This window comes from Propionicimonas sp., assembly GCF_034927565.1.
Taxonomy (GTDB): Bacteria; Actinomycetota; Actinomycetes; order Propionibacteriales; family Propionibacteriaceae; genus Propionicimonas.
Genome location: NZ_JAYFPT010000052.1, coordinates 1 through 57671 on the forward strand (window position 1 = coordinate 1; position 57671 = coordinate 57671).

Annotated in this window: 49 protein-coding genes (1 of these 49 running past the window's edge); 19 read left to right on the plus strand and 30 right to left on the minus strand. The window is 69.2% G+C overall.

The window, feature by feature from the left end:
- A partial coding sequence (locus VB080_RS10380) for a substrate-binding domain-containing protein (protein ID WP_323418370.1) occupies positions 1-1086 on the plus strand: 1086 nt, incomplete at its 5' end.
- On the plus strand, positions 1083-1826 hold the full coding sequence (locus VB080_RS10385; RefSeq protein ID WP_323418371.1) for a hypothetical protein: 744 nt from the start codon (positions 1083-1085) through the stop codon (positions 1824-1826). The genes VB080_RS10380 and VB080_RS10385, both read left to right, overlap by 4 nt.
- Positions 1827-1854: 28 nt before the next feature.
- Here VB080_RS10385 and VB080_RS10390 read toward each other — a convergent pair whose 3' ends face one another.
- Genes VB080_RS10390 through VB080_RS10415 form a run of 6 tightly spaced genes read right to left on the minus strand, consistent with a single transcriptional unit; the run spans position 1855 to position 9060 of the window.
- A complete protein-coding gene (locus tag VB080_RS10390) occupies positions 1855-3552 on the minus strand; it encodes a sugar phosphorylase (protein WP_323418372.1) in 1698 nt (565 codons plus the stop codon).
- A complete protein-coding gene (ggh, locus tag VB080_RS10395; protein WP_323418373.1) occupies positions 3549-4892 on the minus strand; it encodes a glucosylglycerate hydrolase in 1344 nt (447 codons plus the stop codon). The genes VB080_RS10390 and ggh overlap by 4 nt, the downstream gene beginning before the upstream one ends.
- Complete coding sequence (locus tag VB080_RS10400; RefSeq protein ID WP_323418374.1) at positions 4877-5947, minus strand: ABC transporter ATP-binding protein; 1071 nt, start codon at positions 5945-5947, stop codon at positions 4877-4879. The genes ggh and VB080_RS10400 overlap by 16 nt, the downstream gene beginning before the upstream one ends.
- Before the next feature lie 24 nt (positions 5948-5971).
- A complete protein-coding gene (locus VB080_RS10405) occupies positions 5972-6823 on the minus strand; it encodes a carbohydrate ABC transporter permease (RefSeq protein WP_323418375.1) in 852 nt (283 codons plus the stop codon).
- Entirely contained in the window at positions 6820-7710 is an 891-nt protein-coding gene (locus tag VB080_RS10410) for a sugar ABC transporter permease (RefSeq protein ID WP_323418376.1), read from the minus strand. The genes VB080_RS10405 and VB080_RS10410 overlap by 4 nt, the downstream gene beginning before the upstream one ends.
- A 9-nt stretch (positions 7711-7719) precedes the next feature.
- Positions 7720-9060, minus strand: a complete 1341-nt coding sequence (locus tag VB080_RS10415; RefSeq protein ID WP_323418377.1) for an ABC transporter substrate-binding protein — start codon at positions 9058-9060, stop codon at positions 7720-7722.
- Positions 9061-9163: 103 nt separating this feature from the next.
- Between VB080_RS10415 and VB080_RS10420 the strand changes: the two genes are divergently transcribed.
- Together VB080_RS10420 and VB080_RS10425 are read left to right on the plus strand one after the other, a co-directional pair.
- Positions 9164-10312 carry an ROK family transcriptional regulator gene (locus VB080_RS10420; protein ID WP_323418378.1) on the plus strand — a complete coding sequence of 383 codons (1149 nt, stop codon included), beginning with the start codon at positions 9164-9166 and terminating at the stop codon, positions 10310-10312.
- A gap of 187 nt (positions 10313-10499) precedes the next feature.
- A complete protein-coding gene (locus tag VB080_RS10425; protein WP_323418379.1) occupies positions 10500-11465 on the plus strand; it encodes an FKBP-type peptidyl-prolyl cis-trans isomerase in 966 nt (321 codons plus the stop codon).
- A 59-nt stretch (positions 11466-11524) separates the two neighbouring features.
- Here VB080_RS10425 and VB080_RS10430 read toward each other — a convergent pair whose 3' ends face one another.
- Complete coding sequence (locus tag VB080_RS10430; protein WP_323418380.1) at positions 11525-12400, minus strand: DUF1684 domain-containing protein; 876 nt, start codon at positions 12398-12400, stop codon at positions 11525-11527.
- Between the two features lie 224 nt (positions 12401-12624).
- Here VB080_RS10430 and VB080_RS10435 point away from each other — a divergent pair, with 224 nt between their 5' ends.
- The 8 genes from VB080_RS10435 to VB080_RS10470 all read left to right on the plus strand — a co-directional run bounded on the left by VB080_RS10435 (position 12625) and on the right by VB080_RS10470 (position 19207).
- Complete coding sequence (locus VB080_RS10435) at positions 12625-13317, plus strand: GntR family transcriptional regulator (RefSeq protein ID WP_323418381.1); 693 nt, start codon at positions 12625-12627, stop codon at positions 13315-13317.
- Between the two features lie 319 nt (positions 13318-13636).
- Positions 13637-14524, plus strand: a complete 888-nt coding sequence (locus VB080_RS10440; protein ID WP_323418382.1) for a MetQ/NlpA family ABC transporter substrate-binding protein — start codon at positions 13637-13639, stop codon at positions 14522-14524.
- Positions 14525-14553: 29 nt separating this feature from the next.
- A complete protein-coding gene (locus VB080_RS10445; RefSeq protein ID WP_323418383.1) occupies positions 14554-15534 on the plus strand; it encodes a methionine ABC transporter ATP-binding protein in 981 nt (326 codons plus the stop codon).
- The gene (locus VB080_RS10450) at positions 15527-16219 is read left to right on the plus strand and encodes a methionine ABC transporter permease (protein WP_323418384.1); all 693 of its coding nucleotides are present in this window, start codon (positions 15527-15529) and stop codon (positions 16217-16219) included. The genes VB080_RS10445 and VB080_RS10450 overlap by 8 nt, the downstream gene beginning before the upstream one ends.
- Before the next feature lie 7 nt (positions 16220-16226).
- Positions 16227-17159, plus strand: coding sequence for an Ldh family oxidoreductase (locus VB080_RS10455; protein WP_323418385.1), 933 nt, complete (start codon positions 16227-16229; stop codon positions 17157-17159).
- A gap of 37 nt (positions 17160-17196) precedes the next feature.
- Entirely contained in the window at positions 17197-17799 is a 603-nt protein-coding gene (locus VB080_RS10460; RefSeq protein WP_323418386.1) for an antibiotic biosynthesis monooxygenase family protein, read from the plus strand.
- Positions 17800-17842: 43 nt separating this feature from the next.
- Complete coding sequence (gene dapB, locus VB080_RS10465) at positions 17843-18580, plus strand: 4-hydroxy-tetrahydrodipicolinate reductase (RefSeq protein WP_323418387.1); 738 nt, start codon at positions 17843-17845, stop codon at positions 18578-18580.
- 342 nt (positions 18581-18922) lie between these two features.
- The gene (locus VB080_RS10470; protein ID WP_323418427.1) at positions 18923-19207 is read left to right on the plus strand and encodes a DUF4342 domain-containing protein; all 285 of its coding nucleotides are present in this window, start codon (positions 18923-18925) and stop codon (positions 19205-19207) included.
- 141 nt (positions 19208-19348) lie between these two features.
- Here the strand turns inward: VB080_RS10470 and VB080_RS10475 are convergent, their stop codons facing one another.
- Positions 19349-20479, minus strand: coding sequence for a helix-turn-helix transcriptional regulator (locus VB080_RS10475; protein WP_323418388.1), 1131 nt, complete (start codon positions 20477-20479; stop codon positions 19349-19351).
- 157 nt (positions 20480-20636) lie between these two features.
- Between VB080_RS10475 and VB080_RS10480 the strand changes: the two genes are divergently transcribed.
- Complete coding sequence (locus tag VB080_RS10480; protein WP_323418389.1) at positions 20637-22013, plus strand: FAD-binding oxidoreductase; 1377 nt, start codon at positions 20637-20639, stop codon at positions 22011-22013.
- 142 nt (positions 22014-22155) lie between these two features.
- Here the strand turns inward: VB080_RS10480 and VB080_RS10485 are convergent, their stop codons facing one another.
- The 14 genes from VB080_RS10485 to VB080_RS10550 all read right to left on the minus strand — a co-directional run bounded on the left by VB080_RS10485 (position 22156) and on the right by VB080_RS10550 (position 39205).
- Positions 22156-23712 carry a hypothetical protein gene (locus VB080_RS10485; RefSeq protein WP_323418390.1) on the minus strand — a complete coding sequence of 519 codons (1557 nt, stop codon included), beginning with the start codon at positions 23710-23712 and terminating at the stop codon, positions 22156-22158.
- The gene (locus VB080_RS10490; RefSeq protein ID WP_323418391.1) at positions 23705-24241 is read right to left on the minus strand and encodes an RNA polymerase sigma factor; all 537 of its coding nucleotides are present in this window, start codon (positions 24239-24241) and stop codon (positions 23705-23707) included. The genes VB080_RS10485 and VB080_RS10490 overlap by 8 nt, the downstream gene beginning before the upstream one ends.
- Before the next feature lie 193 nt (positions 24242-24434).
- The gene (locus tag VB080_RS10495) at positions 24435-25394 is read right to left on the minus strand and encodes an aldose epimerase family protein (RefSeq protein WP_323418392.1); all 960 of its coding nucleotides are present in this window, start codon (positions 25392-25394) and stop codon (positions 24435-24437) included.
- On the minus strand, positions 25367-28756 hold the full coding sequence (locus tag VB080_RS10500; RefSeq protein ID WP_323418393.1) for a DUF5107 domain-containing protein: 3390 nt from the start codon (positions 28754-28756) through the stop codon (positions 25367-25369). Before VB080_RS10500 ends, VB080_RS10495 begins: the two co-directional genes overlap by 28 nt.
- 9 nt (positions 28757-28765) lie before the next feature.
- Positions 28766-29797, minus strand: a complete 1032-nt coding sequence (locus tag VB080_RS10505) for an ABC transporter permease (RefSeq protein WP_323418394.1) — start codon at positions 29795-29797, stop codon at positions 28766-28768.
- 3 nt (positions 29798-29800) lie between these two features.
- The gene (locus VB080_RS10510; RefSeq protein WP_323418395.1) at positions 29801-31327 is read right to left on the minus strand and encodes a sugar ABC transporter ATP-binding protein; all 1527 of its coding nucleotides are present in this window, start codon (positions 31325-31327) and stop codon (positions 29801-29803) included.
- 247 nt (positions 31328-31574) lie between these two features.
- Complete coding sequence (locus VB080_RS10515) at positions 31575-32627, minus strand: substrate-binding domain-containing protein (protein WP_323418396.1); 1053 nt, start codon at positions 32625-32627, stop codon at positions 31575-31577.
- Positions 32628-32935: 308 nt separating this feature from the next.
- Positions 32936-33688 carry a FadR/GntR family transcriptional regulator gene (locus VB080_RS10520; protein ID WP_323418397.1) on the minus strand — a complete coding sequence of 251 codons (753 nt, stop codon included), beginning with the start codon at positions 33686-33688 and terminating at the stop codon, positions 32936-32938.
- Between the two features lie 26 nt (positions 33689-33714).
- Positions 33715-34593, minus strand: coding sequence for an ROK family protein (locus VB080_RS10525; protein WP_323418398.1), 879 nt, complete (start codon positions 34591-34593; stop codon positions 33715-33717).
- Positions 34590-35702, minus strand: coding sequence for an L-tyrosine/L-tryptophan isonitrile synthase family protein (locus VB080_RS10530; protein ID WP_323418399.1), 1113 nt, complete (start codon positions 35700-35702; stop codon positions 34590-34592). The genes VB080_RS10525 and VB080_RS10530 overlap by 4 nt, the downstream gene beginning before the upstream one ends.
- Positions 35703-35731: 29 nt before the next feature.
- Positions 35732-36514, minus strand: a complete 783-nt coding sequence (locus VB080_RS10535; RefSeq protein ID WP_323418400.1) for an amino acid ABC transporter ATP-binding protein — start codon at positions 36512-36514, stop codon at positions 35732-35734.
- Positions 36514-37398, minus strand: coding sequence for an amino acid ABC transporter permease (locus VB080_RS10540; protein WP_323418401.1), 885 nt, complete (start codon positions 37396-37398; stop codon positions 36514-36516). The genes VB080_RS10535 and VB080_RS10540 overlap by 1 nt, the downstream gene beginning before the upstream one ends.
- A gap of 32 nt (positions 37399-37430) precedes the next feature.
- A complete protein-coding gene (locus VB080_RS10545; protein WP_323418402.1) occupies positions 37431-38399 on the minus strand; it encodes an ABC transporter substrate-binding protein in 969 nt (322 codons plus the stop codon).
- Between the two features lie 35 nt (positions 38400-38434).
- Entirely contained in the window at positions 38435-39205 is a 771-nt protein-coding gene (locus VB080_RS10550; RefSeq protein WP_323418403.1) for a 6-phosphogluconolactonase, read from the minus strand.
- A 174-nt stretch (positions 39206-39379) separates the two neighbouring features.
- Here VB080_RS10550 and VB080_RS10555 point away from each other — a divergent pair, with 174 nt between their 5' ends.
- Positions 39380-40144, plus strand: coding sequence for a class I SAM-dependent methyltransferase (locus VB080_RS10555; RefSeq protein WP_323418404.1), 765 nt, complete (start codon positions 39380-39382; stop codon positions 40142-40144).
- Positions 40145-40183: 39 nt separating this feature from the next.
- Here the strand turns inward: VB080_RS10555 and nhaA are convergent, their stop codons facing one another.
- The 3 genes from nhaA to VB080_RS10570 form a co-directional block, all read right to left on the minus strand.
- The gene (nhaA, locus tag VB080_RS10560) at positions 40184-41461 is read right to left on the minus strand and encodes a Na+/H+ antiporter NhaA (protein WP_323418405.1); all 1278 of its coding nucleotides are present in this window, start codon (positions 41459-41461) and stop codon (positions 40184-40186) included.
- 519 nt (positions 41462-41980) lie between these two features.
- Positions 41981-42253, minus strand: coding sequence for an SHOCT domain-containing protein (locus tag VB080_RS10565; RefSeq protein WP_323418406.1), 273 nt, complete (start codon positions 42251-42253; stop codon positions 41981-41983).
- Complete coding sequence (locus VB080_RS10570) at positions 42253-42693, minus strand: hypothetical protein (RefSeq protein WP_323418407.1); 441 nt, start codon at positions 42691-42693, stop codon at positions 42253-42255. Before VB080_RS10570 ends, VB080_RS10565 begins: the two co-directional genes overlap by 1 nt.
- 153 nt (positions 42694-42846) lie before the next feature.
- Between VB080_RS10570 and VB080_RS10575 the strand changes: the two genes are divergently transcribed.
- Both VB080_RS10575 and VB080_RS10580 read left to right on the plus strand, forming a co-directional pair.
- Positions 42847-44334, plus strand: coding sequence for a leucyl aminopeptidase family protein (locus VB080_RS10575; RefSeq protein WP_323418408.1), 1488 nt, complete (start codon positions 42847-42849; stop codon positions 44332-44334).
- Positions 44335-44345: 11 nt separating this feature from the next.
- A complete protein-coding gene (locus tag VB080_RS10580; protein ID WP_323418409.1) occupies positions 44346-46013 on the plus strand; it encodes an AbgT family transporter in 1668 nt (555 codons plus the stop codon).
- A gap of 149 nt (positions 46014-46162) precedes the next feature.
- Here the strand turns inward: VB080_RS10580 and VB080_RS10585 are convergent, their stop codons facing one another.
- From VB080_RS10585 to VB080_RS10595, 3 genes are all read right to left on the minus strand, one after another.
- Complete coding sequence (locus VB080_RS10585) at positions 46163-48706, minus strand: hypothetical protein (RefSeq protein WP_323418410.1); 2544 nt, start codon at positions 48704-48706, stop codon at positions 46163-46165.
- Between the two features lie 63 nt (positions 48707-48769).
- On the minus strand, positions 48770-51445 hold the full coding sequence (locus VB080_RS10590; protein WP_323418411.1) for a LuxR C-terminal-related transcriptional regulator: 2676 nt from the start codon (positions 51443-51445) through the stop codon (positions 48770-48772).
- A 241-nt stretch (positions 51446-51686) separates the two neighbouring features.
- Entirely contained in the window at positions 51687-53249 is a 1563-nt protein-coding gene (locus VB080_RS10595; protein ID WP_323418412.1) for an SLC13 family permease, read from the minus strand.
- Positions 53250-53534: 285 nt separating this feature from the next.
- Here VB080_RS10595 and VB080_RS10600 point away from each other — a divergent pair, with 285 nt between their 5' ends.
- The gene (locus VB080_RS10600) at positions 53535-53711 is read left to right on the plus strand and encodes a hypothetical protein (RefSeq protein ID WP_323418413.1); all 177 of its coding nucleotides are present in this window, start codon (positions 53535-53537) and stop codon (positions 53709-53711) included.
- Entirely contained in the window at positions 53708-54178 is a 471-nt protein-coding gene (locus tag VB080_RS10605) for a hypothetical protein (protein WP_323418414.1), read from the plus strand. Before VB080_RS10600 ends, VB080_RS10605 begins: the two co-directional genes overlap by 4 nt.
- A 106-nt stretch (positions 54179-54284) precedes the next feature.
- Here the strand turns inward: VB080_RS10605 and VB080_RS10610 are convergent, their stop codons facing one another.
- Both VB080_RS10610 and VB080_RS10615 read right to left on the minus strand, forming a co-directional pair.
- Positions 54285-54491 carry a cold-shock protein gene (locus VB080_RS10610; RefSeq protein ID WP_323418415.1) on the minus strand — a complete coding sequence of 69 codons (207 nt, stop codon included), beginning with the start codon at positions 54489-54491 and terminating at the stop codon, positions 54285-54287.
- A gap of 306 nt (positions 54492-54797) precedes the next feature.
- Positions 54798-55625 (minus strand): Ku protein, encoded by an 828-nt coding sequence (locus VB080_RS10615; RefSeq protein WP_323418416.1) that lies wholly within the window; start codon positions 55623-55625, stop codon positions 54798-54800.
- Between the two features lie 152 nt (positions 55626-55777).
- Between VB080_RS10615 and VB080_RS10620 the strand changes: the two genes are divergently transcribed.
- Positions 55778-57671, plus strand: the 5' portion of a protein-coding gene (locus tag VB080_RS10620; protein ID WP_323418417.1) for an ATP-dependent DNA ligase. It continues 566 nt past the right edge of the window; only the first 1894 of its 2460 coding nucleotides appear in the window; its start codon is at positions 55778-55780; its stop codon lies beyond the right edge, outside the window.

Genomic DNA, 57671 nt, shown 5'->3' on the forward strand with positions numbered 1-57671 from the left:
CAGAGCAGGGTGCCCGCGGTCGACCGCGCGGTGACGATCCTCGACCAGGTCGCCCGGGACGGCCGTCCCCTGCAGCTGGCCGAACTCACCAGGCAGGTGGCTCTGCCCAAGTCGACCGTGTTCGCCGTCTGCCAAGCTCTGGTCGCCGAGCGCTTGCTCAGCCGGGGCGTGGACGGCAGCTACCGGCTCGGCCCTGCTGTCGCGGAGCTTGCCGCCGCGCGGCGCCAGCGTGGCACCGCCGTCCAGCACATCGGGATGAGCGTGCCGAACTCGACCAACCCCTTCTTCGACGCCGAACTCGCCGCCGCGCGGTCCGAGGCCCAGGTGGCAGGGGCGGCGTTCGACCAGCTCGCTGCCGACCAGGATGTCGCGCACCAGGCGCGGGACATCGTCCGGCTCACCGGCCTCGGGGTCGAACTGCTGGTCGTCGACCCGGTGGCCAGCGACGGGCTGGAGGAGGCGCTCGACCACGCCCGGGAACGGGGCGTCACCATCGTCTCGGTGAACGGCGCCACCGCGGGTGCCGACGCGACGGTGGTGACCGACAACGCCCAGGCCGGCGCCCTGGTCGCCCGTCATCTCGCCGCCCGCCTGGGCGGTCAGGGCCGGGTCGTGATCGTGGGCGGCGCGCCCGTCACCGCCATCACCGACCGCATCGAGGGGTTCCGTACCGCGCTCGCCGAGTCGCCGGGCGTGGACCTGGTCGGTATCGAGCCGGGCGACAACTCCCGGGCCGCCGGACGGGAGGCGGCGCGGCGATTCCTGGCGTCCACCCCGGACGTGGCCGGTGTGTTCGCGATCAACGACCTGACCGCGCTCGGCGTGATCGACATCGTTGGAACCACCTCCTCACCCCCGAAGGTGGTGTCGGTGGACGGGTCGGCGGCCGCGATCGCGGCGATCGCCAGCGGCGGTCCGCTGATCGCCACCGCCGCCCAGGAACCGGATCGGCTGGCCCGGATCGCCGTGCGCACCGGACTCAACCTGGCCAACGGGACGGCCCCGGCTGGCCGCACGCTCACCCTGCCCACCCGGTTGATCACCGCCGACGACCTGGCGTCCTACCAGCCGTGGGGGCTGGCATGACCGAGCCGACCCGCCGCCCCGCGGTGCCCGGGGTCGCCCGAGCAGCGGCGATTCTCCACGAGGTCGCCCGCACCGACGGCCAGACACTGAGTTCGATCGCTGGCAATGTCGGTCTGGCCAAGTCGACCACGTCCGACGTCACGGTAGCGCTGGCCGGACAGCTCCTGCTGACCCGGGACGGCGCCGGACGCTTCCATCTCGGCGCCCGGATCGACCAGTTCGCCGCCGGCTGGGTCGGCCAGACGTCGGCTCTGCGCCGCTTCCGGCGCGCCTGCGAACGCCATCCCGCGCTCGCCGGTCACACCGTTCTGCTGCTGGCGCCCAACGGGTCGGCGCTGCTCTGTGTCGATGTCAGGCTCGGCACCCGGCCGCTGCCGCAGACCCCGCGCCCAGGCATGCGTCTGAGCCTGACGGAGTCGGTGGAGGGCGCAGAGCTGCTGCGCTGCATGCCGGTCGGCGCCCTTCACGACCTGCTCGCCGACTCCCTGGCCCACGAAGGCCTCGACGACTCCTTCGTGGCGCTGGTCGAGCAGGCAGCCCTGACCTCACGCACCCCCGATCGGGTGATGATCGCCGACGGACTGGACGCGGTCGCGGCTGCGGGCGAACTCGTCGCCGGGGTCTGGGTGGTCGTCAGCGCACAGCTTCCGACGGCAACACCCGCCACCCAGGCGGAGGAGATCCGCGCCAGCCTCCGGGCACTGCTCACTGACCTCGCCGCCGGAGAGACGAGCAGGTGAACCGGCTGACGCCCGGCAGGCCACCGGGTCAACCCTTGAGCCAGACCACCTCATAGCCGTCGAGTTCCACAGCCCCGGCCACATCTCGTCCGGTCACCAGGTCAGTGCCGGGCCAGGGCAGGCGCAACGACTGCGGAGAATCGACGACGCTCTGCAGGCAGAGCACCCGTCCGGCCGGACCGGATCGCTCGATGGCGAAGATCCCGGCTCCCAGGTCGAGTACCCGTCCCGCGGCCGCCGGCGCGAACGCCGGTTCGTCCGCCCGGGCCCGCAACAACCGGCGCAGCCCGGTGACCACCTGGGCGCGGCGGCCTTGCGGATCGGCGAGTTCGGCCTCAAGCGTGGCCAGGTCGAACTTCTCGCGGTTGATGGAGCGGTTCTGACCGCTGGCAGCGGCCCCGTCCGGGTCCCCCCGGGAACCGAGCAGGCTGTGGACGTACAGCGCCGGCACCCCGGGCAGGGCCAGCATGACCGCGTGTGCGGCCAGGAAGCGGGCGACCACCAGCGACGTCGGCTCGCCGGAACCCGGGTCACTGAGTGCGTCGTAGTAGTTCGCGTTGAGCTCGTAGACCCGGTTGCTGCCGTCCGGACCGGTCATCTGGCCGACCAGACCGCCGTGCGCCTGCACCCGTGCCACCAGGGCGTCCACCTCGTCCGGGCGCAGGATGTCCTCAACGCCCCGCACCCCGATACCATCGTGCGAGGCCAGGAAGTTGAGGAAGGCGGTTCCTGTCCCCGGGAGTTCCAGACCTGCCGCCCAGCGCGACAGAGCCGTGGAATCACCGGTGCCGAAGGTGTGCAGTACCAGTGGCGGGAGCGCGAAGTTGTACACCAACTGCGCCTCGTCCTGGCCATCGCCGACATAGGAGATGTTCTCCGCGTGCGGCACGTTGGTCTCGGTGATGATCACCACCCAGGGCGCCACCAGGTCGAACAGGGTGCGCCAGAACTGGATCACCCGGTGGGTCTGCGGCAGATGGACCGACGGCGTCCCCGGCTGTTTCCACAGGTAGGTGACGGCGTCCAGTCGCAGGAAGCGGGCGCCGCGCAGTGCGTAGTCGAGCAGCACCTCCGACATCTCCAGCAGTACCTCGGGGTTGCCGTAGTCGAGGTCGATCTGGTCGCCGGAGAAGGTGGTCCAGACCTGGCGGCGGCCGTGAACGGTGTCGAATGCGGTCAGCAGCGGTGAGGTGCGCGGGCGGACCACCGTCGAGAGGTCGGCGGCGGGATCCGGGGTGAGGAAGTACCCGGAGTACGGCTGCTCGCCGGCGAGAAACCCCTGGAACCACCGGCTCCGGGACGAGACGTGGTTCACCACCGCGTCCAGCATCAGGTCGAAGCGTTCGCCCAGGCGGTCAATGTCGGCCCAGTCGCCCCAGTCCGGCCGGACCGTCCGGTAGTCGATGACGGAGAAGCCGTCGTCGGAACTGAAGGGAAAGAAGGGCAGCAGGTGGACCGCGCTGAAGTCTCCCCCGAACCGCTGCAGGAACCGGCCGAGGGTCGCCAGCGGAGGCTCGCCGGGGGTGGTCAGCTGGTCGCCGTAGCAGATCAGGACGGTGTCGGCGGCCGACAACTCGGTCAGGGGACGCGCCACCGCCGCCAGCGGCGGACGCCAGTTCTCCACCAGGGAGACGAAAGCCGGCAGAAGCTCGGCCCCACGGCCGGGATAGAGGAACTCCAGATGCTCGGCGAGCCTGGCCCGCAGGTCGGTCTCGGATGCGGTCACGGAACGGTCCAGCGGGGGTCGCAGAGCCAGTCGATCGCCGCCATCGCCGTCCAGGACTGCTGCGGCGAGCCGAGCGGTTCACCGGTCGCCGGCTGGTAGTACTCGGCGAAGTGGCCGTCCGCCGCCAATTGCTCCAGCCCGGGTCCGCGGAGCGCGTCGGCCAGCGTCCGGTCGCCCCGCAGCAGCGCGGCGTGCGCCAGCAGCCAGTTCATGATCGGCCAGACCGGCCCCCGCCAGTAGGTACGTGGACGGTAGTCGGGCGATTCCGGCGTCACGCTGGGCGGCAGCGGGAACCGGAGACTCCGGTGACCCATCCAGCGTTCACCCAGCAGCAGTCGCCGTTGCTGGGTGACCAGAGCGTCCGGGCCGCCGCAGATCAGCAGGGAGAACCCGGCGATGGTCTCGGAACGAATCCAGGCCTGCGCCCGTAGGTCGTAGTCGCGGCACAGGCCGGTGTCCGGATCGAGGCTCGCGGCCACCGCCGCCCGGCAGGTGTCTGCCCGGGCACGTTCGGCCTCCGCCCGCTCGCGGTCGCCGAGGTCGTCGGCGAGCACCGCCAGATCATCGGCAGCCAGGGCGAGGACGGCGGTCAGGAAGACATCCCCGCAGCGGAAGTCGACGGTGCGGGCGGCCAGTGCATCGTCAAAGTGGACGTCGGCCAACTGGTTCACCAGCCACAAGTAGCGCTGGTACTCGGTGTCGGTGGGGCGCTCGGACGCGTCCGCGTGCTGCAGATCGGTGCGCGGCAGGTCGTAGTGGACCCGCGGGTGGACCGCCGCATAGCAGGAGTCGAACCGGGGGGAGTTGTCCATGCCCGACTCCCAGCCGTGGTGGATCTCCACCAGGCCGTGCGGGTCGAGCACCCGGCTGCCGCTCAGCCAGTCGTGCCAGGACGCCAGTCGTCCGATGGACTCCCGGACGAACTCCTCGGCCTCGGCCTGCGCCGCTCCGCCGGCGCGCCGGGCGGTGTCCAGCAGACTGCGGACGGCGATCGCATGCACCGGGGGCTGGCAGATGCCCGAGGTCTGGATCCCGGCTGGCCGCGCCGGGGCGTCGGCCGTTCGCCAGGCCTCCGGGCCGGGGAAGTAGTCGGTCTGGTCGGAGAAGACGATGTGCGGCAGCATCCCGGTGGACCACTGCGCGGCCAGTACCGTCCGCAGTTCGGTGATCGCGCGGCTGACGTCGAGCTGGGCCAGCCCGATCGCGATGAACGCGGCGTCCCAGGACCACTGGTGCGGGTAGAGCGCGGGTCCGGCTTTCATCATGTGGCCCAGATCGTTGGCCCGCAGCACGGCGCCCGCAGCCTGCAGCAGACCGTCCTGGCTCAGGACAGCGTCCACGTCAGACCTGTTTCAGGGTCGAAGAGGCGCACCGCTCGCGGCGGTAGTTCCAGGTGGATGGCCTGTCCTGCGGTGACGGTGCTCTCCGCCGGCACCTGCACCTTCACCTGGCTCTGTCCGACCTGTGCGGTCAGCAGCGTCGCGGCACCCAGCGGCTCAACCACCAGCACCTCGGCGGGCACCCGTCCCGCAGCGGGGTCGGGGTGCACCACCAGGGACTCGGCACGGATGCCGATCCGCACCGCACCCTGGCCCGGTGCGCCCGGGGGCGCATCGACCAGGTGGCCGGCGATCGAGATCCCGCCGGGCGTCAGCGTGCCGTCCAGGAAGTTCATCGGCGGCGAGCCGATGAAGCCGCCCACGAAAGTGTCGGCCGGATGGTTGTAGATCTCGAGCGGACCACCGAGCTGGCTGATCTTCCCGGCACGCATCACCGCCACCGAGTCGCCCAGCGACAGCGCCTCGGACTGGTCGTGGGTGACGTAGACGGTGGTGGTACCCAGTTGCCCGACGATCCGCTTCAGTTCCGAGCGGAAGGACAGCCGCAGCAGGGCGTCCAGGTTCGACAGCGGCTCGTCCATCAGCAGCACGTCGGCGTCCACCACGATCGCGCGCGCCACCGCCACCCGTTGCCGCTGCCCGCCCGACAGCTGGGCGGGGAACCGGTCCAGGTAGGGGCCCAGCTGCAACAGGTCGGCAGCCCAGGCCACCTTCTGGTCGATCTCGGCCTGGGGAAGCTTGCGCATCTTCAGTCCGAAGGCGATGTTGTGCCGCACCCGGCGGTGCGGGAACACCGCGTAGGACTGGAAGACCATCGACAGGTTGCGCTGGTGGACCGGCAGGTAGGTGATGTCGCGCCCGCCCACGGCGATGCCACCTGAGGTCGGCAGTTCAAGCCCGGCAATCTGGCGCAGCAGGGTCGTCTTGCCGCAGCCGGACGGTCCGAGCAGCACCATGAACTCTCCGTCGGCGATGTGCATCGAGATGGAGTCGTTGGCCCGCTCGGTGCTCCCGGGATACACCTTCACGAGGTTGTCGATGACGATGTCAGCCATGGCGGGTCTCCGGTGAGGTGGTGGTCATCTGATGGTCGTCCCCCACATGTTCAGCAGGTACTTGCGCATCACGGCGATGAACAGCAGGGCCGGCAGGACGAGCACGAAGCCTCCGGCGAACCGGAAGGCCATCGGCGAGTCCGAGAGCGAGCTGAGGACGAGGGCGGGGATGGTCCGCTGGGTGAAAGTCAGGATCGTGGCGCCCAGCACCTCGTTCCAGCTGGTGACGAAGGTGAAGATGGACGCGGCTGCGATCCCGGGCAGTGCCAGCGGCAGCACGACCCGGACGAAGGCCCCGACCGGGCTGCAGCCGAAGATCCGGGCAGCCTCCTCGGCGTCCACCGGTACTGACACGAACACGCTGGCGGTGATCAGGATGGTGGTCGGCAAGGCCAGCGCGGTGTGCAGCAGGATCACCGCCAGCGGGGTGTCGAAGATGCCGGCGGTGAGGAACACCGAGGCCAGCGGCACCGAGAGCACGACGATCGGCAGCGCCCGGGTGAACAGCAGGAACAGCTGGTAGGGGTCCTTGCCGCGGAAGGCGAACCTCGCCAGGGCGTAGCCGGCCGGGGCACCCACCAGGGTGGAGACCAGCAGGGTGCCGATGCCGACGTACAGGGAGTTGATGAAACCGGCCAGGACACCGGTCGAGGCCAGGAAGGTCGCCATGGTCTCGGTGTCGAAGTACTGCGGCCACAGCGGCTGCGGGAAGACGTTGAGCCCGGCGCGGGAACTGAACGCCGCGACCGCGATGAGGTAGATCGGAATCGCCATGAACAGGCTGATCGCGACGCAGAGCACCTGCAGCCCTGCCCGCCGCCGTTTGTGGGCGCGCAGCGGAGCGTAGTCGATCGGGACGGGAGTGGGCTGGCTCATCGCGCCTCCGCTGTCGTCTGGTCGCGCAGCAGCCGCAGGTAGATCACCGCGGTGAGCATCGAAACACCAAGGATCACCAAGGCGTAGACCGCTGCCACGTGCGGGTTGTGCAGCACCGAATACCACCGGTAGGTCTCCCCCACCAGCAGCGGGAAGGCCTCGCCGGTCAGCGCCTGGGCGACCGCAAAGGTCTGGAAGGCCAGGATCGTCCGCAGGATCAACGCCACCTGCAGGCTGGGCCGCAGCAGCGGCAGGGTCACCTGCCAGAGCCGCTGCCAGTAGGTCGCTCCGAAGACCGCTGCGGCTTCGCCGTAGTCCTTCGGGATGCCCTGCATGCCGGAGACGACGATCACCAGCACCAGGGAGGTGGCCCGCCAGATCTCCGCGATCGTGACCGCGACGAACATCGTCGTCGGGCTCTCGTAGTTCAGCCAGCTCACCGGTTGCAGGCCGACCATGACGAAGACGGAGTTGAGGTAACCGCGATCGGCGAAGATCGACAGCCACACCAGCCCGGCCGCCAGGTCGGAGACCGCGAGCGGGATCGCCCACAGGTAGAAGTACACCCCGCTCAGCTTGGGCCGCGCCTGCAGCGCGAGCGCCATCACCAGCGCGAGCAGGAACTGCAACGGGATCACCGCCACGATGAGCAGCAGCGTGTTGCGCACCGCGTCACCGAACTTCGGGTCCTCCACCATCCGTTGGGCGTGTTCCAGGGTGAATCCGGCGTCACCAGTGAAGGCGGTGCGGACACCCTCGACCATCGGATAGCCGAACAGGAACAGCATGAACACGATGGACGGCAGGATCAGCCAGAACGCGGGCGAGCGGGGCTGACGCCGCGTCGCGACGACAGCCCCTTCGCTCTCCCGAGGCGGTGCGGACACGTCCCTGCCTCAGCCGACGGCGCAGACGCCGGCACCGATCGGGTCGGGTGCCCAGCACGGAACCTTCGCCTCGTCCAGGATCTTCTGCATGATCTCCGCCTGCGCAGTCACGACCGACTTCGGGGACTGGCCCTGCAGGCAGATCGCGGTGAAGCAGTCCTTGAACACCTGCGACATCTCGCCGTCCTTGGCACCCAGGCCGATCGGAGGCAGGGCGAGCAGCGCGTCCGGGGAGGACGCCTGGGCCGCGACGGCGGCCGCCTCCAGCGAGATCGGTGCGGGCAGGTCGCTCGGCAGGTCGGCCTTCACCACGGGGAAGAAGGCGTTCTGCCGCAGCACGTCGAGTTGGGCCTGTGGTGTGGACAGCGCGTTGATCACCGTGGTCGCCTGTGCCTTGTCGGCGTCCTTCGGGACTGCGAACCCGGCGATGATCAACATGTAGCCCAGCCCCTTCGGGCCCGTCGGGGAGGGCACCATCAGCCAGTCGTCCGGCTTCTCCTTCGGGGCGTCGACCAAGCGTGCGACGTGGTCCCAGGCGACCAGCACCTCGCCACGGGCGAGTGGTTCCTGCATGTTGTCGTAGTTGGTGGAGGCGGGGTTCATGGCCTTCCACAGCCGCTGCATGTACTCCCAGGCGGCGATCGCATCGTCGGAGGTGAAGCGCGTCACCTGGGCACCGGTGAAGGACGGCAGCAGGTAGCCCTGGACCCAGCGATGGTAGAGGCCCTTCGGCCCGGCGGGGAACCCGAAGATGGCGCTCCCGGTGGCCTTCTTGCCCGCCTCAGCCCACGCGACGTAGTCGTCGTAGGTCAGGTGGTTGACGTCGGCACCGGCGGGCAGGTAGTCCAGTGCCTTCTTGTTGACGGCGACCACATAGGACGCCTGCATCCACGGGATGTACTTCTGGGTGGTGCCGCCGAACTTGCCCAGGGCGAGCATGTCGTCGGAGATTCCCGCCGCCGCAGCGGCGGGCACCAGATCGTCCACGTCAGCCAGGTAGTCGGTCAGCGGGGCGAGATCGCCATGGAGTGCACCGAGCAGGCCGATCTCTGCCTTGCCCGACCCGACCAGGGTCTGCACCTGGGTGGTGAAGTCGCCCACGGCCAGGGAGTTGAAGGACACCTTCGGGTCGGTCACCCGGTCGGCGAGGATCTTCTCGAAACGCTGTTTCTCCTCCACCGGCGTGAACTGGGTGGACAGGAACATGAAGCTGGAGCCACCGGTCGTGCTGGCACCAGTGCACCCGGCGAGCGTGGACGCGAGCGGAATGGCGATGGACACACCGGCGCCCATCTTGAGGAAGGAGCGGCGTGATGATTGACGCCCTCCCAGGTCCCACGGAACTGACATCATCGTCTCCCTCGGAGTACCCACTAATGTGTGATAATCGAACAATACGCGTCTCGCTACGGTTGTCAAGAGGTCTGGGCAGGGCCCAGAAAGGAGGGGCAGCATGCCACCGAAGGTTTCCGTAGCCAGCCCCGGATTGCTGCTCGCCCGGATTCGGGCCGCCGGCGGACTGACCCGCCAGGCGCTGCTGCAGGAGACCGGGATGTCGCGGTCCACCCTCTACACCCGGCTCGATCAGTTGCTCGGAGCCGGTCTGCTGGTGGAGTCCCGCTCCGGCTCGCCCACCGGTGGCCGCCCGGCGAGCATGCTCACCTTCGACGCCGCCGACCGCGTCGTCCTGGCCCTCGACCTCGGCCATCATCTCGCGCGGGTCTCGGTGTGCAGCACCGAGGGGGTGCCGTTGGCCGAGCGGCGCGTGCAGACCGCGGCCAGCAGTGGGATCGCCGACGTGGTGGCCAGCCTGTCCGACATTGGCCACGAACTGCTCGACGGCTTCGACGACCAGTTGATCGGGGTGGGCGTGGCGATCCCCGCCCCCGTCCAGACCCACACCGGCATCCGCTGGCGATCCGTTGCCCTGCCGGACGCCGACTACCCGATGCTCGACGATCTGCGGCGCCGCTTCGACACCCTGGTCTGCCTGGAGAACGACGCCCGCGCCCTGGCGCTCGGTACCCTCCCCGACGGGGTGGAACTGGGGGACGACGACGTGCTGCTCGCGGTCAAGTTCTCCACCGGCATCGGGGCCGGCATCATGACCGGCCCGGCGATCATGCGAGGCTCAACCGGGTCGGCCGGCGACATCGGCCACATGCGGGTGACCAATGGTGGCGCGGTGTGCACCTGCGGGGCACGCGGCTGCCTCGCCGCGACCGCTGCCGGACGTTCCCTGGTCCGCGATGCCGCCCGGGACGACATCGCCACCGCGGAGGACCTCCGCCGGCTCTACCAGGCCGGTGATCCCCAGGTCGTCGAACTCGTCACGAGCGCGGCCGCCCTGCTCGGCCGGACGCTGGCCGGACTTGCCCATGCACTGAACCCGGCGGTGATCGGCATCGGGGGCACCCTCGGCAGCACCCCGGGCGTCTTCGAGACGATCCAGACGACCATTCGGGAGTTCTCCGCCTCCCGCATCCACGAGCACGCCTCCGTCCGGCTGCTCGACCACCAGCGCAGCAGCGTCGGGCTGGCCCGCCTCGTCACCGATACGGCGTTCAGCCCGACCCGGGTCGACGCCATGCTGGACGAGTGACGAACGCCTGCCGATCTCCTCGGAGGTGCATGGCCGGCTTGTGCACCACCTCCCACAGGTTGCGCACAAGCTGCCGCGCTACGGTGAATGTCGGCAGCGTTCCCCCGGCTGGCCCCGGTCCGGCCGGCGTTGCCGTCTGTGCCCCGATGCAGGCCGCCGCACGCCTGCAGAGAGTTCCTCGTCTGACATGACCATCAAAGCCGTTCCGGCCGCCGTCCTCGGTCTGGCCCTCGTCCTCACCGCCTGCACCAGCACGGCAGTGCCCGACACCTCGAGCCAGGCGTCGTCCCAGGCCAGCACCGATCCCGGCGCCAGTGCCGACGCGGCGACAGAGGCCCCCGAGGTCGATCGGGCTCCGTCCGGAGAGCTGCCCACGATCAGCTTCGACGAGGAAGGCCTGCCCACGATGGAAACGGTCGCCGCCGATCCGCCCACGGTCATCACGGTGAAGACCCTGACCAGCGGGGACGGCACCCAGGTCACGGCCGGCGACTACGTCCAGGTGAACTACGCGGGCTTCCTGTGGACCGACGGCAGCCAGTTCGACTCCTCCTACGAGAACGGCGAACCGGTCGGCTTCTCGCTGGACCAGGTGGTGGACGGCTGGAAGTACGGGCTGGCCGGCACGCACGTCGGCGACCGCGTCCTGGTGGTGGTCCCGCCGGACTACGGCTACGGCGACGAGGAGAGCGACTCCATTCCGGCCGGCTCGACGCTGGTCTTCGTGGTCGACATCCTCACCACCATCACCGTCACCACGGAGGCGTTGACGTCCGCCACCCCGACCCAGGCCACGCTGCCGGACGGCGTCACGGTGACCGGTGACCTCGGCACCGAGCCCACCCTGACCTTTGCCGCGGACGCCGTCGCGCCGACCGAGGAGCAGGCCATCGTGCTCGCCGAGGGCACCGGGGCGGTCGTAACCGAGACCGACTCGTTGCTCTACCACGTGGTGGGCGGCTACTGGGGCGAGGAGACCTCGTCCAGCTGGTCGGCCTCCTACCAGCAGATCGATGGCGGTGGCGGCGAGGCGACCGTGGGCAAGCGGGTCGGCTCGCGCCTGCTGCTGATCTACCCGGCGGACGAGGAGACCGAAACCCCCGCCGAGGCGATCGTGATCGATCTGCTGGCCGCCATCCCCGCCGCTCAGTAGCCACCCGTCTGCGTTCCGAGCTGTCACGAGCAGGCGAAGGCCACGACCTGGTACGCGCTCTAGACCGCCGCTGGTTCGGACTCCTTCAGGAAGGTCTGGATCCGCTCGATCCTCGTCGCGGGCTTCTTCTCGCCGGCTGCGATCGCCACATCCAGACGATTCCGGGCCGGCGCCAGCGGGCAGGTGACGTAGTTCGTGAATGCGCACGGGAAGGAGTGCGCCTTGTTGAAGTCGACGATCGTGTCCGCATCGGCCTCGATGTCGGGAATCGGAACCAGCCGACCATTGCCGTAGGTCTCGTTGCCGCTGGTCTGGTCGGTGAAGTGGACGCTGCCCTCCAGCACGCCGGTGTCGTCGTTCGGCCGTCCGTTCACCTCGAGGGTGTACTCCCGGCCGTCGAGGGCGAAGGTGACGGTGCCGATGACGTGTCGTTCCTCCTTGACGCCCTTCTCGATGGTCTCAACCTGGAGGTGCTCGTCGGCGGATCGGGAGAACCGGCCCGGAACCACCCAGCGGGTGTCGAGGGGGAACGTCGGCAGGTCGTCGAAACTGCGTCGTTCGGCCTCCTTCGGGTCGCGGACCCGCACTCCGTAGATGTCGCTCCCGTCGTAGTCGGTCCGCTTGATCGTCTCGACCTTCTTGCCCTGGTAGAGGGCCTTGACCAGCGAGTACTTGAAGCCGTGGGGGATCACCGTCGGTTCGGTGACCGGCACGCCGTCGATCTCGATGGTGTCGTCGGCCCCCGGGAGATAGGTGATCACGTCCCCGTCCAGCTGAAACGCCCCGGGGATCCCCTCGACCTGCAGCGGCTCACCGTCAGTGAACCAGTCCTGGCTGGCCATGGCGATCCAGCCGTGCGGCGCGGTCAGCGCGCTGATCCGGTCCGCGTGCCACTTCTTCCACTCCGCCTCGTACTCGGGTGTCACTTCTCCCATCGGAACTTCCTTTCGCCTGCTGTGGGTGGATGCCCTGCCATGGGACGGACCGGGCTGGCTTTCTCGCCTAACGTACATGACATCCATCACTGATGCATCAGTTGACAGCCTTTAGTACGTCATCTTAGGATCTTGCACATGTCACCACGCCTGTTCGGAAGGGGAACGCCCATGGTCGACCATGGCGGACGTCCCCCCGGGCGCGGCGCCTGGCGGGTGAAGGCATGACCGCTTCCCTGGCCAGTGACACCATCTACAGCGAGCTCCGGCGCCGGATCGTCTTCGCCGAACTCTCGCCGGGCGCCGAGATCGACATTGAGGCGTACGCCAAGGAGTTCAAGTCCTCGCGTACCCCGGTCCGCGACGCCCTGCGCCGCCTTGATCACGATGGGCTGGTGGACGTCCACCCGCGAGCCGGCTGCCGGGTTTCGCGGGTGTCGATGAAGGATCTGGTCGACATCCTCGACGTGCGCGAGGCGGTAAGCCCGATGGCGAGCCGGCTGGCCGCGCTGCGGGCGACTCCGGCCGAGATCGACGAGCTCGAGGCGATCGCGGAGAACGGCTACGCCGGCGCCGCCGACGTGAAGTCGATCCTGTCGGCCTCCCAGCTCTTCCACTGCCGGGTGGCCAAGCTGTCGCACAATCCACGCCTGCACGAGATCACCGAGCACACCCTTGAGGACATGGAGCGCATCATGCGGTTGTGCGGCAAGGCGCCGATGGCCTCGGAAAAGCCATTGAGCGACCACCACCGGCTGCTGCAGGCCTTCCGCGAGCGTGATGCCGACGCGGCCGCCGCGATCGAACTTGCTCACATCCAGCGCGGCCGAGGGCTCCTGATCGACCTGGCCACCAGCACTCAGGCGTTGTTCGACACCCGTGTTGCTGACGAGTCCCGGGGGGGACGACGCTCGTGATGCTCCTCGATTCCAGGCTCCGGGAGTGTCTCCCCGACCCACGCGGCGCTGCCGCTGGATCCCACTGGCGTCCTGCGTCCGACGCCAGTCGCGCAGGCAGCCGATGTCGATGTTCCGCCGGTAACCCCTGCTGACCGCTGCTTGTCAGGTGCACCTCCGTGGTGCGCCAGGCCCTGTGAGGGCCTGAACCAGACCCTGCCTCGCGCCCGGAGGACCGGAACCTCCGGTTCAGCCGTTTCCCCACCCTTGGACGGCGGAGCCCTGTCCACCGACTGGTCGACCGCCGAACCCGTACCGATTTCACGACTTGAGGAACACCATGAACGACAAGACTCTCCACACCGGAGTTCGCTATGCGGTCGCCACCGCCAGTGTGCTAGCTCTGGGCACTCTCGCGGCCTGCGGTTCGACAGCTGCCGCGAACCCGCAGAACCAGACGACCTCCACCTCGACCGACACCGCCTCCTCCACCAGCGAGAAGACGAACTTCAAGATCGGCGTCGGCGCTGACAACCCGACGGAGGCCGCGGTCGTGACCTACCTGTCCGAGAAGCTGGCCCCCGAGCACGGTATCTCCATCGAATTGGTGCAACTGGAGGACAGCCGCCACCTCAACGAAGCCGTCAACGCCGGCGAACTCGACGGCCACATCGCCATCCACGACCCGTACCTGCAGTCGGTGCTGGCCGAGCAGCCAGACTGGCAACTGGCCTCGTCCTCTCCGGTGTACAGCTCGATCCTGACCATCTCCTCGCGCAAGCACACCTCGCTGGACGACATCCCCAGCGGGGCGACGGTCAGCATCCCCGACGATCCGTCCAACGAGGCCAAGAGCGTGGAGTTCCTCGCCGACCAGGGCCTGATCGCGCTGGCAGACGTCGAGCAGGGCACCTCGACCATCGAGGATGTGACCGACAACCCGCACAACCTCCAGTTCGTCAAGGTGGCAGGTCAACAGCTCGCCCGCAGCCTGGACGACGTCGACTTCAGCGTCGTCCAGTCCACCTACCTGAGGGCAGCCGGTGTCGGACGGGAGGTCGAACTGGTGCGCGCCCCGCAGCCGGACTACCTGGCGATCGTCCTCGTCACCCGCACCGAGAATGCGCAGGGCGAGGACTTCGCCAAACTCCGCGACACCATCGAGGATCACAAGCTCGACGACTACATCGACCAGACCTTCGGGGACGTCATCGCAGGCGTGCGCTGAGCGAACTGGAACGGCGAGGGAGCAAGACGATGACGACGATGGTGAAGGTCGACGACCTGGTCAAGCACTATGGCGAGGGAGAAGATCGGATCACCGCTCTCGACGGGGTCTCCTTCGAACTCGAGAAGGCGACGATCACCGCCATCGTCGGGCCCAGCGGCTCGGGGAAGAGCACCCTCGCCCGATGCATCAACTCCCTGGTCAAACCGACAAGTGGCCGGATCAGCATCGCCGGTGCTGATCCGGCCACCCAGACCGTCGAAAAGCGCCGCACCATCGGGACGATCTTCCAGGGCTCCAGCCTGCAGCGCCGGCGGACCGCGCAACGCAACGTCATGCTGCCGCTGGAGTTCGCCGGTTGGAAAAAGGCGGACGCCCAGGCCCGGGCCAACGAACTGCTCGCCCTCGTCGGGCTGGACGGACGCGGTGCTGCCTACCCCGGGGAGTTGTCCGGAGGCCAGAAACAGCGGGTGGGCATTGCCCGGGCATTGGCACTGCTTCCCTCCGTCCTGCTCGCCGACGAGGCCACCACGGGGCTCGACCACGCGAACCGGGCCTCTGTCCTCCAACTGCTCCGTGACCTTCGCGCCGAACTCGGCCTGACCATCATCCTGATCACCCACGAGATGGACGCTGCCCGCGAGATCGCCGACGACGTGCTGCTGCTGGCAGACGGTCGGATCGTCGAACGCGGCGCGATCCGCGACCTCGTGCTGCAGGACTCGAAGGTGCGGGGGAACCTGTTCCCCGCTCGTCCTCACCTGGTAGCCACCGATCGCCACAACTACCGGATCCACTACGCCAGACAGAACGTTCCACTGGACTGGGTGGCGCGGCTGTCGCAGCGCCTGCCCGAACCGTTGCAGGTGCTCGGCGCCACGATCGAGGAACTCAAGGGCGAGGCGGTCGGCTACATGATCGTCGCCAACACAGCCGGGCCCGAGGAACTCGCCCGCGCTGCCGACGGTTTCGGCCTGCAGATCCACGAGTTGGAGGCCGTCGATGCCTGAGATCGGCTTCCCGCTGCTGGAGCTGGATCGCTCCCTGGCGGACTACGTGGCGCTCGTGCTGCCCGCGCTCGGCGCGACGTTGGCCATGGTGGGCATTGTCTTCCCGATCACCCTCCTGTTCGGCTTGCCGCTGGCCCTGGTCCTGGCCAATACCGGCCGCCACGGCCTGTTCCCGCACAAGCCGACCCACCAGGTGCTGTCGGTGATCGTCAACGTGGGCAGGTCGATTCCCTTCCTGATCCTGATGGCAGCGGTGATCCCGCTCAGCCGGCTGATTGTCGGCACCTCTCTCGGTGTCCCCGGCGCCATCGTCCCGCTGACCCTGGCCTGCATCCCCACCTTCACCCGCCTGGTGGAGAGCAGCCTGCGGGAGGTCCCCCGGGACGTGATCGAGGCGGGTTTCGCCTCCGGCGGCACCCGGTGGCAGCTGATTCGCAAGGTACAGCTCCCTGAGGCACTCCCCGGCCTGGTCAGCAACACGACCATCGGGCTGATCAATATTGTCGACGGCACTGCCATCGCGGGTGCGGTCGGCGCGGGCGGGCTGGGCTATCTGGCGTTGTCCTACGGCTACAACCGCTTCGACGGCACCATGATGCTCATCTGTGTGGCGATCCTGGTCGTGATCGCACAGACCATCCAGCTCTCCGGCGATGCCCTGGCCGTGAGACTTCGCAAGGATTGAGCGCCTGATGACACTCCCTGCTTCGACGACGCTCACCCCTGCCGACCTGCTCGCCGCGCTCCTCGCGGCACTGGCACCTGCCGGCCCGGCCGCAGCCTCGCTGGTCGCCCATGCCCTGGTGGACGCCGAGGTGCGCGGACAATCCCGCTTCGGGCTCACGCTGCTGGCCGAACTCCCCGCCGCACGCGACGAGCTTGCCCAGCGGCTCCGTCCGGCCGAACCGGACACGGCAGCGTCGGGCCGGCTGGACCTCAGCGGCCGGTTCGCTCCCACCGCCGTCGCCGCGGCGCTCGAGCCCGCGCGGCAACAGGCGGCGGCCCACGGCACCAGCCTGGTCCGGCTGCTGGCCATCGGAAAGTTCGGACGGCTTGCACCGTTCGTCGCTGCCGTCGCCCAAGCCGGAGCGATCGGCCTCCTGACCATGTCCTCCCCGTCGTTCGTGACGCCGCTGGGAGGGCACCGCGCCGTCCTGGGCACCAATCCGTTCGCCGTAGCAGTCCCGACCGGAGCAGAGCCCCTGGTGGTGGACACCGCAACGTCGGCGATCACCGCCGCGCACTGGCACGACGCCAGTGCCGGGCGGGCCGACGTCCCCGCCGGCGCGCTGGTGGACGCCAGCGGCGCGTCGACCACTGACGCCACGCAGGCGGTCGCCATCACCCCGCGCGGAGGCCTGCTCGGCACCAGCCTCGGGATCGCCATCGAGGCGCTCACCGCCGCCGCCACCGGCCAGCTCAGCGATGCCGACACCGCTCCGCGGGGCGGCGTCCTGCTGGTCATCGAACCCACCGTCGGCGCTGCCGGTCTGGGGGACGAACTCGTCCGGCGGATCGTCGACGCAGGCGGGTACCGTCCGGGCCGCCGACTGCCCTGGCCCGACCGGCTCAGCGTCGATCGCAATGCGTGGACCCATCTGGAACAGCTCGCTCACCTCGCCTGACAACCCATCCAGCCGAACCCGTCCGACAGGAGAAACCATGCCCCTCTACTCCCGCTACACGTCCTTCCGCTACGACCCTGCGGTCGACAAGCAGCTCACCACCGCCTGGGACTCGGCGGTCGGCACCGCGATCACCAGGCAGCCCGGCTTCGTCGGTGCTCAGCAGCTGGTCTCGCTGGAGACCCCCGGAGTGCGCCGCTCCGTTACAACCTGGCGGGAGAAGGAAGACTTCGAGCGCTTCTACCACGGTCCTGACCACGCCGTCCTCAACCAGGTCTTCGCCGATCTTGGGGTCGCCATCACCGAACGCGACGGTGCCGAGGTGCTCTGGAGGCGGACACCAGATGTGGCCGAGGTCCGGATCGTCCGCACCCGGATCAACGACCTGTCCCGCCTACCGGAACTCGAACGCCTCTGGCACGAGCACCTCGCACCGTTCTTCCGGTCCCAGCGCGGTCTGCGGGAGGTGGAGGCGGCCGTGTCGGAGGCCGAGTCATCCTTCGTGATCATCCTGCACTGGGAGTCGAAGGAGGTTGCTGACCGCTTCGTCGCCAGCGCCGAGCACGAGGAGCAGGTGTCGGTGCCACTGCGCGCGTTCACCACCAAGGTCGGCCGCGACGACCTGCGGCCTCTGGGGTGACCGCTCCCAGAGTGAGGGTTCAGACGAGGAGAGCAGGAGACCTGTGATGCGGGTGGGAGTGTTCGGGGCGAGCGGACGGATGGGCACCGAAGTCTGCCGGGCCGTCGAGGCGGCCGCCGATCTGGACCTGGTCGCCGCCGTGGGCAGAACCGGGGCGCGCGATGCGGCCGAGGCAGCCGAGGTCGTCGTCGACTTCACCACGCCCGACGCAGTGATCGACAACATCGCCTGGTGTCTGGATCGGGGCATCCATACCGTCGTGGGTACCAGCGGCTTCACCCCGGACCGGCTCGACCGCGTGCGCGAACTCGCTGCACGGGCCCGCCCCACCGGAGTGGTGATCGCGCCCAGCTTCTCGATCGGCGCGGTGCTGATGATGCGCTTCGCCGAGCAGGCTGCCCGCTTCTACGAGTCTGCCGAGGTCATCGAACTGCACCATCCGGGCAAGGTGGACGCACCCTCGGGCACCGCACGGGCAACCGCGGAACGGATCGCCCTGGGGCGGGCTGTCACCGGTCTCGGCCCGGTGCCGGACGCCACCACCGCCGATCCGGACGGCGGCCGCGGTGCGGCGGTCGACGGGATCCACGTCCACAGCGTCCGGCTGCGCGGCCTGGTCGCCCACCAGGAGACGCTTTTCGGCGCACCGGGGGAGGTCCTGACCATCCGGCACGACTCCCTCGACCGGGCCTCATTCATGCCCGGCGTACTCACCGCGGTCCGCGCGGTCGGTCGCCTGCCCGGGCTCACCGTCGGCCTCGACTCACTGCTGGGGCAGTAGCACGACGTACTCGCCAACCTGCTCGGCAGTCGGGTTCGGCCATGTCGCCAGCCGGCAGCACAGGTGGACGATCGGCTCCAGGTAGAGGTTCCACAACTTGTGCCTCGCCTTCAGGAAAAGCAGATTGGCGTCGGGCCCGGCAAATAATCCGCATTATTGAAAGCTCAGATCCTCCCCTGGCGTTGTGACCTTCGTCGACGGACGATCGACCGGGATCGCAACCCTCCCAGGGGCGAGTCACCGGGACGAGTCAGGGTCCGGCCCGGTTCGGAACCACGGCTCGCTGAGCCAGAATGGGGAGCGCGGCCAGAGCGGCTGGCCGAGGATCCCGGAGTGAGTGAGATGACCCAGAACGGCAATACCGAAGAGTTCGAGGTCACGGTCAACAACGTGATCAGCAAGGTGATGGAGTTGATCCACGAGGGCAACGTCCGCCGGATCACGCTCAAGCGCGAAGGCAAGACCCTGGTCGAGATCCCGCTCAACGCCGGGATCACGGTCGGGGCGGTCACCGCGCTGGTGGCACCCCTGCTGCTGGGCGTCGGCGCGATCGCCGCCATCGTGAGCAAGGTGACCATCGTGGTGGAGCGCCCACCGAAACCGGACAGCGGCTACTCCCAGCGCTGAGTCGGCCACGCGCCTGCCCCGACTTACATCACTCGTGCGAAGGAACATCCCAACCTGAGCGACAGGCCTGGTCCCATCACCCCTCACCGCGTGCGTCGGCGTGGGCGGGGAGGCGGTTCGACGGAGCCGTCGAACCAGCGTTCAGGCCGGCAGCCAGCCGGAGGAGTCCAGCGCGGTGTCCATCCGGGGGACGTACTGGTCGAAGTAAACCCGGGCGATCAGCTCGCGGCGGCTGCGGACGCCGGCCTTCTCGAAGACCGACTTCAGATGGTCCTGCACGGTGTAGCTGGACAGGTACAACTGCCCGGCGATGTCCTTGGTGTCCAGCCCCTGCAGCACCAGCTGGGTGATGTCGCGCTCCCGGGCGGTCAGCCCAAAAGTGGCCACCACCAGCGGGACGATCTCCGGCGGCCGCGCCTCCTCGATGGTCACCACCACGTCCCCGACGGCGCCGTCCGGACCGACCATGGGGGCGGCGTGCAGCACCAGCCACACCCCACCGGCGGCCCGGATCCTGGCTCGCGGTGCCATCTTGGTCTCGCCGCGGGCGTATCGCCGGGCAGCTCCCACCAGCGAGCCGATCAGCCCGGAGACCGCGGTGATCGAGGTGCCGCCTGCCAGTGCCACGAGCCTCTCCTGGGTACCCAGCGACGAGCTCGCCACCTGACCGGTCGCGTCGACGATCATCACCAGCGGGCCGAGGTCGACGGTGGGCTGAGCGACGGCAGCGCCGGCCAGCAGCCCGCTGCGCACCCCGAGGGCGAAGCTGTTGCTGAGCGAGGCCAGATAGCTCACCTCGTCGGCATCGAAGCCGCCGCCTTTCCCGGAGCGGAACATCGCTATCCCGACCCAGCCCTGACCACGATCATCGATGCAGATCGTGCGCAGTTCATCGGTGAAACCGAACCGGGGTGTCATGAACTGCGACAGCCGCGGTGAGGAGGACGGCGCGGCCACCGTCCCGGCCTGGATCCCGGCAGCGCGCACACCCTGGCCGGCGAGACCGGCGAACGCGGTCGGTTCGGGGGTGTCGTACTCGATCAGACCCCACTCGTGGTCGTGCTCGTCCACCCCGCGCAGGCTGCCCAGCTTGTGGGTGCCGGTGAGCAGGCCGGAACTGGGATCCATCGTCCCCACGCACACGGCGTCGAACGGGATCGCCCGCGACAGCGAGGCCATCGACTCCTCAACGAAGCTCTCGAAGTCCAGTCCGGCGCGCGCCAGCACCTCCACGTCACGACGCACGCGTTCTGCGGCAAGAGCCTTCCCCACACGATGAGTGTGCCCGCACCAGCCGCCCAGGCCTATCCCACAAAGCTGGGAAGTCCTACCACCCTTCCGGCCGGGGGCAGGAACTCCCCGGCACCCAGGGATCGTGCGGGACGAGCCGCGCGGGCAGATTGGGGCCAACGAATCTGAAGGAGTCTCAATGACCGAAACAACCCTGGCCTCGAACGCCGAGGCCTTGCGCGGCCTGTGCGACGGCAACGTCTTCCTGCCCGGCGACCCGGGCTACGACGCCGCCCGCACTCCCTGGAATGTGGCCGTCGACCAGCGCCCGGCAGCGGTGGCCGTGCCAGGCAGCGTCGAGCACGTCATCGAGGTGGTCAAGGCGGCTGCCCGCGCCGGGCTGCGGGTACTGCCGCAGAGCACCGGTCACGGCGCCATCGCGCTGGGAGGACGACTGGGGGATGTCGTCCTGCTGCGGCTGGCCGAGTTGACCGGCGTCACCATCGACCCCGTCCGGCAGACCGCCCGGGTGGTCGGCGCAACGCTGTGGCAGGAAGTGGTCGAGGCGGCTGCCGCCCACGGTCTTGCGGCCCTGCACGGCAGCGCGCCGGACGTCGCGGTGGCCGGCTACACACTGGGTGGTGGCCTGTCCTGGTACGCCCGTAAACACGGGCTGGCCTGCAACCAGGTGGTGGCAGCCGAGGTGGTGCTGGCGGACGGGACGCTGGTCCGGGCCGACGCCGACCGCCATCCCAACCTGTTCTGGGCGCTGCGCGGTGGCGGTGGCAACTTCGGCGTGGTCACCGCCCTGGAGCTGAAACTGCTCCCGGTGAGCCAGGTGTACGCCGGGATGATGCTGTGGGACGTGGCCCGGGCGGGCCTGGTCTGCCGGGCCTGGGCGGAGTGGACGCACGGCCTGGCCGACGAGGCGACGACCGCGCTGCGACTGCTGAGCGTCCCGCCGATGCCGGAGGTGCCCGAGTTCATCCGCGGACGGCAACTCGTGGTGATTGACGGGGCAATCCTGACCGACCCGGAGCAGGCGGCGGCCCTGCTCGCCCCGCTGCGCGCCCTGCAACCGGAGCTGGACACTTTCGGCCCGATGCCAGCCGCCGGGCTGACCCGGCTCCACCTCGACCCGGAGGGCCCCACCCCCTCGGTCGGCGACCATCTGACCCTGACCGACTTCGACGCCTTCGCTGCCGACGCCCTGGTGACCGCGGCAGGCGCCGACTCCGGCACCACCCTGCTGGCAGCGGAGGTCCGGCATCTCGGTGGGGCGCTCGATCGTCCCGACCCGGCAGGCGGCGCGCTCAACCGGCTCGACGCCGGCTACGGAGTCCATCTCGTCGCCGTGGCAGCTACCCCCGAGCTGGGCGCCCGCGGCCGAGCCGACGCCGCCCGGGCGGCTGCCGCCCTGCGTCCCTGGTCGGACGGACGGCTGCTGCCCACCTTCACCGAGGAGCCGGCCGAGGCCGCGTCCTTCTTCGGCCCCACCACCCTGGCCCGGCTGCGGGCGATCCGCGCGCAGTACGACCCGTCGGGAACATTCCTGGCGAACCATCCGCTCGACTGAGCGGATGTGGGGGTCCTGGCCATCCGGGGGGGCACGGCCAGGACCCTCACCTGACGCCGCTGACACGCGCTGACACGCCGCCCCAGCCAGCAGCGGAAGGGCTCGCGAGAAGCAGGATCACAGTCCTGGCATCGGCTCAGCACTACCAGGAGTGCACCCGCTCACCGCTGATCATGAAGCCGCTGCCGCTGCCGTGGTTCCACACCGTGATGCCGTCGGCGTTGGCAAAAACCGCCAGCTCGCCGGTGATCAGCACCGCATCGACCGGCAGGACGGGCGGCTGCCCTGACTCGGCCTTCAACCGACCACCGCAGCCTCCCTGCCCGCCCAGCCAGGTGCCGTCCTGCTGCGACAGTTCCACGTAGTTCTGGTCGAAGCTGCCGGTGGCGCACTCGCTGGGATCGACCGGTTCGAGGTCGTAGCTGGTCGCGCAGGCCGCCGCGTTGCGCCTGCCGTCGACATCGCAGCGGATCCTCCCGTCCGCGGCCGACAGGACGTAGAAGCCCGGATCGGTCGACAACGGCTTGATCGGCTGTTCGGTGACCGCGGGCTGGGTGCAGGCGATCGGGTCGACGCCGATCAGGGTCAGTTCGCAGTCGTCGGCCGGGTCCGCGTCCGGGCGGGCGTCGGTCGGGTTGGGTTCCAGTTCCCAGACCTGGACGGTGTCCTTCGCCGGGTGGGCGACATCCCGGACGACCAGCAGCGCGTAGACCCGGCCGTTGGCGATCTGCACCCCGGTGGTGCGCGGGTCGAGGGTGTAGCTGGCGGTCAGCCGGCCGTCGGTGGCGAACTCGTAGACGAAGCCCTGGTTGCGCAGTCCGGTCAGTTCGCCCTGCTGGCTGTCGTAGCCGAGGTACCAGACGTGGTCGGCGTCGCGGCCCAGCGGGACGATGCCGCTCGGTTCCCCGCCGACCCGGATCCGCGCGTCGACGGCGCCGTCCGCCACGGTGAAGCCGTCGTCGGTCAGGGTGAGCCGCGGCGCCGGGGCGAGCGGGCCGGGGCCGACGACCAGGAAGCGCTCGCCGTCCGGCCGTTGGGCGACCAGGTTGTCGCCCTCGACCAGCAGGCTGTCGAACCGGCCGGCCTCGACGATCTCCCGCGGCGGGCTGGTCTCGACCAGCGCGTCGCCCTGCCGGATGAAGGCACGCAGCGTCTCACCGACCAGGTACCAGGTGTCGTCCCACAGCGCGAACTGGCTGAACTCCACGTCGGGCGGGACGGTGACGCTGTCGACCACCTCGCCGCCGTGGTACACCGCCAGGCGGTCGGCCCGGGAGTCGTCCACCGTGACCGTGTCGCCACCGACGAAGAACCCGCCCGGCACCTCGCCCTCGCCGGCGATCTCGTGATGGATCAGCGCAGGGTCGTCCACCAGTACCTGATGGGCGCTGGGGGTGCGGGTGAGCGGGCCGACGTCCAGCTGCGCCGCGGTCACCGTCACCGACGGCGCCGGTCTGGCGGGCACCGGATCCTGGGTCCGGCCCCAGGTCAGCCAGCTGCCGGCCGCCGTCCCGGCGACCAGGGTGACCGCCGCTGCCGCGACCAGCAGGCGCTGCAGCGGTGGACGGTGCCGCCGCGGGCTTGCGTGGGCAGCCGCCGCGCGGGCGGCCAGGGTGCTGGCGTCCAGCGGTGGCAGCGGGGACGGCAGGGTGTCGATCCGGCCCAGTCCCTGCCGGAAGGCATCCTCGAAATCAGGCATCGCGATCCTCCTCGTACCGTTTCCGCAGCGCCGCGATCGCGCGATGGACGTGGGACCGGGCGGTCGCCTCCGGGCAGTCCAGGGCGGCGGCGACCTCGGCGAAACTGAGGTCGCGGTAGAACCGCAGCACCACCGCCGCGCGCTGCACTGGCGGCAGTTCGCCACACAACCGCCAGGCCTGGTCGGCCAGCACCCACTGCTCGGCGGGATCGGTCGCGGTGGTCGCCTGCGGCAGGCTGGTCGGTTCTGCCACCGGGCTCAGCCGGCGGCGGCCACGCAGTCGCATCAGGCAGGCGTTCACCACCGTCCGGTGGACGTAGGCGTCCAGCCGTTCCGCCGGGATGACGTGCCAGCGCGGCCACAGGCTCACTAGGGCATCCTGGACGGCGTCCTGAGCCTCGGCCCAGTCCCGCACGACCAGGCAGGCCGTCCGCACCAGCACGTCCTGCCGGGTGGTCACGTAGTCCTCGAAATCGGGCGTGGACGCAGCCTCCCCACTCGCCCACCGTGCCACCGCATCGCTGCTCATACCCTAACGATTCACCAGCCGCCGACTTCGTTGCAGGGAATTCGCCCCAAATCTGCCGACACTGACCGGGCCACCCAAACCCGCTTGTCAGCGCCCTTCCCGCCCGACAGTGCGCGCCTCCGGTCACATTGCACGGGTCAGAACACGCACAATGTGACCCAACACGCGCAACGTGGCAGAGCGGGGCGACCGGCTACCAGGACGGGGCCTCCACCAGCCACTGGATGGTGCGGGTCCAGGTCCGTCCGGGACGAAGGATCACCGAGCCGAAGGCCGGATGGTTGACCGCATCGGGGCAGTCCTGCGGCTCGACCGCCAGGCCGCGGCGGCCGAGGTGCTCCCCGGAGTACAGCTGGACGGCGGGCGCATCGCTGCAGACGACCACCGTGAGGCCGTCCGGCCCGGTCACCCGGACCTGCTCACGCAGCCCCTCGCCGTCGACCAACAGATTGTGGTTGAGCCCGCCCGCACGGGCCAGCCCAGTGTCGGCCAGCGCCGCCAGCGTCGGGCCGAGGGCGGCTCCCCTCCGCAGGTCGAGCGGGGTGCCGTCCACCGCGGCGATCTCCCCGGTCGGGATGTCGTCGGCACGGGTGGGCGTATAGCGGCCGGCGTGGACGCTGACCCGGTGGCCGGCCAGCGGTCCACCGAGGGCGAGGTAGGGATGGATGCTGAGGTTGACCGGGGTCGGCGCGTCCGTGGTGGCGGTGTAGACCACCTGTGCCCCGTCGGGCAGCAGGCTGAAGGTTGCGGTCACCTCGAGCCGGCCGGGGTAGCCCTGATCGCCGTCCGGGCTCACCAGCCGCAGCGCGACCGACCCCGGGGTGTGGTCGAGAACCTCCCAGCGGCGGCAGCCGAAACCGTCCGGGCCGCCGTGCAGGTGGTGCCGTCCGTCGTTGCGGGCCAGGGCGTGCACGACGCCGTCGAGCCCGAACCGGGCGTCACCGATCCGGTTGGCCACCCGCCCCACGGTCGCCCCGAAGAGCGAGCCGTCGACGTCGCCCGGGTCCGGCCGGCTGAGAACCAGGTTGCGCCAGCGGCCGTCCTGGCGCACCTCGAGGGTGTGCAGGGCGGCACCGAGCGGCAGCACAGCGCAGGCCACCCGCTCGCCGGCCAGCCGCAGCACGGTCATACCGTCGGCGCCGCGTCCCGGCATCGGGTGAGCGCCCACAGCCCGGCCCGCGGATGGGACGGTTCGCGCCGCAGCAACTCGGCCAGCAGGTCCGAGGCCCGCTGCTGATCGCCGCGCAGGTCGGCGGCCTGCGCGCGCAGCAGCAACAGCCGGCGGGCGTGGGCCTCGTCCAGGTCGGTGGTGAACAGCAGCATGGTCGGCAGCGAGGTGGCGAAGTAGTCGATCTCCGGGGTGATCGTCGCCTGCTCCTGGATGTAGCCCTCCAGCCCGGCCAGCATCCGGTCGGCCGCCGCGCTGTCGCCCAGCCGGCGCAGCGCCTGAACCGAGTACCAGGTCAGGTCGGAGTAGGGCAGCACGGCCATCCCCTGGAAGTCGCCGCTGAACCGGGCCGCCCTGCCCCACCACTGCGCGGCCTCGTCCGTCCGGCCCGCGGCGGCCAGCGCATCGCCCAGCCCCAGCCACAGGTCGGAGGCGTTGACCAGCAGGTGCCGTGCCTCGCCCAGGTTCTGGGGCGGTTCGAGGGCAGCGGTGAAGTGCTGCACCGCCGCCTCCGGGTCGCCGGCGGCCAGCGCCTCGTGAGCGAGCACGTCGTGCGCGTGTTCCCAGGCGCCGAGCACCGCGCCCTCGCCACCCTCCCACGGCTCGAACTCGCGTCCGGCCAGCAGGTCGACGGCTGCAGCCGGCCGGCCTTCGAGGGTGAGCAGGTCCGCGCAGACGACAGTCAGGTCGTCGCGTTCTGCAACCAGGCCGGCAGTGCCGAGCAATGCCGCCAGCCGGACCGCCGGGCCGGCCCCGAGCCTGGCCTGGAGCTGGTCGTTCTCGTAGGCCAGCTTGCTGTCGGACGGCCGCAACGCCACCGCGCGGGCATAGCAGTCGCGGGCCCGTGCGGGGTCGCGGGAGACATTCCAGGCCGCCACCCCGAGGTTCCGCCAGGACACGGCGTCGCCCGGGTCGAGCCGGACCGCCTGCTGCCAGTGTGCGATCGCGTCGGTGCTGCGACGCCAGTGGTAGAGCCAGTTGCCCAGCAGGGCATGCGCGGTGGCGTCGGACGGCTGCTGGGTCAGCGCCCAGGACACGATGTCGACGTCGTCCAGCCGGCCCAACTGGCAACTGCCCCGCTCGGCCGCCGCCGCGGTGGCCAGCGCCGCCCGCATCCCGGCGGTGTCGCCCAGCCCGGCGAGGATCCGGGCACGGTAATAGTGGGCGAGCGGGACGGCACCGACCAGGCCCTGATTCGCGGTCGCCGCACGCTCCACCGCCAGGTCGGCCAGCCGCAGTGCTGCCGGCAACTCGTCCACCGCCAGATACTCCCCCACCACGTCCAGCAGGATCTGCGGTTCGGCGTCCACCGCGCAGCCGGCCAGGTCGCGGGCCCACCAGTCCAGCGGGTCGAGCCGCAGCGTGCCGGCGAGCAGGTCGTCGGCCTCGGTCTCCCGTCCGAGCCGGCGCCAGGCGATCGCCAGCAGGTTCCGCAGCCGGGTGTTGTCGGACTGCAGGGCGAGCGCCTCCAGCAGGTGCTCGACCGCGCTCGCCTCGTCGTGGCGGGCCAGCTCGGCGGCCGCCACCGCGGCCAGCGCGGGTGCCCGCCAGCGGGCGTCCCAGGCCGCCTTCACCAGTGCCTCGTCCGCCTCGGCGCGCTGCCTGAGCCTGGCCAGCGCCAGTCCGAGCCGGTAGTGCGCCTCGCCGTCGGCCGGGTTCGGGTTGCGCAGGGTCAGCCGGGCGATCGCCTGCTCGGCGGCCTGCCGGGCCTGGTCGTACAGCCCTGCCCGGTAGCGCCGGGCGGCGAGCAGCACCAGGCTGGGCGAGTGCCCGGGGTCGCGCCGCAGCGCCTCGGCGAGGTAGGGCTCGGGCGAGCGGGTGGCGTGCCGGTACTGCTCCAGATGCCGGGCCGAGAGGCAGAGTTCCTCCACCGACTCGATGGTCGACGGCGGCGGGATCGGCGTGGCCAGGACGGGCAGTTCGTCCTCCGACGGCAGCGGCTCCGGTGAGCCCGGCGTCCACGAACCCACCACCAGGGTCTCCTGGTCGTGGACGGCGGCCAGCCGCAGCGTCCGCGGCGCGCCCAGCCCGACCAGCGGTATCTCGGCCCAGAAGGGCTGTCCGGGCGCCACATCGGCCACCGCCTGCCACACCACCAGACCAGCGGCGTCGGTGAGGCTCAGCCGCACCCCGGTCCGCGCGGCGGTGGTGCACACCCCGACCTGCACCCGGTCGCCGGTCACGGTCAGCGCAGCGGCGGCCTGGCGGGTGGCAGCCTGCACCGGGCCGATCTGCTGGATCGGGTACCAGTACTGCGAGAAGGTCCTGGTCTCTCCCGGCGCCAGATAGGTGAAGTCAGGCTGGTTGTCGGTGTAGGCGCCCGCCATCAGCTCCACGTACGGGCCGTCACCGTCGGTCAGGTGCCGGTCCCAGGCCCAGCCGAAGGGGGCGTTGCCCCAGGTCCACTGCTTCTTGCCGGGCGCGATCCGGTGATCGGCCCAGTAGACGAAACCCGCCTGCCGGCCGTGGTCGTAGCCGCCGAAGAAGTCCTGCTTCGTGCCGACGATCATGTAGGAGGTGGGCACCGGGATGTTGCGATACCAGTCCAGCCGGTCGGCGTCCGGGTGCTCGGCGTCCACCCGGGCGGGGTAGTCGACCCCGTAGTAGTGGCCGGAGACCCGCGGAAAGGTGGCGGTGGCCCGCTTGGCGTGGTCGGCGACCATGGTCACGTCGGTCGGAAAGAAGGACTGGTAGTCGTCGCCCACCCGGGCGGCAACATTCGACCACCACAGGAAGGTCTGGACGTCCTCGGTGCGGTTGAACACCCGCACCCGCAGCTCGATCAGGCTCGACCCGGGACGCAGCCGCACCCCGTGCATGCCCTTCATCCTGGCCATCGGGTCGTGGTCGGAGCACCACACCGTGACCGCGCCGTCGGCCTCCTGCTCGATCTCCACGTCGGTCGGCAGGTAGCTGCCCGGACGGTGGTGCTGCGGCCAGTTGAACTCCACGCCGCCGGACACCCACGGCCCGGTGAGCCCGACCAGCGCGGGCTTGATCACATTGTTGCGGTAGAAGAAGTCGTAGCCGTTGGTCAGGTCCTGGCCGAAGTGGATCCGTCCGCCCAGCTCCGGCAGGATCATCAGCCGGACGTACTCGTTCTCCAGGTGCACCGCCTGCCAGCACCGGGGCTGTTTGGTGTGGCCGATGTGCTCGAAGAAGGGGAGCGGGAACACCGCCCCCGACGAGCCCTGGAAGACCCGGGAGGAGAGGAACTCCGGATACCCCGAGGGCGGCTCCACCGGGTAGGTGTCGATCCACACCTGCTGTGCCCAGCCAGCCACCGGACGTCCGGCAAGCTCAGCGGGGCGATCCGGCGGCTGCAGCACCGATCGCTGGTCGTCCACGATCCCGCCCTACTTGGGAAGGCCGACGCGCCGGCCGCCGGCCGACAACTGCTGGATCACCACGGCAGCGATCAGCAGCGCGCCCTGGGCGATGTTCTGCCAGAACGGGTTGATCCCCAGCAGGGTCATGCCGTTGATCAGCACGCCGAGCAGGATCACCGCGAAGATCGTCGAGATCACCGAGCCCTTGCCGCCGCGCAGCGCCGCACCACCGAGGGCGGCCCCGGTCACCGCCAGCATCTCCAGGCCCTCCGAGCCCGAGACCGGCTGGCCGGAGCCAGTGCGGGCGGTGATCAGGATGCCGGCGATGGAGGCGACCACCCCGGCCAGCACGAAGACCAGCAGGATCCGGCCGTTGACGTTGATGCCGGACAGCCGGGCTGCCATGTCGTTGCCGCCGACAGCGTAGATGTCGCGGCCGACCCGGGAGAACCGCAGCATGATGTGCACCAGCGCGGCCACGATGATCAGCACCCAGATCAACGTCGGGATGAACAAGATCGTGCCGCGGGAGATGAAGATGAACACCGGATCGGCGCCGGTGAAGCCCTGCGCGCGGCCGTTGGAGACCAGCTGTGCGATGCCCTTGAAACTGGCCAGGGTTGCCAGGGTGGCGATCAGCGGTGTGATCCGGCCGAAGACCACCACCAGGCCGTTGAACAGGCCGCACAACGCGCCCACCAGCAACGGGACGAGCATCGCCGCCCACCACTGCCCGTTGGCGGCGAACACCATGCCGGTCAGGACGGACGCCAGGCCGGCCGTCGACCCGACCGAGATGTCGATGCCGCCCATGATGATCACGACCGTCTGGATGACTGCCAGCAGGCCCATTACCGTGACGTAGTTGCCGATTGCCGCGATATTGGCCAGCTTCAGGAAGGCCGGGTTCACCGAGGCGATCCCGGCGGACAGCACGACGATGGCCAGCACCAGGCTGACGTTCTCGAAACCGAGCCTGCGCAGTACCCGCAACAGGGTGCCGTCCTGCTTGGGCTGGTCGACCGGGGTGCCGGGCTGCGTGGTGGCGGTGGTGGTCATGGATCAGGCTCCTGCGGTTTCCAGTTCGTCGGCCATGGCGAGGGCGAGCACCTTTTCCTCGGTTGCCTCCGCGCGGGTGAGTTCGCCGGTGATGTGGCCGTTCTGCATCACGACGATCCGGTCTGCCAGGCCCAGCACCTCGGGCAGCTCGGAGGAGATCACCAGGATGGCGGCGCCGGCCTGTGCCAGTCCGTCGATGATCCGGTAGATCTCGGCCTTGGCGCCGACGTCGACGCCGCGGGTGGGTTCGTCCAGGATCAGCACCTGCGAGTCGCCGGCCAGCCAGCGGGCGAGCACCACCTTCTGCTGGTTGCCACCGGAGAGGTTCTCCACCCGCTGTTCCATGGACGGGGTGCGGACGTTGAGCCGGTCGATGTAGGTGCGGGCGAGCTTGCGTTCCTTCCGGTCGGACACGAACCCGAACCGGGAGAGCTTCCGCAGGGTGGCCAGGGCGATGTTGTCGCGCACCGTCCGGATCATCACCAGGGCATCGCCCTTGCGGTCCTCCGGGGCGAGCCCGACACCGCGGGCGATCGCATCGCCGGGGGTGCGGCTGACCAGCGGCCGGCCGTCCACCTCGACAGCACCGGAGAGGATCGGACGGTCACCGGCGATCGCCAGAGCGAGCTCGGAGCGTCCGGCCCCGACCAGGCCGGCGATCGCGACGATCTCGCGGGCCCGGACCGCCAGGTTGATGTCGCGGACGTCGGCGGTGGTGACGCCGGTGAGCTGGAGCCGCACCTCGCCGGGCTGGTGCGGGGTGCGCTGGTGCATCGAGCTCAGGTCGCGTCCGACCATCAGCTGGATGATGTCCTGTTCGCCGACCTCGGCCACCTCGCGCGAGCCGACCAGCCTGCCGTCCCGCAGCACGGTGACCGAGTCGGCGATCTGGAAGACCTCGCGCATCCGGTGGGAGACGTAGGCGATCGCCCGGCCGTCATCCCGCAACCGGCGGATGCAGGCGAACAGGGCGGCGATCTCGTGGTCGGACAGCGAGGAGGTGGGCTCGTCGAAGCAGATCACCGCCGGGTCGTCGATCAGTGCCCGGACGATCTCCAGCAACTGGCGCTGGGCGGGCGACAGGGTGATCGCGATCTGGCCGGGGTCGAGTAGGCCGGCGAAGCCGAGCCGCTCCAGGTCGTGAGCAGCGTCGGCTTTCATCGCCTTCTGCGAGACCATGCCGAACCGCGCCGGCATCCGTCCGAGGTACATGTTCTCGGCGACGGTGACGTGGGGAGCGATCTCCGGTTCCTGCGAGATCACCCGCAGACCCGCCCTCCGCGCCTCGCTGGGCGAGGTGAAGGAGACGTGATGGCCACCCAAGGTGATCGTGCCGGAGTCGGGCTGGTAGTCACCGTTGAGGATCTTCAGCAGGGTGGACTTGCCCGCCCCGTTCTCGCCCATCAGCGCCGTCACCCGGCCGCGCGGGAAGCTGACGTCCACGTTGTCGAGGGCACGGACGCCGGGGAAGGTCTTGGTGATGCCGGTGGCGACCAGTTCAGCCACCGGGGAAACTTCAGGGTCAGTCATGGGTTCGGTCCATCTCCAGGGATCGGCACGGACACCGCTGGGAGGGGCGGGCATCCGTCCCTCCCAGCGGTAGCGCAGGCTGCCAGAGCGTGTCTCCCTGTCCCTGGCCGTCGTGAGCGGGGTTCCGCGGAGTGGCTCGCAAGGCGGAGGAGGAAGGCGATGTGATGCATCGCCGACCGACAACAACGCCGCGAGACGCCCGCGGGGCACCGCGCAGCAGGCCACCGTGGGGATAGGGAGACACACTCTAGGTGCAGACGACGCCGGTTTCCTTGTAGTTGGTCGCGTCGACCATGTAGGTCTGGGCGATGGTCTCCGGGGGCAGCGGGGTGCCGTCGCGGAGGTAGGCCACCATCGCCGTCACGGCTGCCTTGCCGACATCGATACCGGAGATGTACAGCGCGGCCTTGTTGCCGGTGTCCTGACCCGCGGCCCAGTCCTTGCAGCTCAGGTAGGCGCCCAGACCGACACCGATGATGTCGGCCGGCTTGACGCCGCCGTTCTGCAGGGCGGTGACGCCACCGGACACGTTCTCGTCGTTGCAGCCCCAGACGACCCAGTGCTTGACGTCGGAGTTGGCGGTGAGGGTGGCAGTGGTCTTGTCCTGGGCGTTGGTCGGGGTGTTGTCGGTGCCGACCTCGATGATGTCGGGAACGTTGCCGTCCCCGACCGCCTTGGTGAACGCCGCCTTGGCGCCCTCGACCCGATCAGTGCAGACGCTCAGATCCTGCTTCCACAGGGCCAGGATGCGGGTGTCCTCCTTGGCCCAGCCGGCGGCCTGGTACAGCCTGGCGGCCTCGTCACCGACCTTGGTGCCCATGTCGGTGCCATTGAATCCGGTGAACGGGATCGCCTGGCCGCTGGCGTCCTTGATGCCGTCGTCGGCAGCCATGATCGGGATGCCGGCGTCCTGGGCGAGCTTGATCACCTGGGGACCGACCGCCTGGTCGGGAACCACGATGATGATGCCCTTGACGCCGCGCGCGATCGCGGACTCGACCTCGGAGACCGCCTTGTTGGCGTCGTCGCCCAGGTCGGCCACCGTGATGGTGACGTCGCCCGCCTCCTGCGCCGCCGCCTTGGCGCCGTCCGCCTCGTCGACGAAGTACTGCTGGTCACCCTGCTTCTGGAGCAAGGCGATCTCGATGGGACCCGAAGCCGGTGCTCCACTGCTGGTTCCATCACTGCTCGGTGCGGGGGCCGCGGTGGGAGTCTCCTGGCCGGAGGTGCAGGCCACGAGGGTTGCACCCAGGGCGATGGCCGAGAGCCCGGCCGCGAGCCTGGTGAGAGGCCTTCTCATACACGTTCCTTTCCGATGAACGGGGAATTGCTGGCAGGACGAGCATCCCGGCCGATCCGGCGGCAGCCTTGCCGACGCTGCAGGATTGACTTCCGTGTCATTCCACCGGTTGGGAACGTACTACCCCCGCGACAAGGCTGGTCATAGCTGATTCCACGGAGGATATGGACAAAACGACGAGACGCGACCCCGGCCGCACAGCCAGCGGACGGGCGCGCGACCCGAGCCGCGCAGCAGTGAGCGCAGGGCCAGCCCAGAAAACCGTCAGCTGCCGCGGCCCCTTACCGTCGCGACCCCAGAACGGGTCTCTAGGACTGCCGCGGCTCCGTCAGGCACCAGCGGAACTCGTAGTCAAGACGCACCGCGGCGTCCAGCTCAAGATCCAGGAAGGTCTCCTTCATCAGGGCGTCGATCTGGTCGTGATCGCCGTCGCGGATGGCCTCGTACTGACGGGTGTGGACATCGATCATGTGGTCGACCGAGGGCCCGTGCTCGTTGAGCTGGGCACGCAGCGGCAGCAGCTTGCGGTAGAGCGAGTACATCGCCACCCGCAGGATCTCGTCGTGCGCGGCGATGGCGACCCTGCGGTGGTACATGCCGTCGATCCGTTCCACCAACTCCTGCGACCCGCGATGCTTGTCCAGCAATTCGAGGGTGTAGGCGATCGCGTCGAGTTCGTCCGGGGTCGCATGCTCGGCAGCCAGGTGCGCGACGATCGGCTCCACCAGGTGGCGAGTACGCAGCAGCGCCGGAACTGCATCGACCTCCAGCGGCGCGGGGTCCTGGATCAGCGAGATCGGGATCACGTCCGAGCGCACGAAGATCCCACCGCTCTGCCCCGGTTTGATGGTCAGCACACCGGCGCTCTCCAGCACCCGCAGGGCCTGCCGCAGGGTCGGCCGCGACACGTTGAGCGAGTCGGCGATGTCGGCCTCGCGCGGCAGCCGGTCGCCGGCCCGCAGCGAGTTGCGTTCGACGTACTCCAGCAGTTGGTCGGTGATGGCACTGAACATCCGGGAGGCCCGTACCGGCTTCAGCGGTTCCTTGCCGAGATCACCCACAACACCCTCCGTACACTGACCTCCGATCAGCCTAGTGGACGGGCATCGGGGCGGGCCTGCAGCAGGACGCCACGCTCGGCGGGGAAGGTCAGCCCGGAGCGCCGCAGCACCGCCCGGAAGGCGTCCTCCAGGTCCCTGCGGTACCGGGCCTCGACCTGGTCGCCGATCAGTGCCCAGGCTCGCGCCACGGAGCCGTTCAGGGTGATCACGTGCGGGTGGTACATCCGCGAGACCAGCTGCAGCGTCCAGACCAGGGTGTCGCTGAAGGCCGTCATCACCCGCACCGCCACCGGGTCGTCCTCGGTGAACCGGCGGAGCACGGTGACGGCTTCGACCGGGGTCCCGCTGAGCTCGCCGTACATCTCGCGCAGGCCGCGCCCGCAGACGGTACGGTCCAGCGAGCGCCAGCCGCCGAGTTGCTCCACCCACACCAACTGCTCGGAGAGCAGCCCGGCCGCAAACTCGCCACGCAGCACCCGTCCGTCCTCGACATAGGCCACGCCGATCCCGGTGCCGAGGTTCAGCATCGCCAGCCGGTGCCGGCCGGCACCCAGGCCGAACTCGTACTCGGCCAGGCCCATGGCGTGGATGTCGTCGTCCACCTGGACCGGCAACTGCAGCTGCTGTTCCAGGTAGTCACGCAGCGGGAAGTCGACCTTCCCGCCCATCAGCGAGGAGTACTCGACGTGTCCGCCGCGCAGCACCCCGTTGAGCACCAGCCCGATCCCCTCGTGGTCCTGGGCGCGGTGGGCGCGCAACAACCCGACCAGGTCGCTGGCGAAGGCCGGCGTTCCCCGGCGCAGCGCGGCGGTGGCAACCACCGTCGACCGGACCGGCTCCAGGTCCTGACCGAAGACGGTCAGCCGGATCTTGGTTCCTCCGATGTCGACAGCGAACCAGGTCATGCCTGCGTCCTGGAGAACCCGATGGGCTCCTGGTCTGCGTCGCCGTCGAGGTGCAGTGCGGTCAGGTCGCCGAGCGAACCGAGCGAACCGTAGTACTGGACGGTCCACTGGCCTGCCAGGTCGCGCACCGGCGCACCGTGGTACGGCAGGATGCCGCTGGCCCGGTTGACCGGCAGCACGGCCAGGTTGGTCGGCTTGGGCGAGACGGTGAGCTTGATCGCCGCCGGTGCGATCTCCTCCAGGTACCCGGTGGTGTCGCGGAGGTTGAGCAGCCCGCGGTAGGCGAAGAACTGCCGGTGGGCGACGAACTCCAGGTACTGCCGGACGTAGCGCAGCGCCGAGTCGGTCTGGCTGGGGTCGTAGGCCTTGGCCAGGGTGTCCGGGTTGTAGTCCCGGGTGGGGATGGACGCCCGCTGTCCCGGCGTGGTCTCGTCGTACCCGTGACGCAGGTAGGCGTCGCCCTCGTCCCACAGCCGGCGCAGGCGTTCCTGCTCGAAGTACCACCGGGCCTCGAAATTCGGGATCCGCTCGACCATGTCGTCCAGGCTGTGGAAGGCAACCGCGTCGCCCACCCCGGCCAGGTCGGCGATCTGCCGGATGCCGGCCCGGTAGGCGGCGATGTCGCGGGGGTCGACGCCCTGGCAGCGGCCGAGGATGCCCTCCTCCAGGATCGTCAGCCGGGCTCCGGGGGGATAGACGGCCCTGACCGCGTCCAGGACGGCGGCGAACCGCCGCAGCATCAGCGCCTCGCCGAGGTCCGGCGCCCGGCGCTGCCCGTTCTTGAGCGGGTTGGGCACCTTGTACGGGAACGCCATCGCGATGAACGCGATCGGCTCGTCGCGCTGCACGAAGTACTCGAACCGCTCCAGCCAGTGGGCACGGTTCTCCAGGATGTAGTCGGGGTTGCCGAACAGCACCTCGGGATGCTGGAAGATCGACAGCAGTCGTTCGGGGACGGTGTCCCCGGCGGCGGCCTCGACAGTGACGTCGTTGGACGTCAGCAGGTCGCGCAGTTCCTCGGCGGTCAGGACCTGATGGCCGGTGATCACCGGCGGCTGGTAGCTGGCCGGCAGGGGCGCGTTGATGTAGATGAACTCACTGGTTGCCATGGGTGGTCGGTTCTTTCCTGATGGTGGGGCTATTCGTTGGACTCGGCGTTGATCCGGCTGAGGAAGGTCCGGGTCCGCTCCTGCTGGGGGTTCCTGATCACATCGCGGGGTGGGCCGGACTCGACCACCCGGCCGCCGTCGATGAAGTGCACGACGTCGGCGACCTCCAGCGCGAAGCCGATCTCGTGGGTGACCACGAGCATGCTCATCCCTTCGATCGCGAGGGTGCGGATCACCTCCAGCACCTCGCCGACCAACTCCGGGTCGAGCGCCGAGGTCGGTTCGTCGAACAGGATGAGATCGGGCCGGGCCGCGATCGCCCGGGCGATCGCCACCCGCTGCTGCTGGCCGCCGGACAGCTGCCCGGGATAGGAACCGGCACGGTCGGCCAGCCCGACCCGGGCCAGCAGTTCCATCCCGCGTTCGTCGGCCTTGGCTCGCGGCACCTTCCGCACCATCCGGAGCCCGGCGGTGACGTTCTCCAGCGCGGTCATATTGGGGAACAGGTTGAACCGCTGGAACACCATCCCGATCCCGCTGCGGCGGGCTGCGGTGACCTTGGAGGTGGCCTCGTACCAGCGGTTGCCGCGCCGCTCGGCGCCGACCAGGTAGTCGTTCACCCAGATCTCGCCGCCCTGGTAGGGCTCGAGGGCGTTGACGCAGCGCAGCATCGTGCTCTTGCCGGAGCCCGACGGCCCGATCACGAAGACCGCCTGACCACGCCGGACGTCCAGGTCGACGCCGTCCAGCACGACATGGTCGCCGAAGGCCTTCTTCAGGCCCCGGATCCTCACCAGTGGCTGGTCACTCATCACGCCACCTCCTCGGCGGCCGGGCTGCCCGAGGCGGGTCGCTTGGCCTTCTGTGGGACGTAGCCCCGTCCGAACCTGCGCTCCAGCCGTCCCTGGAAGTAGCTGGCCACGGTGACCAGCGCGAGGTACCAGATACATGCCACGATCAGCAGTTCGATCACGTGGAAGTTCTGCGACGAGATCGACTGGACGGTGCCGAGGATCTCCTTGGTGCCGATCACGTACACCAGGGAGGTGGCCTTGAGCAGGTCGATCGCCAGGTTGCCGGCGGGCGGCAGGATCACCCGGACCGCCTGCGGCAGGATGATCCGCAGCAGCGCAGCCCCCGGCCGCATGCCCATCGACAGCGCAGCCTCGGTCTGGCCGGAGTCGACCGAGATCAGCCCACCGCGGATGACCTCACACATGAAGGCCGACACGTTGAGGCTCATCGCGAGCAGGGCGGCGTTCATCGGCGTGACCAGGGAGTTGGTGGACACCGACCAGGAGCCGATCCCCACCCGGGGCAGGAACAACGCGAGGTTGAACCAGAAGATCACCTGCACCAGCACCGGGGTGCCGCGGAAGAACCAGATGTAGGCGGCGGAGATCGTCCGCAGCACGACGTTCTTCGACATCCGCATGGTCGCCAGCGCCGTGCCGAGCACGATCGAGCTGATCAGCGAGACGACGGTGATCAGCAGGGTGGTCCCCACGCCGGCCAGCATCAGCGGCGAGAAGAGGTACTCGCCGATGACGGAGAATTTCAGGTTCCCGGAGGTGAGGACCAGGGAGAGGGCCGCGCCCAGCACCACCAGCACCACCAGTGCTGTGGTGACGGTGAACAGGCGCGGCCCCAACCGTGGATGGATCCCCTGCTCCCCCGGGCCCTCAGGCAGGGCCACTGCCTGAGTGTTCAGGAGGGACATGGCAACGGCTACTTCTGGAAGAAGTCCATCAGTTTGCTGTCCAGGACCGTGTTGATGCTGATCGCCGTGAGGGCGAGGTCACCGACCGACCACTTGTCGAAGATGGCCTGGTAGCTGCCGTCCTCGACCATCTGCTGCATGGCACCGGCCATCGCGTAGAGCAGATCCGGCTCGGCCTGGGAGAAGGCGATCCCCTGGTTCGCCGGGGCGAACGGCGGCACCGGCGCGATCTCGAGCTCCAGCCCGACACCTTCCTTGGCGGTGTTGAACTGGTAGTTGCTCACACCGTAGGTGTCGAAGGTGGCGTCAGCCTGACCGGAGGCAACCGCCAGGTAGATCGCCTGCTTGTCGGCCGACTCGGTGGCCTGGATCTTGTTGTCCTTGCAGTCGGTGGAGTTGAGCTCCTCGATCAGCGGCGGGAAGAGCGAGCCGGTGAGGTAGTTCACCCGCAGCCCGCACAGGCTGGCGAAGCCGGTGATGTTCTTGGGGTTGCCCTTCGGCACCACGATCGCGGAACCCTCGGTGGAGTAGTCGATGAAGTTGACCACCTCCTGGCGGTCCGTCCGGTCCGCCATCGCCGACAGGTAGATGTCAAACCGTCCGCCCTGGACGCCTGGCAGCGCGGCGGTGAACTGGACGTCGCTCCACTCCACCTTCAGGCCGAGCCGCTTGGCGGCCTCGTTGATCAGGTCGGCATCGACACCACTGGCCTCACGGGTGGAGGGGTCGAGGAAGGACCAGGGGGCGTTGCCGTCGGTGGTGGCCACCTTGAGCACGCCGGCGTCGGAGTACTTCTGCGGCAGCTTGGCCATCATGTCGGCCGTCGCGGTGGCGGGTGCCAGAGCGCCTGCCGCCGACGAGGCGGCCGGAGTGCTGTCCGAGCTGGACGAGGACTCCGTGGGGGCGCCGCTGCACGCGGACAGGGCGACGGCGAGACCGCCCACGAGGGCGATCGTAGAGAGTACGCGCTTGTTCATGTCTCCTGCTTCCTGGGTGGATGGGTCGGTGGTGGTCAGTCTTTGAAACCGTCGAGGTCGCTGGCGGCCTCGCGGCTGAGGAAGAGCTGCGCCCCGGGCTTGGTGCGCAGGATGGACGCCGGGCTCATGATGCTCACGGGCCCTTCGAGAACGTCCTTCATGGTGTGGGCCTTGTCCTGCTCGTGCACCAGCGCGATCACGTGCCGGGGCGCGACCAGCGCCGGAATGGTGAGCGAGAGGCCGTACCGCGGAACGTCGTCCGGGGTTGCGAAGATACCGGCCTTGGCGATCTGGCTGCGGGTCATTTCCGCGAGCGGGACGGCGACCATGATCGACGAGGTCTGGAAGTCAGCCGGCGGGTCGATGAAGGCCAGGTGGCCAGTCTCCCCGATGCCCACGATGCACAGTACGGGCTGGAGCCGCTGGTACAACTCGGCATAGCGGGCCAGTTCGTCCTCGACCGGGACGGTGTCCCCCAGCATCGGGTAGAAGGCCTTCGGCTTGACCTGGTCGAGCAGATGGCGGCGCAGCCTTGAGCCGCCCGAGCGCGGATCGGAATTGGCGACGCCCAGGTAGACGTCGACGTGGAGGACGTTGATCCGCGACCACTCGATGTCGTCACGGGCGAGGATGCCCGCGAAGAACGACTCCTGGGCCGCACCCAGGGCCATGATGATGGTGATCTCGTCGGCGTGGGCGAGTTCTTCCTTGATGGCGGTGGCGAAGACCTCCGCTGCCGAGTTGCCCAATTCCTCCGGGCTGTCGGCAACCTTGACGCTGAGTTCGCCGTACTTCTGTTCTCTCACTGGCAGTGCCTCCTCGTGGTCGACAGTGACTGATGGATAAACAGTAACTGTTTTTCCCTTTGATGTTAGGGTGTCCACAACTCGTCACCAGATCGTTACCAACCGCCACCTGGCCGGATAGGTTCTCCGTACCGGGCCAGACCGTCCGGTGGTCCAGCCGACAAGGAGCCTGTGATGCCTGACGTCCCCCAGCTCTCGGCACTGGAGTTGCTGCGCCGTTGGGACGACCAGCAGACCGTCTACATCAGGCATCGGGCGCACCGGTTCGACACGATCGCCCGGACCGTGGCCCGGTTCGGTGGGGAGCGACCCCGCATCCTTGACCTGGCCGCCGGCCCCGGCTCGCTCAGCCGGCTGATGCGCGACCGGCTGCCGGCTTGCCAGGTGGTGGCGGTGGACAAGGATCCCGTCCTGCTGAGCATCGCCGACGAGGTGTTCGCCGACGACCCGGCGGTCGAGGTGGTGGACGCCGATCTCGATAGCCCGGCCTGGCTGGAGAGGGTCAGCGGCAGCTTCGACGCGGTGGTCAGTTCGACGGCGCTGCACTGGCTGGTGCCACACGTCCTGGTCAGAACCTACGGCGAGCTTGCCGGCCTGATCCGGCCCGGCGGGGTCTTCCTCAACGGTGACCACCTGCTCTACGACGCGACCGCCAACGCTGGCCTGCGGCAGTTGGCGGCGGCTGACGACGAGCGCACCCAGGCCGAACTCCGCGCCACCGGCGCCGACAGCTGGGATGCCTGGTGGGAACTGGCCAACGGGCAGTCGCGCTACGCCGAGGCGGCCCTCGCCCGCGAACGAGTGTGGCGGGACCGCTCCGGGCCGGTGCCGAAGGTCTCCCTCGGCTTCCACCTGGAGACCCTGCGCAGCACCGGTTTCGGCGAGGTCGGAACGGTCTGGCAGTACTTCGACGATTACGTCGTGGCCGGCATCCGCTGAGCCCTTGCCGTCCCGCTCCTTGCCGTCTCGTGGCCAGCGTCAGTCGTCCTCGCCGCTGCCGATCGGCTCGACGTCGACGTCCCGGATGCCGTCCTGGTTCATGTCGGCGGCCCGGGCTGCCCGGGCGTCCCACCGCAGCAGCAGGGATCCCAGGACGGCCGCCAGCAGGCTGCCGGTGAGGATGCCGGCCTTGGCGGCGGTGATGTGGCCGCCGTCGGCATAGGACAGCTCGCTGATCAGCAGCGAGACCGTGAACCCGATCCCGCACAGCAGGCCGATCGGCAACAGGTCGCGCAGCCCGATCGAGTCCGGGAGCCGCAGCGGGGTGAAGCGGGTGACCAGCGCGGTGGTGCCCAGCACGCCGACCAGCTTGCCTGCCACCAGCGCGATCAGGGCGGCGAGGAAGACCGGCTGGCCGAAGACCGGGTCCGAGCCGCCGGTCAGCGTCACCCCGGCGGAGAAGAAGGCGAACACCGGCAGCGCGAACCCGGCGGAGAACGGACGCACCGCGTCGTCGAAGACGTGGCTGCGGGGCTGCACCTCGCCGCGGATCGGGCGGGCCGGGACGGTGAAGCCCAGCAGCACCCCGGCGATCGTCGCGTGAATCCCCGAGGCGTGCATGAACGCCCAGCCGACCAGGCCGACCGGCACCAGCAGCCACCACCAGCCGCGGGCCTGGCGTACCAGCACGCCGAACACCGCCACCGCCAGCAGGGAGGCGAACAGCGCCAGTGGTTCGATGCTGGCGGTGTAGAAGACTGCGATCACGATGATCGCGAGCAGGTCGTCCACCACGGCCAGAGTGAGCAGGAAGGTACGCAGCGCCTTCGGCAGACCGCGGCCGAAGATGGCCAGGACGGCCAGCGCGAAGGCAATGTCGGTAGCGGTCGGGACCGCCCAGCCGTGCAGCGCGGTGGTCTCGCCGAAGGCGACGAGCAGCCCGACGAAGCCCAGCGCGGGCACGATCATCCCGCCGACCGCCGCAAAGACCGGGACGGCGGCCTGGGCGGGCTGCCGCAGGCTGCCGGCGACCAGTTCATGCTTGAGCTCGACCCCGACGACGAAGAAGAAGACCGCCAGCAGCCCGTCCGCCGCCCAGGCCGACAGTGGCAGGTCGAGGTGGAGGGCCGACGGGCCGATCCGCCAGGCCGACAACGCCGCGTACGCATCGCGCCACGGGGAGTTGGCCACCAGCAGGGCCAGTCCGGCAGCGACCAGCAGCAGGATCCCGCCGGTGGTCTCGCGGGTGACGAACCGGCGAGCGCGTCGCCGCAGCGAGGCCGGCCGCGAGAATGCCGGTACCGGCTGCGCGTTCACGAGGCCTCCACAGATCGGGTCGGCGCCTACCGAACGGCAGGCACCGTCGCCGACCAGACTTCCCGGCACACCAGCGGACGAGTATAGCCGGGCCTGCCAGCTGGCCGGTTGAGGCCGCCCGCAGCGCGACCGGTCAACGGGCCGGCAGGCTTGTGGCCACTGCCTGCTGCCGCACCGGCACGCGCCCACCAGGTTCGGGCCAGCGCGCACGTGCCGACTGCGCCGCTGTCGCGATACTGCGTCTCGAATGCGCAACCAGCGGGAAATACTCACGCGTGGCGCATCGAGGCGCAGAATCGCGACACATCCTTGAACAGCCAGCCTCGGCGAGGTCCGCCGGAACGACGCCCACGATCTCCAGGCCAGGGTGCTGTCGGCAGCGGCCTGCTGGGATATCAACGGTTCGGCACCGGCCGGGATCTCAGCGCCCGAGGCAGCCGACCGGGATGACATGACGCCGTCGCTGTGGGTCCGCTACCGAGTTCGCCCTCGAAGCCACAGCCTGCGGTCACTCTCGGATCAGGTTCCCGCGAGAATGCGTTGCTTCTGGCTGTCGAACTCGGCCTCGGAGAGGACGCCGGTGTCCCTGAGCTGGCCGAGCCGTGTCAACTGATCGAGCAGGTCGTTCGTTGACGCGGCCGGTGCAGCCGGTGCTGGCGGGGCGGGTGGTGCCGGGCGCGCAGCGGCTGCGGCAGCGTCCTCGGCTGCCCACCGCTGGTGCTGGCGCCGCTGGACGTTTCCGACGACATTCGCGGCGACCGAGGCCCGGGCCGCAGTTCGTAGCAGACCCATCAGTTCTCCTCCTCCGGCAGTTCGGCGAGACTCGCGGCCAGATCGGTGATGTCGACGCCGCCGGCCCAGAGTTCGAGCCCGCCGTGCCGGCCCCAGGCCGCAGCGACCTCTGCCAGGCTGCGATCCTCATAGATCACCGCGATGGCGACGTGCTCCGGTGGGAGTTCACCGGCAATGGCCGCGAGGTCGTCCGGCTGCAGGACGTCCGACTCGAACTCGGCCAGGTCGACCGACCTGGCCTCACCATCGGCGGCGAGGTCGGCGAATGCAAGCCGCACCGGCTCGCCGTTGGCGACGCCGATGATCTCCAGATCGAGCAACTCGATCGCGCCGCGCGCCACTTGCTCGATGAGGGCACGAAATCCGTCCTGAAGCCGGGCACCGAGCGGTACCACGAAGACGGCGAAGTCGACCGGCCCGCTGTAGAAGTCTGTGGTCACGGGAGCGAGCATGCCACGAATCACGGCCGGTGCACCGGGCGTTGGCCGACAGCTCCTGCAAACTACCCCTGACGGGGGATATGGGCCCCTCTCACCGGCAGCAAACTGACCCGAGATCGCACTCGTCCGGTTTCGCTCCAGAGAGGACTCGCCATGACTCACGCTGCCCCTTACCCACCCTTCGTCCTTCCGCAGCGTGCCCTTCGAGTAGGTGCGGCCGCGGCCGCACCCGAGGACGTCGGCGCGATCGGTCACATCGTCTTCGCCGGGCAGACCCTCGACCCGCTCAGCGGGCTGTCCCTCGACCGCGCCGCAGCCCTCGGCTTCAAGGCTCAGCCGGGTGAGACCCTGGTCCTGACCAGTGCCGAAGGCCCGGTGAACGTCCTGATCGGTGGTGGCGACCCCGGTGCCGTGACGACGGCGGTGCTGCGCGATCTGGCCTCCTATCTGGCCCGGGCGGTCCCGGGGCTGGACCGGCTGGCGCTGGTGCTCCCGCGGACGGAGCTTCCCATCGGCGACGCGGCGGCAGCGGTCGTCGAGGGCGCTGCGCTGGCCCGCTACGTCTACCGCATCGGGACCGACGGCCCGGAGGCCACGCTGGCCTCCTTCGACCTCATCGTCTCAGACGAGGCCGTCTCCGACGCCGCAACCGGTGCCACCCGCGGGCTCGAGGTGGTCAAGGCTGCCAAGTTGGCTCGCGATCTGGCAGGCACCCCGGGCGGGATCCTGACGGCCATGAAGCTCGCCGGGGTCGCCTCCGAACTGGGGCCGCAGGCCGGCCTGGAGGTGGAGATCTTCGACGAGCCGGCCCTGGTCGAGTTGGGATGCGGCGGCCTGCTCGGGATCAACCTGGGCAGCGCCGAGCCGCCAGCCATGATCAAACTGGTCTATCGCCCCGACGGTGAACCGACGGGGAGACTCACCCTGGTCGGCAAGGGGATCATGTACGACGCGGGCGGCCTGGCGCTGAAGCCGGGTGACGAGATCCACGCCACGATGAAGAACGACATGTCCGGCGCTGCCGCCATCCTCGGCGCGATGACCGCGCTGCGAGCCCTCGGCTGCCGGGCTCAGGTCACCGGCTATCTGATGTGCACCGACAACATGCCCTCGGGTTCTGCCCTCCGGCTGGGCGACATCGTCGTGATGCGTGGCGGCAAGACCGTCGAGGTGATCAACACCGATGCCGAGGGACGGATGGTGATGGCCGACGCTCTCGTCCTGGCCACCGAGGAACCGGTCGACGCGATCGTCGACATCGCCACGCTGACCGGAGCTGCGATGCGAACGCTCGGCACCGAGATCGCCGCCGTCCTGGGTAACAACGACGCCCTGCTGGACCAGGTGAAGGCAGCGGCTGAGCGGGTCGACGAGCCGGTGTGGGAACTGCCGCTGGCCCGGCGGTATCGCCCCGAACTCAACTCGCCGATAGCCGACCTGCGGAACATGGGCGGGGTGAACGCCGGAAGCATCACCGCAGCGCTCTTCCTGGAGGAGTTCGTCGCCGGCAAGCCCTGGGTGCACATCGACATCGCGGGAACCGCGCAGTCGGGGGCGGCCCGCAAATGGCTCAACCACGGTCCGACCGGCTTCGGAACCCGGCTGCTGCTCGATCTCGCGCTGAACTTCAGCGCGGCGTGAAGGGGACCGACATGAGCAATGCTGACAGCCCGGTGGAAGCGACCACCGACGCCCCGGACGACGAGGGCCAGAAGGGCATCCTGGGTGCGGTGGAGCGGATCGGCAACAAGGTGCCGCACCCGGCGCTGATGTTCTGCTACCTCATACTCTTCATCATCGTGCTCTCCTGGGGCCTGCAGTTGGCCGGGGTGAGTGTCACCGAAGAGGTGGCCGTCCCGGTCAGTCAGGGCGCCGAGTACGACTACTATGAGGACAGCACCCTGCCCAGCGTGTCGGCGCCCGACAACACCTCCGACGAGTGGAAGATCGTCGAGCAGCAGATCCCGATCAAGAGCCTGATCTCCATCGACGGCATCCGGTTCATCTTCTCCTCGTTCGTGAACAACTTCGCCGGCTTCGCCGTGATCGGCGTCACCTTCGTAGCCATGATGGGCGCCGGGGTCGCGGAAGAGTCGGGCCTGCTGGGCTCGCTGATCCGCAAACTGGTCGGGGCGGCTCCGAAGTGGGCGCTGACCTTCATCCTGGTGCTCACCGGGGTACTGTCCTCGGCGGCCTCGGACGCGGGCTATCTGATCCTGATACCCCTGGCCGCCGCTGCCTTCGCCAGCATCGGTCGACATCCTCTGGCCGGTCTGGCGACCGGGTTCGCCGGGGTGGCGACCATCTTCATGGTCAACGTGATACCGACACCGACCGATGCGATGATCACCGAGATCGCCAACGAGGCGATCGGGCTGGCCGGCGGTGAGCCGATCAGCATCGTCGCCAACTACTGGTTCATGCTCGCCTCCTCCTTCATCATCGCCTTCATCGCGGCGCTGGTCACCGAACGGATCGTCGAACCACGACTGGGCCCCTGGCAGCCGGACGCGGAGCGGGCCGCCCACGCCGAGGAGATCGCGGCGCTCAGCCCCGAGGCGGACAAGAGGGGCAGCCGGATGGCGCTGTTCGGTTTTCTCACGATCGTTGCGATCGTGGTGGTGTTCACGGCGCCGCCGGGCGCACCCTTGCGGGATCCGGAGACGGGGGACATCATCGGTCAGACGCCGTTCATGGACAGCCTGCTGTTCATCATCATGCTGGCGTTCCTGGTGTCCGGCATCTGCTACGGCCTTGGCGCGAAGACCATGACCGGCAGCGGTGATGTCATCAAGGCGATCACCAAGACCTTTGCCGGTCTGGGTGGCATGGTGTTGATGCTGATGATGATCAGCCAGTTCATCGCCCTGTTCAACTGGTCGAACCTGCCACCGGTGATCGCCGGATCGCTGGCCGAACTGCTGGAGCAGGCCAACATCGGCGCCATCCCGCTGCTGATCGGGTTCATCCTGGTCATCGTGCTGCTCGACTTCATCATGCCGGGCTCCCTGCCGAAGTGGGCGATCTTCGCGCCGATCTTCGTCCCGCTGTTCATGAGGCTGGGTGTCGCGCCGCAGACCCTGCTGGCCGCCTACCGCGTCGCGGACTCCCCGGTGAACGCGCTGACACCGCTGATGGTCTACCTGCCGTTCATCGTGACCGTGGCGCAGCGGTATCAGAAGAAGGCCGGTATCGGGACCGTTGTCGCCCTGATGCTGCCGTACTCCGGCATCATCCTGGTGGCCTGGACCGTGCTGTTCGTCGCCTGGTTCCTGCTGGGTATTCCGCTCGGGCCCGGCTACCCGCCGAGCGTCCCGTAGGGGTTCAGGGAGGGATGTACCTCAGCCCGGAGGGCCGTCGGACTGGTTTCCGGCGGCCCTCCGGGGCTGTTCGGCAGAGGTTCACCGGGGTCCTGGCGTGTCTGAGGGACCCGCCTGGGGGACGACGACGTGGCGCTTCTCGCCCTGCTTCAGTGGCGGAGCCCGGCTGCTGGCCGTCCTGCGGCGATGCCGACGACGGTTCGCACCAGCAGGACGGCGGCGAACCAGCCCAGTACGGCCAGGGCCACCGTCGCGTAGTCGGCAGGATCCTCCAGCCACCCCAGGCGCCACAGCCAGCGGGTCAGCGGCACCCCGGCCTGGACGGTGGCCACGACCATCAGCCCGGCGGCCAGGAGGATCATCCTGGGCGACCGCAGGGTCATCACGGCAACCAGCAGCGCCGCATAGATCAGGACGTAGGCGACCGCCTGCTGGGCGTAGGCCATGCGTCCGGTCGTGGCGAAGAAGTGGTGGTAGACCACGAAGCCGACCAGGGCGAGGCTGATGCCCACGGGCAGGATGAAGCGGAGGATCGCGCGCCGGTAGCCTTCGGACGGCGCCGGCCCCGTCCCCGACCAGGCGGTCAGCGCCAAGGACGGAATCGTGCCGGCGAGGATCCCGAGGGCCGAACCGTGGGCGGAGATGTAGGGAAAACCCGAGCTCAACAGCCGCACCAGGATGATGAGGGTGGCGGCGGCGACCACCATGGTGAGGTCGAGTTTGATGACGTTGAGCAGGCCATGGACGATCGACTGGCCTCGTTGGAGCATTGCCAGCAGGGCTTGTGGCGAGTTGGTCTGGAGATGGATGTCGGCCAGCGCGACGGCGGCCTGGGCACTGCCGGGCTGGGCGACCGCGAGGTCCGCTTCGATCATCGCCGGAAGGTCGGTCACACCATCACCGACCACCGTCACATGTTCACCTGCCTCCCGCAGTGATGCGACGATCTGTCCGACCTCCACCGGTGAGAACCCGCCGAACAGGGCACGGCTTCGCACCACCCGTGCCCACTCCGACTGGGGATGCTGCATCAACTCGTCACGAGACAGCAGCCCGCGCGTCCGGACGTGGTCGGCGTCAGCAGCGGACAGGCCCTGGTCCACCAGGCGGTTCAGCGAAGCTGCGGCCGAGCCCGCGGCGAAGGCCTTCACCTGCACACCGCGAGCCACGAAGCCCTGGATTGCGGCCATCGCCCCGTCGCGCACCGTGGCGGCCAGGTGGAGGATCGCCAGCGGTACGAGCAGGTCGGGAAGCTGGGGGCGACCCTGTTCGTCCCGCAGCGGCACCCGGTCCGGCCGATAGGCGACCACCAACTCCTCCTCGCCCGGACGCCGGGCCGGCAGTTCGCCGGTCAGCGCCGCCTGGAGCGCTTCACGTCTGCCCAGCACATAGACTCCGTCGTCCCCGTCGGCAAAGGCCAGCCCGACCCAGCCCAGGCTGGTGAGGTAGGGCACCTCGGCGCTGATCGGGCGGCGCTCACCCTCGAAAGCCTCACTCAGCGCCCGCATCAATGCCGTGGTCGAACTGGTGGAACGTACGGCGTCACCCAGCAGTTGACGGATGCGTGGCTCCGAGGGGTGTTCTCCCTCGCTGTGGCGGACGACGGTGAGGTCCACCGAGGTGCCGGCCAGCATCCCGACCTCGGTGAAACAGACCACCGTGGTCTCGGCGAGAGTCTCGATCGCGCGGGCGCGCGTCACGGCTCCACCGTGTCGGGCCAGACTTGCGGCGCCGACGATGTAGCTGACGATGATCATCAGGTAGAGACCGCTTGGCGCCAGGTTGAAGATGACGGGCGCGGCATCGACAAAGGCCTCCAACGGCTCACCGATGTCGAGGCGGTTCAACTCGGCGAGGTAAAGCCCGGCGTACACCACCACCACGCCCAGTAGGACCTGCAGGATCCGCGAGACCGCCGCTTCCAGGGGGCTCATCCGGCCGCGGTTTCGTTGCCGGCTTGGGGCGGATTGCGCCATGAACGTGTCGGGGCCCAGCGTCTGGATGACATAGCTGCCCCGTCCCGACACGCAGTAGCTGCCCGCCAGGACCCGTCCGCCTGGCCGAAGCTGCCGCGTTCCCCGGACGCCGTCGGCCGCGGAACTGTCGATCAGGACGGGCCTGGTGCCACGGTAGACGCCGTCGCCGAGGAACTGGTCGCCGGGGCCTACCAGCAGCAGGTCACCGGGTACCACCCGTTCCGGCGGCACGCTGCACGGCCGTTCGTCGCGCACCGCGGTGTAGCGCAACCTGGTCGTCTGGAGGAGCTGGGTGAGGCTGCGACCGGCCAGCTTCTCCTGAACCGTCCGGATCCCGATGCTCACGCCCAACATGACCACCGTCATCACAGCCGCGAACCACTCGTTCAACAGCAGAACCTGGACCAGCGCCAGGCCGACCAGGTTCAGGTGGAAGACGGTGAAGACGCTCTCGCGCCCGATACTCCTCGCGGACCGAATGATGGAGCGCGGAGCCGCCTTGGCCTCGCCCCGCAGATACCGGGCCTCGGCTTCTGCCGCGCTCAGGCCCGTCGGCATGGCAGCTGGCGGCCTCACCGCCACCAGCGCCCGCCGCGGGTATCTGCGGGTGAGGACGAGAACTGCAGCGCCGGCAGCCGCCACGAGCACCCCCACAGCCCACCACCGGCCGGCTGCCGCTGCCGGCTTCCCGGCCTGGTGTGGCGCACCGGTCGACATGGCGTCATTGTCATCTGCCGACGCTCAGGGCGGACCACCCGCGGTGGGGGATCTGCGACCCGCTCACGGGCCGGTCGGGTCGGGCTGACGTAGCCCGAGCAACCCATGCTCGCGGGCGGCGTGCACGGCCTCCCTGCGGTTGTGGACGCCCAGCTTTCGGTAGATCGACTTCAGGTGTTGTTTGACGGTGTTCTCCGAGATGCTCAGCGCGTCCGCGATCTCGATGTTGGCGGCCATGGTGGGAAGGTAGATCAGGACGGCCCGTTCCCGTTCGGTCAGCGGCTCCACGGGTGGCACGGACGTTGCCGCGCGCTCCGCCGAGACGCCGGCCAGCAGCTTCTCGACGAACTCCCGATGGCTGCCGTCCACCACCAGGTGGCGACGCAGCAGGGCCGGGATGGCGGCACTGGGACGACGGAACGGCGACATGAGCTGCTGGGCCGCCGCGAGGTGAATGGCCTGCGACATGGCCTGGGTCGCCAGCATGTCGTGGCGCATCTGGTCCTCGGCCAGCGCGACGAACAACCAGGCCGCGGCGGCATAGGCTCCGGTGCCGGTCAGCCGGTGCGCCAGGGTGGGGCGCACCTGTTCAGGCTGGTGGAGCGCCAGTTGAAGCTGTGCGCGCGCCACGCAGACCAGGTCGTCGCGTACCGAGCCATGCGCGGCGGTCTCCAGGGCAGTGACCCGGTCGTAGTCCTGCATGATGCTTCGGGCCTGGTCGACATTCTTCGCCGCCAACTCCGCCTGAATCCGCACGATCGCCACGTAGCTGGCAATCAGACCGCTCTGACCGCCCGGGGCTGCTCCGGTGGCGACCAGCCGGCGGCGGGCGTTCGCCAGATCTCCCCGGGAGAGGTCATCGATTGCGTGAATGACCTGGAGCAGGGCGACCGAGAACGGGCAGGGGTGGACGTTGACCAGTTGTGCGCAGCGGGCGATGGTTGTCGCGGCACGGACGTCGCGCGCGAGGGTTTCGATGAAGCAGAGCGCCAGCCAGGCCCACTTGGTTTCCTCTCCCAGGGTCTTCCCCGACGTCCGGGCAAGGTCGAGTGCCGCCTCGGCTGTCCGGCGCGCGGTGTCCTCCGCGCTCACGCCATACTCAGACAGGGCCAGGAGTCCCAGCAGGCCGATCCGGGCCCGGCTGTCGGTCACCTCCGACGGCAACGAGGCCAGACCGGAGCGGAGAACCTGGCTGGCCACGTCGCGCCATCCCGCCCACAGTTCGGCCTCGCCGCGGATCACCCGGACCTGCGCCTGGTGGTGGACCCAGCCCGGAGCGTCGGAGTAGCTCAACCTGCTCAGCAGCTGTTCGGCCTCTCGGGCGGCCAGCCGCATCGCGATCGGGTCGATCGCGGCGTGGGCGCGCCGGGCGCGCATCACACAGCTGGCCAGCGCACAGACCGATCGTCGCGGCTCCGGCAGCTCATCCGCCGCCTCAGCGAGCCGCAGGAAGCGCTCCGTCGCAGTTTCGTCGCCCCGGCTGTGGGCTGCGAAGGCCATGGCCACGGCCAGTTCGGGATGATCGTGGGCAGAACTCTCCGGCACTCGCTTCATCAGGTCAGCGAAGGCCGTCGCCTCCGGGCCCAGGCACAGTGCCACGCCGGAGCGGGCGGCAAGCTGGCCCGCGAACTCCCAGTCCCGCGAGGAGATCGCCTGGTCGAGGGCTTCGCTCCAGGACTGCTGCGCTTCGAACCAGAGCGCCGCTGTGCGGTGCAGTTCACGGGCGAGCGCGGGCCGGTCGGTCTGGAGCCGGGCCAGAAGAGCCTTTCTCAGCAGGGTGTGCGTGCGATACCACCCGGTTCCTTCCAGTTCGTGGGTGAGGAACTGCTCGTGCGCGAGCGTGCGCAGCAACGCTGCGGCGTCCTCCTCCCCCGTCAACGCGGCGGCCAGCGAACCGCACATCCGCTCCGAGACCGAGGTGCGCAGCAGAAACTCCGCGTACTGCCCGGGCAGCAGGCCGAGGACGTCGCGCCAGAGGAAGTCGGCGACCAGGAAGGTCGGGCCCGTGAAGCGCTCCAGCAGCACGGCCGGGTCGTCCGAGCTACGCAGCGTCAGCGCCGCCAACCGGATGGCGGCAACCCAGCCTCCGGTGGCATCCACCAGCCTCGCGAGAGCCGGTTCCTCCAGGGCCAGTCCCCAGGTGGCCAGCAGTTCGCGGGACTCGGCCGAGGTGAAGGCGAGATCGGGGAGGCGCACCTCGGCCAGCTTGTCCTCCAGTCGCAACCGGTGCAGGTTGATCGGCGGATCATGGCGCGAGATCAGGACGAAGCGCAGGTCGTCCGGTGGCCAGCGCAAGAGCTGGCTGAGCCAGTCGAGGGCCGTCCCCTCGTCCACTTCCTGCAGATCGTCCAGAACGATGTGGACGGGCTTGCCCAGGTTGCGGACCAGGTGATGAAGCACCTCGGTGTCGGGTGCGTCCGGCAACTCCAGGTCGCGGAAGGGCCCGGGACCGAGGCCGGTCATCAGTGCGGCGAGCAGCGACCGCCACAGCTGCGACGCGGATGCGTGCTCCCGGCCCAGACACAACCATGCCACCGGCCCGGACGTCGTCCCCTCCCGGGTCCAGTCGGCGACAGCCAGCGTCTTTCCGGTGCCGGCGGGACCTGTCACCAGCGTGACTGGCCGTCCAGCAGCCTGGTCGAGGAGTTCGACCAACCGGGGACGATGGAGGAACAGCTCCGAACGAGCGGGAACCCGCAGCCGGGAATCAGAGACCGGAAGCTCTGCGATCCCGCTCACTGCGGCGACCTGGCGACCGTGACCTCGCCGTGGCCGGCAGCAACGGTGGTGGACGACCACAGCAGCAGGACCCTGGTCACGCCAAGTCCTGGCAGGCGTCCGTGGTCCACCTCACAAATGCCGAGCCTAACTTTCCCCGGGTGGGTAGCCAACCCCCATAAAGCGGGGATCAGTGCCTCCCGGGCACGGCGAACCTCCGATGGCCTGCCGGCGCACCAGCCGGACGACGAGGACAACCGTCTCAGAAGGGCCACAGCAGCGGAACGGCGAAGACGCCGACCAGGCCGTACAACAGCAGCAGTGGGAGGCCCAGCTTCCAGTAGTCCCCGAACCGGTAGCCGGCAGCCTCCTGCACCATCAGGTTCGCCGGCGTGGCCACCGGAGTCAGCAGGGCGGCGGCTGCGAACACGGCAATTGCCACCAGCACCGGCATCGCGGAGATGTGCATCTGCGCCGCCGCCGAAAGACCGATCGGGATCACGATCAGGGCCGTGGCCATATTGCTGATCAGCTGACCCAGCACAGCGGTGATCAGGAAAAGTCCGGCGAGCAGCGCATAAGGCCCGGCACTTCCCACCAGGGACACCAGCCCTTCGGCCAGGAGCTGCGCCGCTCCGCTGCTCACCATCGCCGCCGACAGTGACATCATGCCGCCGACGAGGATGATCGTGGTCCAGGAGATCGCTGAGTAGGCCTGCTCGACGGTGACCACCCGCAGCAGAATCATCGCGATGGCGGCGAGGATACCGACCACGGCCGCTGGCACCAGTCCGGTGGCGAGCAGCACGATCATCGCCAGCAGGACGCTGAGCGCGCGCTTGGTGCCGGATCCCAGCGGAACTGCCTGCCGCCGGACGGCCTCGGGATCGTCCACAGCCATCAGATCGGGATCGCTGGCGGCGTTGTTCAGCGCCCGCCAACTCCCCTGCAGGATGAGCGAGTCACCGGAGGCGAGCCGCCCCGGCCCATCGACCGGGTGTCCCTTGTGGTGCATGGCAACCACGACAAGTTCACCCGACTCGGTCACCATGCCGGGATACACCCGGTCGCCGATGAAGCGGGAGCGGGGCGGGACCACGTACTCGGCAACCCCGCTCTCACGCCGCATCAGCGCCGGTCCGGGATCATTGAGCCCATAGTGGTCAGCCAGCAGCGGACCGTGGGAGCTGAGGTCGCGCAGCACGGTGTCCGAGGTACGGTGCGGCACCAGCCGAGAGCCGAAAAGCAGCACCACTCCGATGGTCGCCACGGTCAGGACCAGCCCGATCGGCCCGATGCCGAACAATCCCAGGTGGCCCGCCCCCGAGGATTCGACGTAGTCGGCCACGACCACCGTGACCGGGCTCCCGATGAGCAGCAACAGCGATCCCGCATGGCCAGCGAAGGCAGCCGGCATCAGCAGCTCGGACGGGGACCGCCGGGCCCGGATCGCGATCACCACAATGACCGGCGTCAGTGCCGCGACCGATCCATTGGGAGTGATCAGCGCCGTCAGCAACGCCACCATCAGCATCACCGTGGTGAGTAGCCGTGACGGGCTGGTACCGCCCAGGCGCATGGCGAACCCGCCCACCGCAGCCGTCACGCCGGCGGAGTCCAGCGCCTCGCTGACCACGAAGAGGGCAGCGATGAACAGCACCGTCGGGTCGCCAAACCCGGCCACCGCCTCACCCAGGTCCAGCACTCCGGTGGCCCAGAGCGCCAACGGAACCAACAAGGCGATGACCGCGATCGGCAGCCGGTCCCAGACGAAGAGCAGGACAGCAGCCGCCAAGATGATCAGGGCGATGCCGCTCTCGGACATGGTCAGCCTTTCCGGACGTGCAGGGTGCGCGTTCCAGCCGCAGCCAGGCAACGGAGAATCCGCCGGGAGACAGTCACGTGCACGCTCTCCTTCCGTCGCGCCGGGGGTCCGGGCGAACCCCAGCAGTCTGGAACCGGCTCGGCCGCAGCACATCACCCGTCACGGGGGAGTCGGCAGCAACGGCGTGGCCCGACAATCGTCCAAGGATTGCCGAGCGACTGCAGGAAGGCTGACACGATGAGTGAGACGACCAAGTCTGAATCAAAACCCAGAATCACCCCGCGGATGGTCCTGGGTCTGCTCATCGCGGTACTGGCCGTGGTCTTCATCGCAGGAAACCGCGAACCCACCGAGATCAGCCTGGCGGTGCTCCGCATCTCCGCCCCGTTGTGGGTGACGTTGACCGGCGTCTTCCTGGCCGGGCTCGCCACAGGCTGGCTGGTGGCAAGGCGGCGGAAGTGACCATCGCCAACGGCCCGGGAGACTCCAGAGAACTGTGCATCAGAGCGGACGGGGACCTGGCGGCAGCTGTGAACCCTGACCTTGGTGAGTTGGTCGTCACCCGGACTCCTTCCGGCGTCGAGTTGCGGGGCCCGCTGCTGGACGCCACGCAGCAGTGGGGACTGCTGCACCGACTGCAGCACGCCGGCTTGGTGCTGCGCTCCGTCGAGCGGGTCGAACCTGGTGAAGCCGGGCGAACCCAGGCCGAGCAACCGGCGCAGTTACCTACCGGGCCCTGTGTGACGGTCGAGGTGCAGGGTTACGTCGCTGCTCTGATCGCGGCAACGCTGCAGGGGGCGCACGTCCACCAGCACCCTCCGTCGACGACGCTCGTGAGGCCGCTCACCACCGATCAGACACTCTTCGACACCTTGTGGGAGCTTGAGGCGCTCGCCCTGGACGTGCTTGACCTGCACATCGACGGCTGAGTTCGGCGGCCCGTGGATTGGCAGGCCTGTGGGATTGGCAGGCCTCTGCCTCACCGGGACATGCAGCAGGGCCCGGCCGGAACCGGGCCCTGCTGGAAGAGCGAGATCAGTTGATGACGGTGATGTTCGCCGCCTGCAGGCCACGCTGGCCCTGCTGGACGTCGAAGCTCACGCGGTCGCCCTCGTTCAGCGAACGGAAGCCGGTCGCGTTGATCGCCGAGAAGTGGGCGAACACGTCGGCCGAGCCGTCCTCGGGAGCGATGAAGCCGAAGCCCTTGTCACCGTTGAACCACTTGACGGTACCGGTAGCCATAATGTTTCTCCTTTGATAGGAAGCGGAGCAACCGCGGTCGCGGAGCTCAGGTGATGCAGTGGAACAAACGCTTCCCGCAACGACCAACGCTGGAAAACCAGCGGCTTAACCGAACAAGCAAACGAAGTACACAAACAACAACGCGCCAACCGTAGCAGTCGCCCGAGCGTCACCACGAATTCTGAGACCAGAATCCGCCACTACCGCAGTTCGCCGACCCCCTGAACCCGCCCCCTATCGCCACAAGCTGTGACCGGACGTCCGTCATCGGGCCGCCAACCACAGCCCGCGCGGGGTCACGCCGACTCAGCGAGATCCGCCAGCCTTCTTCGCCGACGCCTGGTCGCGCCGCTGCTCCACCGAGCGCTTCAGCGCGGCCATCAGGTCGATCACCTCGGCATCGGCGGACGGCTGCTCCTCAGCCGGCCGGCCGAAGGTCTCCTCGGTGCTGGTCACCTCGCCGTTGCGAATCTTCTCCTCGATCAGGAGGCGCAACTCGCGCTGGTACTCGTCCTCGAACTCCTCCGGGGTGAAATCGGAGGAGAACTGTTCGACCAGGGTGCTGGCCATCGTCAGTTCATTGTCGGAGATCTGCACCTTCGCGTTGATCGCGGGGAAATCCGGCTCGCGCACCTCGTCGGCCCACAGCAGCGACTGCAGCACCAGCGCCGCGTCACGCACCCGCAGCGCGCCCAGCCGGGTCTTCTGCCGGAGGGTGAACTTCACGATGGCGGTGCGCTGGGTGTTCTGCAGGGTGCGGCGCAGCAGAATGTAAGCCTTGGCCGATTTGGAATCCGGTTCGAGGTAGTAGGAACTCTCGAACATGATCGGTTCGATCTGCTCCGAGGGCACGAACTGCAGGATCTCGATCTCCTGCGAGCGCTCGGCCGGCACGGTCTTCAGGTCGTCCTCGGTGAGTACCACCGTGGTGTCGCCGTCGTCGTAGGCCTTGTCGATGTCCTCGTACTTCACGACCTTGCCACAGACCTCGCACTTGCGCTGGTAGCGGATGCGCCCACCGTCCTTGTTGTGCACCTGGTGCAGCCGGACGTCGTGGTCCTCGACGGCCGAGTAGGCCTTCACGGGCACGTTCACGAGTCCGAAGGCGATGTTCCCGGTCCAGATAGCCCTCATCACTCCAGTGAACCAGCCCGGTGGGCGGTGTGGTACCGCTGCCGGACGGGGAAGGTTACCCCTTCGGCGGCGCCCGCGGTGCCGCCGCGACAAGGCCGTGGCTAGGGTGGAACCCACTCGCACGGCGGCTGGCCGCCGTGAAAGGAGGGCAGGTGGCGACGAACCAGACCCGGCAGATCAGGGTCGGCGAGGTGACCCTGCAGGTGTCCAGTCTCGACAAGGTGCTCTATCCCGAGACCGGCACCACCAAGGGCGACGTGCTGCAGTACTACCTGCAGGTGGCACCGGTGCTCGTCCCCCAGGCGGCGTGGCGGCCCGCGACCCGGAAGCGCTGGGTGGACGGCGTCGGAACCGCCGACCACCCCGGCCAGGCCTTCTTCCGCAAGGATCTCGAGGACGGTGCTCCGGCCTGGGTGCCAACCGCCAGCATCACGCACCAGAGCCACGCGAACGTCTACCCGCTGGCCAACGACGCCGCGGTGCTGGCCTGGTTCGCCCAGCTGGCCACTCTGGAGCTCCACGTCCCGCAGTGGCGGTTCGGCGCCAACGGCGTCCCACAGCACCCCGACCGGCTGGTGATCGACCTGGATCCGGGACCCGGCACCGGTCTGCCGGAGTGCACCGAGGTGGCACGGGCGGTGCGGGAGATCTTCACCGGCATGGGACTGGCGCCGGTGCCGGTGACGTCGGGCGCGAAGGGCATTCACCTCTACGTCCCGCTGGACGGGCGGACGACCACCCAGCAGGCGTCCGAGCTGGCGCGGCAACTCGCCGTCTCGCTGGAACAGGATCTGCCCGACCTGGTGGTCGCCACCCAGAGGAAGGCCCTGCGTGACGGGAAGGTGCTGGTCGACTGGTCGCAGAACAACGGAGCAAAGACCACGGTCTGCCCGTACTCGCTGCGGGGCCGGACCCACCCGACGGTGGCGGCGCCGCGCACCTGGGACGAGCTCGACGACCCGAACCTGCGCCAACTCGACTATCGAGAAGTGCTCGAACGGGTGGCTGCGGACCTCGACCCGATCGCCGACCAGGGCTGGGGGTTCGAGCAGGCCCCCGGCAGCCACGACAGGCTCACCCGCTACCGGGCCAAGCGCGACTCCGCCCGAACTCCCGAGCCGGTCCCGTCGTCGGTGCCCGAAACCCCGGACGACACCGCCCCGCCGAGGTTCGTGATCCAGGAGCACCACGCCCGCCGGTTGCACTGGGATTTCCGGCTGGAGCACGACGGTGTCCTGGTGTCCTGGGCGGTGCCGAAGGGCCCGCCGCTCACCCACGAACCGCACCGGCTGGCCGTGCAGACCGAGGATCACCCGCTGGCCTACGGAAGCTTCGAGGGAGTCATTCCGAAGGGTGAGTACGGCGGTGGGACGGTGACGATCTGGGACGCCGGCACTATCGAGGTGGAGAAATGGCGCGCCGACGAGGTGATCGCCGTGCTGCACGGCCGACCGGACGGTGGCCTGGGTGGCGTCCCCCGCCGGTACGCGCTGGTGCGGACCAGCGGGGCGGGCGAGAAGGCGGACTGGCTGCTGATCCTCACCCGGGAGCAGCCCGGTACTGACCAGACGGCGACAGTGCACCCGTCGGACGCACCGACCGAGGCAGCTTCAGCGGCAGCGCCAGCCGCTGCCGCCGCGGGCTTCCCCGCGGTTGTCCCGTCCCCCATGTTGGCAACCCCCGGCAGGCCGGCCGAGCTCGACGACGGCGAGGAGTGGGCGCTGGAGGTGAAGTGGGACGGCGTGCGGGCAATCTGCCTGGTGGCGGACGGGCAGGTCCGTCTGGTCTCCCGTAACGGCAGCGATGTCACCGCGCTCTACCCCGAGCTGGCCGAGCTCGCGGACGCGGTGGTCGCAGACGCCGCGATCCTGGACGGCGAGATCGTCGCCCTCGACCGGGCCGGCCGTCCCGACTTCTCCCTGCTGCAGCAGCGGATCAATCCGGATCCGCGCCGGGCCGCGGAACTGCGCCGACGCGTCCCGGTCACGCTGATGCTCTTCGACGTACTGTCGCTCACCGTCGACGGCACCGAGCGGCAGTTGCTGC

What these genes read in the sequence shown, in the direction of transcription:
- VB080_RS10455 (WP_323418385.1), top strand. Translation starts at nt 16,227, where the DNA reads ATGACACTCCCTGCTTCGACGACGCTCACCCCTGCCGACCTGCTCGCC.
- VB080_RS10585 (WP_323418410.1), bottom strand. Translation starts at nt 48,706, where the DNA reads ATGTCGACCGGTGCGCCACACCAGGCCGGGAAGCCGGCAGCGGCAGCC.
- VB080_RS10405 (WP_323418375.1), bottom strand. Translation starts at nt 6,823, where the DNA reads ATGAGCCAGCCCACTCCCGTCCCGATCGACTACGCTCCGCTGCGCGCC.
- VB080_RS10415 (WP_323418377.1), bottom strand. Translation starts at nt 9,060, where the DNA reads ATGTCAGTTCCGTGGGACCTGGGAGGGCGTCAATCATCACGCCGCTCC.
- VB080_RS10470 (WP_323418427.1), top strand. Translation starts at nt 18,923, where the DNA reads ATGACCCAGAACGGCAATACCGAAGAGTTCGAGGTCACGGTCAACAAC.
- VB080_RS10490 (WP_323418391.1), bottom strand. Translation starts at nt 24,241, where the DNA reads ATGAGCAGCGATGCGGTGGCACGGTGGGCGAGTGGGGAGGCTGCGTCC.
- VB080_RS10555 (WP_323418404.1), top strand. Translation starts at nt 39,380, where the DNA reads ATGCCTGACGTCCCCCAGCTCTCGGCACTGGAGTTGCTGCGCCGTTGG.
- VB080_RS10575 (WP_323418408.1), top strand. Translation starts at nt 42,847, where the DNA reads ATGACTCACGCTGCCCCTTACCCACCCTTCGTCCTTCCGCAGCGTGCC.
- VB080_RS10505 (WP_323418394.1), bottom strand. Translation starts at nt 29,797, where the DNA reads ATGACCACCACCGCCACCACGCAGCCCGGCACCCCGGTCGACCAGCCC.
- VB080_RS10615 (WP_323418416.1), bottom strand. Translation starts at nt 55,625, where the DNA reads ATGAGGGCTATCTGGACCGGGAACATCGCCTTCGGACTCGTGAACGTG.
- VB080_RS10420 (WP_323418378.1), top strand. Translation starts at nt 9,164, where the DNA reads ATGCCACCGAAGGTTTCCGTAGCCAGCCCCGGATTGCTGCTCGCCCGG.
- VB080_RS10450 (WP_323418384.1), top strand. Translation starts at nt 15,527, where the DNA reads ATGCCTGAGATCGGCTTCCCGCTGCTGGAGCTGGATCGCTCCCTGGCG.
- VB080_RS10445 (WP_323418383.1), top strand. Translation starts at nt 14,554, where the DNA reads ATGACGACGATGGTGAAGGTCGACGACCTGGTCAAGCACTATGGCGAG.
- VB080_RS10580 (WP_323418409.1), top strand. Translation starts at nt 44,346, where the DNA reads ATGAGCAATGCTGACAGCCCGGTGGAAGCGACCACCGACGCCCCGGAC.
- VB080_RS10430 (WP_323418380.1), bottom strand. Translation starts at nt 12,400, where the DNA reads ATGGGAGAAGTGACACCCGAGTACGAGGCGGAGTGGAAGAAGTGGCAC.
- VB080_RS10435 (WP_323418381.1), top strand. Translation starts at nt 12,625, where the DNA reads ATGACCGCTTCCCTGGCCAGTGACACCATCTACAGCGAGCTCCGGCGC.
- VB080_RS10545 (WP_323418402.1), bottom strand. Translation starts at nt 38,399, where the DNA reads ATGAACAAGCGCGTACTCTCTACGATCGCCCTCGTGGGCGGTCTCGCC.
- VB080_RS10595 (WP_323418412.1), bottom strand. Translation starts at nt 53,249, where the DNA reads ATGTCCGAGAGCGGCATCGCCCTGATCATCTTGGCGGCTGCTGTCCTG.
- VB080_RS10525 (WP_323418398.1), bottom strand. Translation starts at nt 34,593, where the DNA reads ATGACCTGGTTCGCTGTCGACATCGGAGGAACCAAGATCCGGCTGACC.
- VB080_RS10440 (WP_323418382.1), top strand. Translation starts at nt 13,637, where the DNA reads ATGAACGACAAGACTCTCCACACCGGAGTTCGCTATGCGGTCGCCACC.
- VB080_RS10610 (WP_323418415.1), bottom strand. Translation starts at nt 54,491, where the DNA reads ATGGCTACCGGTACCGTCAAGTGGTTCAACGGTGACAAGGGCTTCGGC.
- VB080_RS10565 (WP_323418406.1), bottom strand. Translation starts at nt 42,253, where the DNA reads ATGGGTCTGCTACGAACTGCGGCCCGGGCCTCGGTCGCCGCGAATGTC.
- VB080_RS10510 (WP_323418395.1), bottom strand. Translation starts at nt 31,327, where the DNA reads ATGACTGACCCTGAAGTTTCCCCGGTGGCTGAACTGGTCGCCACCGGC.
- VB080_RS10485 (WP_323418390.1), bottom strand. Translation starts at nt 23,712, where the DNA reads ATGCCTGATTTCGAGGATGCCTTCCGGCAGGGACTGGGCCGGATCGAC.
- VB080_RS10460 (WP_323418386.1), top strand. Translation starts at nt 17,197, where the DNA reads ATGCCCCTCTACTCCCGCTACACGTCCTTCCGCTACGACCCTGCGGTC.
- VB080_RS10480 (WP_323418389.1), top strand. Translation starts at nt 20,637, where the DNA reads ATGACCGAAACAACCCTGGCCTCGAACGCCGAGGCCTTGCGCGGCCTG.
- VB080_RS10425 (WP_323418379.1), top strand. Translation starts at nt 10,500, where the DNA reads ATGACCATCAAAGCCGTTCCGGCCGCCGTCCTCGGTCTGGCCCTCGTC.
- VB080_RS10400 (WP_323418374.1), bottom strand. Translation starts at nt 5,947, where the DNA reads ATGGCTGACATCGTCATCGACAACCTCGTGAAGGTGTATCCCGGGAGC.
- VB080_RS10535 (WP_323418400.1), bottom strand. Translation starts at nt 36,514, where the DNA reads ATGAGTGACCAGCCACTGGTGAGGATCCGGGGCCTGAAGAAGGCCTTC.
- VB080_RS10530 (WP_323418399.1), bottom strand. Translation starts at nt 35,702, where the DNA reads ATGGCAACCAGTGAGTTCATCTACATCAACGCGCCCCTGCCGGCCAGC.
- VB080_RS10515 (WP_323418396.1), bottom strand. Translation starts at nt 32,627, where the DNA reads ATGAGAAGGCCTCTCACCAGGCTCGCGGCCGGGCTCTCGGCCATCGCC.
- VB080_RS10385 (WP_323418371.1), top strand. Translation starts at nt 1,083, where the DNA reads ATGACCGAGCCGACCCGCCGCCCCGCGGTGCCCGGGGTCGCCCGAGCA.
- VB080_RS10495 (WP_323418392.1), bottom strand. Translation starts at nt 25,394, where the DNA reads ATGCCGGGACGCGGCGCCGACGGTATGACCGTGCTGCGGCTGGCCGGC.
- VB080_RS10600 (WP_323418413.1), top strand. Translation starts at nt 53,535, where the DNA reads ATGGTCCTGGGTCTGCTCATCGCGGTACTGGCCGTGGTCTTCATCGCA.